Raw genomic sequence first — 44,483 nt, 5'->3', positions numbered from 1 at the left:
TTCGAACCCTCGATAGAGCTACAAACTCTATACTCCCTTAGCAGGGGAGCTCCTTCGGCCACTCGGACACCTCTCCGTCTTGTGGGGCGTATAATAAAGATTTCAGAAAATATGTCAAACACTTTTCTGACAAAAGTGACTATATGGCTATAGATTGCACACATGTCTGGTTTTAAAGTGTAATTAGTTTGAAAATTAATCAGGTTAGGTATTTGGAGTGCTTGAGTTAACACCCATCACTGGCACTAGTTCATCCGTAAGCTCTGCTAGGTATTGCTCTTGGTAGCCCAATTTTTGAAACTCAGCAATACATGCGCGATAGTAAGCTTGTCGCTGTTGTTCTGTGGTGCTCTCATCGGGTAAAGACTCTACTCGTTTAGCTTTCATATTATTTATCTAAGTCCTTTAGAAATTTTTATTTTTACGACTAATAATGACCGTGTACAAATTTCGGCCATATTTTAGCTAAAAAATTCACATAAATACAACATAATGTTTAAAAAACAATCATACCAAAAAGTTATAGCACTGCTTTAATGTTGCTAAGCAGTGAGGCAACTTTATGATAATGAAACTGAATTAAAGGTTAATATCCCTTTGTACTTACATTTTATTATCAGTGTAGTACTTATTAATTAAAAGCCCTAATATAAAGTTTAGGCAATGTCTCACAAACAATAAGGCAAAAAAAACGCCGCTAATTAGCGGCGTTAATAATTTTATAGTTTATTCCTTCAAGCTTAGTCAGCTTGTGGGCGCATGTGCGGGAATAAAATAACATCTTTGATAGTTGATGAGTCAGTAAATAGCATCACTAAACGGTCAATACCAATGCCCTCACCTGCCGTTGGTGGTAAACCATACTCAAGTGCGCGAATGTAGTCTTCGTCATAATGCATTGCTTCATCATCACCAGCGTCTTTCTCTTCAACCTGACGAGTAAAACGCTCAGCTTGATCTTGTGCATCGTTAAGCTCTGAGAAACCATTTGCTAATTCACGACCGCCAACAAAAAATTCAAAACGATCAGTTACAAATGGATTTTCGTCGTTACGACGTGCAAGTGGAGATACTTCCCACGGGTAGCCTGTGATAAATGTAGGTTGGATAAGCATATGCTCAGCCGTTTCTTCAAATATTTCACATAAGAACTTACCTGGGCCCCATACGCAGTTTTCAGGAATTTTAACGTGTACTTGTTTAGCGTACGCTTTTAATTCTTCAAAGTGGTTTTCTGGGTCGTTAAATACCGCAGCATCAAACTCAGGGTTATATTTTAAGATAGCATCTGCCATGCTTAAACGCGTGAATGGTTGACCAAAATCATACTCTACTGAATCAACAACGTCGCCGTTTTCATCTTTAGTGGTGTTAACCACAATTGGGCTGCCCAGTACATTAGTTGCAACTGTACGTAACATGTCTTCGGTGATGTTCATTAAATCAATGTAGTCAGCGTACGCTTGGTAGAACTCAATCATAGTGAATTCTGGGTTGTGGCGTGTCGATAACCCTTCGTTACGGAAGTTACGGTTAATTTCGAATACGCGGTCAAAACCACCTACCACTAAACGCTTTAAGTAAAGCTCTGGTGCAATACGCAAGTACATGTCGATATCAAGCGCATTATGATGCGTTACAAACGGACGTGCCGTCGCGCCACCAGGAATAACCTGTAGCATTGGCGTTTCTACTTCCATAAAATCGCGGTCAGCTAAAAAGCGACGAATGCCTTCAACTACTTGTGAGCGAATGCGGAATGTTTCACGCGTTGCTTCGTTAGTAATTAAATCAACATAACGTTGACGGTATTTAGTTTCTTGATCTGATAAGCCATGGAATTTTTCTGGTAGTGGACGAAGTGACTTAGTCAGCAGTTCGTACTCTGTCATTTCTACGTATAAATCGCCTTTACCTGATTTGTTCAGCGCGCCTTTAACACCAATAATATCGCCAATATCAAGCTGACCATATTTTGCTTTTAAATCTTTTTGAACGTCTTTTGAGGCATATGCTTGTACACGGCCTTTCATGTCTTGAATAGACATAAATGGACCACGTTTAGCAAGAATACGACCTGCTATCGATACTACGTGCTGTAATTCGATTAGCTCTTCTTTACTCTTATCACCAAACTCAGCCTGCAAATCTGCCGTGTAATGCTCACGACGGAATTGGTTTGGATGACCGTTGGCTGGGCAATTTTCGCGAATAGCGTCTAATTTGCCGCGACGCTCAGCGATTAACTTATTTTCGTCTTGGATTTGATCAGTCATTTTTTAGCTCTTTTTTAGCTTGGTGGTTATAAACCAGATTTTAAGCTGGCTTCAATAAATTTATCTAGGTCGCCATCGAGTACCGCTTGAGTGTTACGGTTTTCAACGCCAGTACGTAAATCTTTAATACGCGAGTCATCAAGTACGTATGAACGAATTTGACTTCCCCAGCCAATATCAGACTTGTTGTCTTCTTGGCTTTGCTTTTCAGCATTTTGCTGTTGTAGCTCAAGCTCAAATAATTTCGCTTTTAACTGCTTCATTGCTTGGGCTTTATTTTTATGCTGCGAGCGCTCGTTTTGACACTGCACCACGGTATTGGTTGGTACGTGGGTAATACGTACTGCCGATTCAGTGGTATTTACGTGCTGACCACCCGCGCCTGATGCACGGTAAACGTCTATACGTAAGTCAGACGGATTAATATCAATCTCAATGTTGTCATCAACTTCTGGGTAAACAAACGCAGATGCAAACGAGGTATGGCGGCGGCCACTTGAATCAAATGGGCTTTTACGAACTAAGCGGTGTACGCCTGTTTCAGTGCGTAACCAACCATATGCATACTCACCAGAAAAACGTACTGTTGCGCCTTTAATACCAGCAACATCGCCATCGGTCGCCTCAACAAGCTCTACTTTAAAGCCTTTAGCTTCACCCCAGCGTAAGTACATACGCAGTAAAATATTACACCAGTCTTGTGCTTCAGTACCGCCAGAGCCTGATTGTAAATCAAGGTAGGCATCGTTTGAATCGTGAGAGCCTGAAAACATACGACGAAACTCAAGCCCTTCAAGCTGCTGGTTTAAATCAGCTAGTTCGCTTTGTGCTTCATCAAAGGTGTCTTGATCTTCAGCTTCAACAGCAAGCTCTACTAAACCTTCAACATCGTCAGTACCAGCAACAAGGTTATCGATTGTTTCAACCACGGCTTCTAGTGCTGACTTTTCACGACCAAGGGCTTGTGCGCGCTCAGGCTCATTCCATACGGCTGAATCTTCAAGTTCGGCGTTAACTTCTTCTAAACGTTCTTGTTTAAGAGCGTAGTCAAAGGTACCCCCGAAGCAGTTCAGTACGTTCGCGAATTTCCTTGATTTGATTAATCACAGGATTCACTTCAAACATGTACATTACTCCAAAATGGCTAGGTTATTGCGCACTTAAAAAAGAGACCGAGCGCAATTAAAAATCATTAAATAATAAAAACGCCCGATTTTAACAAAAAACCGCGCGTTTTATTAGCCTTTTATGCATGGTTTGAAGATATTTTTTAGCCCACTTTTTCAAGCTCTCTAACTATAAGTTGTAAGCTAAATTTACCTCTAAATTCATTTATATCGAGCTGATACGCTACTTTAACAAACTGCGCCTCGGTATCTGGCCACGCTTTTACATCAATCCCAAAGGCTATGGCATCCACTAAGCGTGCAGACTGATGCTTTAATACTAGCTTTAAGTGTTTTTCACCCACAATACGCTGCTGGATTACTTCAAAGGTGTGTTCAAATACCGGCTCTGGAAACTGCTGCCCCCACGGGCCCGATTGTTTTAAAAGCTGCGCAAAATCCATGCTAAAGCAATCATTAGGTAGCTCACCATCGGTAAACACAATACAGCGTTTACTTTCTTCACTGAGTTGCTCACTAACCGCACTATCAAACGCACGTTTAAACTCAGGAAATTGCTGCTCGTTAATACTTAAACCTGCCGCCATTGCATGGCCACCAAATTTATTAATTAAACCGGGCTGCGCGGTGTTTAAACCTTCAAGCAGGTCGCGCATATGTAAACCTTCAATAGAGCGACATGAACCTTTTATCTCACCGTTTTCGCCACCCGCAAATATCACGGTTGGGCGGTGGTATTTTTCTTTTAAGCGCCCCGCTAAAATGCCAATAACGCCTTGGTGCCAATCGTCTTGATACAAACAAATAGCATCAGGTACGCTATCTTCTTTAAATGCTAGCCTATCGAGCACGGCTTGCGCTTCTACTTGCATGCCTTGCTCTATTTCACGTCTGGCAAAGTTTAAGCTGTCAAGCTCACCGGCTATGCGCCTTGCTTGATTTATGTCGTTGCTAAGTAAGCAAGCTATACCTAGGCTCATATCATCTAAACGCCCTGCTGCATTTAAACGTGGCGCCAATGAAAAGCCAAAATCGCTGGCACTCAAACGAGCTGCATTGCGATTAGCCACTTCAATCAGTGCGGTGATACCTGGGCGGGTTTTACCACTTCGAATACGTGCCAAGCCTTGATGCACTAACGTACGGTTATTCGCATCCAGAGCCACCACATCGGCCACCGTACCAAGGGCTACAATATCGAGTAAGTCAGCAATATTTGGCATAGGATGTTGGTTAAAGTAGCCTTGTTCACGCAGCGCACTTCTCAGTGCAATAAGTAAATAAAACGCCACCCCAACACCGGCTATCGACTTAGAGGGAAAATCACAGTCATGGCGATTAGGATTAACAATAGCATCGGCATTAGGCAGTTGCTCGCCTTGTAAATGATGATCTGTAACCAGCACTTTAATGCCTGCTGCTTTAACAATATCAATCCCTGCAATACACGATATACCGTTATCTACGGTGATCACTAAATCGGGCTGCATAGTGACTATTTGCTCAGCCAATGCTGGGCTTAAGCCATAACCTAAACTAAAGCGGTCTGGCACTAAATAATCTAAATGGGTAAAGCCAAACATGGCCAACCCTTGCATTAAGGTGGCGGTGCTGGTTGCGCCATCGGCGTCAAAATCGCCAACAATTAGTATTTTACTTTGTGCATGCAGTGCATCAATTAATAGTTGGCTGGCTTTGTCTATATCTTTAAATAGCTTAAAGTCGAGCAAAGTGGCCGCACTATTATTTAATTCATCAGCATGGCAGACGTTACGCGTGGCATAAATTTGCTTAATAACAGGATGTAGATGACTAGGTAGATGAGAGTCGTCAACGGGTTCTCGCGCAATGATCATTTTTTTCATGCTGGTTTTTAACTTATGATATTCATAACAAAAAGACAAAAAAAGGCCATAAAGGCCTTTTTAAACAGGTACTCAGGTTTTTAATTAACCTGCTTTGTTAGCCTCAAGCGCAGCGCTTAGTGCGGCAGCTGGTTGGTAGCCTGGGATCATCGTACCATCTTCTAAAATAATAGCCGGTGTACCACTAATTCCAAAGCTTTGCCCTAATTGGTAATGCTCTGCAACGGGTGCGCTACAGTCTTTTACAATTTGTGTATCTGCACCAGATTTAGCTTCAGTAAGTGCTTCTTGCTGATCTTTAGCACACCACACATTCATTAAATCGGCATAACCTGATCCTTGCAGGCCGCCACGTGGAAATGCTAGGTATTTAACCGTAATACCCGACTCAAGTAAGTCATCAAGCTCACGGTGTAATTTACGACAGTAACCACAGCTAATATCAGTAAACACGGTAATGCTGTGTTTTTCTTCTGGCGCTTTATACACAATCATTGAATCTTCGTATTCTTTTAACCCTGATTGACGCACACCATTAAGTGCTTGCTCAGTTAAATTACTACGGTTGTTTAAATCGATTAGCGTACCTTGCATTAAAAACTGACCGTCAGGGCTTGCATACAGCACCCCTTTATTGGTGATCAATTCTTTTAAGCCCGCAACCGGACTTGGGTTAATTTGTTTAACAGTTACTCCTAGCGCGGCAAATTTTGTCACAATAGGATCATTGGCATCGGGTGTTACTGCAACACCATTAGCAAAAGCGCTCAAACTAGTGCACAACATGGCACCTGCTAACATTAATTTTTTCATAACGGGTTCTCTATCCTAAAAATACTTATCTTATCGTGTCTATATGACCGGCTTAGTGACAAAAAAATTCGCTTAAGCACGAGGATGATGCTCAGCATGCACCGATTTTAATCGCTCATTCGCTACATGCGTATAAATTTGGGTAGTTGATAGGTCGCTGTGGCCAAGCATCATCTGCACCACACGCAAGTCAGCCCCATGATTTAATAAATGCGTTGCAAATGCATGTCGCAAGGTGTGGGGCGATAACGGCGACTCAACGGATGCCAAAATAGCATAGTGTTTAATCCGATGCCAAAAAGTTTGTCGTGTCATGCCCACCCCACGTTTAGAGGGAAATACAAAATCGGTGGCATGTTTTATCATTTGTGCTCGCCCAAGCTTTAAAAATTGCTCCAGCCAATACATAGCCTCTTCACCTAAAGGCACTAATCGCTCTTTATTTCCTTTACCTTTTACAAATACCACAGCTTGGCGCAAATTTATTTGCTCCATTCTCAGCCCTACCAGCTCAGTTACCCGCAAACCCGTTGCATACAAGAGCTCGAGCATGGCTTTGTCGCGCAGCCCCATTGGCTCTTCAATATTGGGGGCACTTAATAGCGCCTCTACTTCAGCCTCAGAAAGCGTTTTTGGTAACGACTGCCCCGCTTTAGGCTGAGCAATATTGACCATAGGTGAGTCGCTAATTATTTTTTCGCGTACAAAGTACTGATAAAAACGTTTTAATGCACTAATACTGCGTGCAGTACTGCGTGGCTTTAGCCCTAAATCAACACGATGTGCCAAGTAACTTTCAACGTCGAGGCTGGTTACCGTCATTAAGTTTTCGCCTTTTAAAAATTGGCAAAACTTATCTAAGTCACTGCGATAAGCGCTCAGCGTGTTTTCACTTACGCCTTGCTCTAAATAGAGGCTATCAAGAAAGGTTTCTAAAAAGTCGCTATTGCTGCTTAGCTCATTATTTTGTTCAGGTAAATCGTCAGATAGCGTTGTCACGTTGTGATCTCATGTTGGTAATACCACGGGAGAAGGTATCAATTAAAAATACCTTACGGTAAACTTGAGCCTATCATAACAGGCAATTACACAGTGATAAATACGATGCAGATTGGTTTATTTTTTGGTTCTACTACCTGCTATACCGAAATGGCGGCAGAAAAAATACGCGACATTATAGGCGCCGACATTGTCAGCTTACATAATATTAAAGACGAGCCGCTTAAAAACGCTGAGCAATATGACTTTATCATTTTTGGTATTTCTACGTGGGACTTTGGCGAAATTCAAGAAGATTGGGAATCAAAGTGGGACGACATAAAAGACGTTGACCTAAATGGTAAAACCATTGCCTTATTTGGGATGGGCGATCAGCAAGGGTATGGCCAGTGGTTTCAAGACGCATTAGGCATGCTTCATGATGAAATAAATGCCCAAGCCATTACTCAACTTGGCTTTTGGCCTAACGACAGTAATTACGAATTTGAAGCCTCTAAAGCCCTTACCGAAGACGGTAAACAATTTGTTGGTTTAGCCCTTGATGAAGATAGTCAGTACGAGCTAAGCGACGAACGTATTGCCACCTGGGTAGAACAGGTGATGACAGAGTACGCTGAAACCCTGTAACTGTGCACTCTTGCAAAAAGCGCTGCTATGCAGCGCTTTTTAATATTTAACTACTCTACTTTTAACCAGTATTGGTTACGGTAAAAAAAGCCCACATAACCGCGCACTTCAAGTTTTTCGCCATTTTGCTGCGGAGTTAAACGCACGCTGTAGGTTTTACCGTTATTTGGGTCGAGTATTTCACCGTCTTCCCAACTACCGTCACCTGCATAAGTTACATCTTCAATAATGGTCATGCCTAGCATCGGCTGATTCTTTTTATCACCGTTGCACTCACTGCAAAGCGCATCTTGCTTGGCTTTATTGAGTATTGTTTCAATTTTGCCAGTTAGCACGCCATCTTGCTCAGTAATGCGTACATAAGACTTTGCTTCTTTGGTATCTTCATTAATGGTTTTCCAAAGCCCTACAGGACTCATGTTTGCATGCGCACTATGGCTTATAAATAAAGCTGCAGCGAGAGTGCTTAGCAAATTTAGTTTATTGAAGTTTTTCATTGAGTTGCTTTGATTTTAAATAGCGAATAAAACAATAATACCAGCTGATTTATAAACACACTATGAAATTACATAGCTAATTAGGTGCATGTAAAAAATAAAAACCAAGTGCCTTTAACACACTTGGTTTTTAAATAATAATCACGTTTTAAAGTACATGATTAAAAGTGCATATTTAAAAGTCACGCACCTCTACACTTGAGCTATTAAATTCAAACATATTAATTTTGCCGCACTGGGCCATATGGTTAGTGCTTGCATATGGGGTATCAGCTTGGTTTATATCGCCCTCCCACTCTTGGCCATTTTTTATAAATGCTTTGAGTTCAAACCAGCCGTTAACGGCTTTACTGCAATCCATATCAACATCAAGCATCCAGTAGTGTTCACCCCATATATTAAGCGGTGTAACGCCAAAACCATCGCTATCTACCGTTTTTTTCGCCCCGAATTCACTAGGCCATATATTAGTAGTCCAATCCATAGCGCTACCTTGCGCCTCACTGCTTTGACCTTGTTCGATACCATACCAATCTAGGTAATTATCGTTTGCTTTCCAAGGCAAAGTGGTGTTGTTTTTTAAATTGTTGTGACGAATAGGCATGGCACATTCAACGTTCGTTGTTTGGCAGTTTCTACCAAGGTTTGCATTGGCATAAGTGTGATCTATTCCACCACGAACAAACATATCTTGTCCGCTTTGTGTTAGCGCATTGATAAAAACAACGGTTCTTTGCCAATCACCGCCGTTATTAGGGAGCGAGCCTTGTAGTAATTTAGCATTTTTATGAATAGCCATGGCATCCCATGGCGCCACATTTAAATTAATCGTGCCGTTACTATTAACTGTAATAACCTCACTACTACAGCTTTTAGCATCACCCGAAAGCTCACCTTTTAATACGTTACAGTACTGCCCAGCAGCCATATCTGTTTGAACTGTTGCATTTAAAGTTGAGTCTTCTTTATTAATTGCCATATGGCCTGAGCTACCTCGCCCAAATGCAATCTGGTTATTGGTGTTATCCCACCAGTTGGTTACAGCCCAGTTATCGGCAGTGTTATTTCTAAAATCAACACCACCAGCAATGTATGACCACCGATGCTCACACTTCCATTTGCTTGCAAAACATTCCAAGTTACCATTGTTGTGCACTGGCACACTTGGCCCACCTGCATCGGTATCACCATGAAAGTCATAACTCGACATGACTTTTGGGTACCCATACGGATACGCCAACATAAAGACGTTAGCTAGGTCGTATAAACGGCCATCTTCAAAAGTAATTACATTACCCGCACCACCATGCCCACGTTGGTTATCATGGTTATCAACAAATACCACAGCTGATGAACTTGGCATAAAACCCCAACCTTCACCAAAATTACTTAGCCACGCAAGCGAGCCATTTCTAAATGTATTACCAAGCTGTGTACTGTATTTAAACTCAGTAACTAAACCTGTACTTAAATACTCTGAGGCATCTACCGCTTCAGTACCTTGATCTATCACCTCATGAAAAACCACTGGCGAGCCATTTATTTTTGCCATTAAACTTTGAATATCACTTGCAGCAACATGCTTAGCAGCATCAAACCTAAAGCCTTTAACTCCTAAGGCTTGTAAGTCATTAATATATGCCGCTAACGTATTTTGCACATAAGTTGAAGCGGTATTTAAATCGGCAAGCCCTACCAGCTCGCAATGTTGCACACGATAGCGATTATTACCGTAATCCTCAGGGTTAATTGAACAGCTTTGGTGAAAATCTTGTGGGCTGTAAATAGGATATTGTTTATTACCAAAGTTATTACCGTCGGTACCAGTACCATTACCTGCAGCCATATGGTTTATTAGGGTATCAACATATATATCTACGCCTGCCGAATTACATCGATTAACCATATCTATAAACTGCGTCCGGTTCCCGCCACGGCTTTGCAGTTGGTAGCTCACAGGTTGGTAGCGAGTCCACCATTGATTACCTGTAATATGCTCGTTAGGCGGAGATACCTGTACAGCAGCATATCCTTTGGGCCCTAAAAACTGTTCACATTCTTGAGCTATATCTTGCCAGTTCCATTCAAATAGATGCACAAATGTTGTAGGTGCTGCCATAGCTAAGCTTGGTAAAGTTAAGCCAAGGCTTAATCCTGCAGTGGTGATAATTTTATTCAGCTTCATAGTGTGTGTTCCAAGTGTTGAGCGAGTTAAACAACATACTCGACGCTATTTACAAGTGGTTAACACTAGTCTGGTGATTGATTAAATAAAAACTGAATACGTATGCATAATGGGTAAATTATCCTTTTTTACTAGATAACCAAGCTCAATAAATAGCTTACATCTTTAAATAAAATGCTTTGCAAAGCCCGACATAATCAGCTGTGTAGGTGTTGTTTTCATCTTTTATGCAAAGCACTGATTGCACTAATTCTGTTTTGATTAAGCTAAAGCGCATTAAGCTGCGGCTGAACACTTTACTCGGTGTGGTTTTTACTTGGCAATGCGCGCTTAAATACAGCCCTTGCTGCTGCGCCAAGGTTATAAATAACTGTGCCTCTTCACTAGGCAAAATTAAATTAAAACGTGCTTGCTTATGCGTTAAGCGTTTAAACGCAGCAATCAGTTCTGCAAAGCTTAAACCATCGGTATGGCGAGCGGCATTGCGTGCTGCATTATCACTTTTTAAACTGTGATTAAAATAAGGTGGATTAGATATAACGCAATCAAATTTAGTCTCAGCCGCAAACTGCTGTACACACTGGTGATAAATGCTAATGTCTGGCCAAGGGCTTTGCTGGCAATTTTGTACAGCTTGCTGGTAGGCGGCCTTATCAACCTCAACCGCACTCACCTTTAAATCTGGCACTCGCTGTTTACACATTAACGCCAACAACCCCGTACCTGTGCCAATATCTAATAACGAACTTGCACCGCTTAAATCAGCCCATGCTCCAAGTAAAATACCATCGGTAGATACCTTCATGGCGCACTGGTCGTGCTCAACCTTAAATTGTTTAAATGCAAAACCAGACATTTTTTCACCTTTTCATTCACCAAGTAGGTTTAAGTGCGTATAATTAACGGCAATTGTCCCCTATTTTTGACACTCTATGCAATTTTCTGAATTTGATCTTGATAATAAGCTACTCAATGCTATTAATAAAATGGGTTTTGAAACCCCTACTAGCATTCAACAACAAGCCATTCCTGAGGCGTTGCAAGGGCGTGATATTTTAGCGTCTGCACCAACAGGTACGGGTAAAACGGCGGCATTCTTAATTCCAGCAATTCAATATTTAATGGATTTCCCGCGTCGTGATCCGGGCTTTGCACGGGTATTAATTATGACCCCAACTCGCGAGCTTGCTTATCAAATTCATGAACAATGTGAGTTACTTGCAAAACAAACCCACTTAAAAATTGGGGTGGTTACCGGCGGTATTAATTACGGTACACACAAAGAAATTTTTGAAAATAATAACGACATTTTAATCGCCACACCTGGGCGTTTAATGGAGTATTTGGAAACTGAAAACTTCCACGCAGAAAACGTAGAAATGCTCATTCTTGATGAGGCCGACCGCATGCTCGACATGGGCTTTCGTAAAGAAATGCTGCGTATTTGTGATGAAGCTAAAAATCGTCGTCAGTGCTTTTTATTCTCAGCTACTCTTGAAGGTGACAGCGTAGAATTATTTGCAGAGCGTATTTTAAACGACCCGGCTTTGCTTGAAGCCGAATCATCACGCAAAGAAAAAGCTAAAATACATCAATGGGTTCATTTAGCTGACGATTACCATCACAAGCTTGAGCTATTAGTTAACACCTTAAACGGCCCTGATGTTAGTAAAGCGATTGTGTTTGTAAAAACTCGTGAGCGCCTTGAAACCCTTATTGGTGAACTAACCAATAACGGCGTTAAAGCTGCGTGGCTACGTGGTGAAATGCCACAAGATAAACGCATGAAAGCGATGGAAAATTTCCACAGTGGCAAAACCCGCATTTTAGTCGCGACCGATGTAGCCGCGCGTGGTATTGATGTAGCTGATATAAGCCACGTAATTAACTTTGATATGCCTCGCACTGCAGATGTTTACGTACACCGTATTGGCCGTACAGGCCGCGCGGGTAAAAAAGGCATAGCGATTTCACTAATTGAAGCGCACGATATTGGCATCCTTTACAAAGTAGAACGTTACATAGAACAGAAGCTAAAACGCCGTGTATTTAAAGGATTAGAGCCAAAACATAAAGAAGCTAAGCCACCAGTTAAAAAGCGTAAAGATCCAGTAAAAATGAAAGCGAAGAAAAAAGCCAAAGCTAAAAAGAAAAAATAGCTTTAGCTTTAATACATTTGATTGAGCCGACGTTTGTCGGCTTTTTTGTGGCTTAAAAACAGTGAGTAAGCAATTCAGAGTAATATGTAAAAACTACTTAGCTGAATAACTACTTAATAAAATATCCAATTATTTCAAATGGTTAATTTTGGAATGAAACTTGTAACCCAAGCTAGTGTATGAGTATTAAAACGCCGAGTATCGGCGCTGCTTTTTCAAAAACACTAAGGATATAGTTATGAGTCGCATTAAATTTACTATCGGTTTTATTTCGTTTTGTTGTTTATTTTTATTAGTCTCTGCTTTTAAAGTTAGTGCAGCAACGCATTTAGCAGTAGTAAGTAGTGTGGCCACACAACCTAATTTACAACAATCTATTACTCATGAGTTACGTACTAATCCAAATTTAGAATTAGAAAATTTGAACGTACAGGTCGAAAATGGCGACGTTGAACTTAATGGCAAAGCTAATAACGGTTTTGAACGTGCTCTTGCACAAAAATTTTTAGAAAATATGGATGGAGTTAAAGTAATTCGCAACAAAATTAGTGTTATTTAATACACCTCCTTCTTAACTTATTCTTCAGCGCTGCTTGCTTCTCCAACACAAGCGGCGCTTTTTATGGCCTGCACAATATAAATTCAATACAGACATAATCCCAATCCAGTTTAAATAGCTTGATTAAAAAGCCTTTTCGTTTACGCACCAATCGCGACGCTCATTGCAGCTACTTATACCATTGAATCCTTTATTACTCACAGACACTTACTATATAGGGCTTGCATCAAGCTTGAGCACAAATTCGATTAATTAAGTAATCTATTTTGAGATGAGAAACCTTATCGATATAGTTTTCTAATTGAGACGCTTTTAACTTAGTTAACGCAAGGCTTTAATTACTTCAGATCATCAATTAATTATTATAAAAAAGCGCGTTTTACTTTGTAAAAACGCGCTGATAGTCAGTAACTATTTCCCAATGCTTTTACCATGGGGTTTTAAATTATTTATTTACCTTGGCTTGCATCATTATTATTGTCACCCTCTTTGTTTGCTGACTGCTGACTTATTTTATCGCTTATCATGGCATCGAGTTTTTCACCGCCCTTAATACCAAAATCCAACGTACGAATAGGAAACGGAATACTTATATCAGCAGCATCGAGTGCTTGCTTTACTGCCACAACGCCTTTGTGACGCACCGTCATAAAATCGGGCTCACCAGGGTATTTAATCCAAAACCATACCAGTAAGTTTATACTGCTATCACCAAAGCCTTCTGCGTACACCGCGGTCTCATTTTTGCGGATCACAAAGTCAAATTGATTAATTTTTTCGACAATAACTTCACTGGCTTTTTCTATATCATCAGCGTAAGAAATACCTACAGGTACCTCTATTCTTCTGACCCCTAAAGTGCTGTAATTACGCAGTACATTTCTAAATAGTATTTTATTAGGAACCAGTATCAACTGCCCGTAAAAGCTCTCTATTAGTGTGTTGCGCAAGTTTATTGAATGCACTGAACCAAATACGTTATCGGTCTCGATAACATCACCCGCTTTGAACGGTTTACGAATACCCATAGCAATACCCGCAATTAGGTTTTCGGTCATATCTTGAAAAGCAAAACCAATGGCGAGACCAACAATACCTGCACCCGCAAGTAGTGACGTAACGGTACTTTTTAAGCCCATAAAATCAAGAGCAATAAAGACCCCAACACTCAGAACAATAACTTTAAAAATGGAGGCCATTAAGTCGGCAATTTGAGTTGAATCGAGAGAGCGACGTAATACTTTTTTCATTCCTTTGCCTGCAAGGCGGGCAATGAATGAAAATATAATCGCAATAATCACCGCGACTATAAAGTTAGGGATATGACTTATAACAACATCAAACCAACCGCCGAGCTTCTCTTCTATAAGTTTTTCGGCTTCTGTAATTGAGGGAATTGAGAGCATTTATTTTATACCTTAGTTTCTATTAATAACCTAAGGTTTGCAAAAATAGCGCCAGTATAAAAAAAGCCATGCAGTGCATAGCTTTTTGGGTATGTGTTTAGCTGCAAATAGCGCTAAATTTAGCTTTGCTCTTCGCGCAAAAATACCGGTTCAAGTTCTTTAGTGGTTGCCTCTGAGCTAAAGTAATAACCGGCCACGGTAAACTCTTTAAGCTGACTTAACTGCGTGACTTGGTTTTCGATAAGGTAACGCGCCATCATACCGCGCGCTTTTTTAGCGTAAAAGCTAATCACTTTATATTGGCCGTTTTTACAGTCTTTAAAATGTGGCGTAATAATTTGTGCGTTAAGCGATTTTTTATCTACCGCTTTAAAGTATTCGTTAGACGCTAAATTAACTAAGTATTGTGCATCTTGTGCCGCTAAAACGTCGTTAAGTTTATTAGCAATAATACTGCCCCAAAACTCATATAGGTTTTTACCACGGCTGTTTTCAAGCTTTGTACCCATTTCTAGGCGGTAGGCTTGCATTAAATCAAGTGGTTTTAATAATCCGTATAAACCCGAGAGTATACGTAAATGCTCTTGAGCATAATCAAGTTGCTTAGCCGTTAGGGTGTCGGCATCTAAACCGCCATATACATCGCCATTAAAGGCAAGCACTGCTTGTTTAGCATTACTCGTAGTAAACGGTTGCGCCCACTCACTAAAACGTGCTGCATTAAGGCCCGCGAGCTTATCGCTAATTTTCATTAAACTACCAATCTGCGCAGGAGTTAGTTCACGGCATACTTTCATGAGCGCTTCGCTGTGCTCAAGTAATTCAGGTTGAGTGAACTTATCTGTTGCGGGTGGCGTGTCGTAATCAAGATTCTTTGCTGGTGAAATAACAGTGATCATAGTTAGCTATTGACTTGTAAATTATTTAATGTCAATTTCAACATTAAATGAGACGAAAAGCACGTTTTGTTTAAAATTATCCTACCTAAAACTCAACCGTTACCGTTTTTTCATTGATAAGGACATAAGACCTATCAAGCATTGTCACACTGTTGCAGTATAGCTATATTAAGGTAGTTTAGATTTTCTTTTAACTTGCTTGGAATGAGGAAAAGCAAATGACTAGCGCTCTACAAAGGCTTAAACAACACTCTTCTATCGTGGCCGACACGGGCGATATAGAAGCCATAAAAAAACATCAACCTGAAGATGCGACTACCAATCCATCGCTGCTTTTAAAAGCGAGCGAGATTGAAGCTTACAAACCTTATCTAGATAAAGCATGGCAATACGCTAAAGAAACCGAGCAACAGCCTGCAAAACAACTAGAGGTGGCTTGTGACTATTTTGCAGTATTACTCGGTAAAGAAATTAGCGAAATTGTTCCGGGTTATATTTCTACTGAAGTTGATGCTCGTTTATCATTTGATACCCAAGCAACAATTAATAAAGCACATACTTTACTAAGCCTTTACGAGAAAGAAGGTGTAAGCAAAGACAAGATTTTAATTAAAGTTGCCTCTACTTGGGAAGGCATTAAAGCCGCAGAACAGTTAGAAAAAGAAGGCACTAAATGTAACTTAACGCTTTTATTTAGTGATGCTCAAGCCCGTGCCTGTGCTGATGCAAACGTATTTTTAATTTCGCCATTTGTTGGCAGAATTTTAGATTGGCACGTAGCAAACGGTATGGAAAAACCAACCGACCCGCTACAAGATCCTGGCGTACAATCGGTGCGTAGTATTTTTGAGTTTTACAAACGTCACGATTACAAAACGGTTGTTATGGGCGCAAGCTTTCGTAATACCGGTGAAATTATTGCCCTTACAGGTTGCGATAAGCTAACAATTAGCCCTAATCTTTTAGAAGAGCTAGGTAATTTAGAAGACGCACAAGAATACTTACTAGAGAGCGATATTGCTAAAGAGCCAAAACCAGAGCCACTTAGCGAAGCACAGTTCCGTTGGTTACATAACCAAGATGCTATGGCTACTGAGAAACTAGCTGAAGGTATTCGCTCATTTGCAGATGCGCAAGAGCAACTAGAGGCACGCTTTAAAGCGATGTAACTAACAGCTGTTTAATGAGTTAAAAAACGTCGCTTTTAGCGGCGTTTTTTTATGTCTGCGATTTACTTTAAATACTCGACTTGTCCCCATTTACGTTCTTTTTGTATTGATCTTCATCAAAATACCACCCATCAGTAACAGTTTCGTCACATTTATATTCTATTTTATTAATAGCTGTGGTATAGATACTGCCGAGGTTCAAAAAGTGGTCAATAGGAGATAATCAATGGATAGCCTAAACGAAATAATAGAGATATTAGAAGGTTCTGATACATCGAAAAAAACCTCTCAAAAAAATAAAAAAAGAAAATGGCGCGAAATAGAAGCAATAAAAGATAAGCAACGTTTGCGCAAAGAACTACAGGAGCTCGACTATTTTGCTGATAGTATTGCTATTGATGAATTAGAGTTTTAATCAACAACAGCAACTAAAAAGGCTTTCATTTATGAAAGCCTTTTTTAATACCAATTACCCTATACTTGCCAATTAATGGGCTGTGCTCCTTGCGCTATTAACAGTTCATTGGTTTTTGAAAAGTGCTGACAGCCAAAAAATCCGCGATGCGCAGAAAGCGGTGAAGGGTGCGGCCCAGACAATACATGATGGCGCTGGCGATCAATGCTTTTACCTTTTTTTTGTGCATGTGCGCCCCACAAAATAAACACCACTCCTTGGCAATGCTCATTTATATGAGTAATTACGTTATCGGTAAATTGCTCCCAACCTAAATGTTTATGGGAATGGGCTTGCCCTTGCTCTACTGTTAATACGGTATTAAGCAAAAACACACCTTGATCTGCCCAGCTTTGTAAATAGCCATGCTCTGGCGTAATAAAACCATTAATGTCAGTCACTAACTCTTTATAAATATTTTTAAGTGAAGGCGGGAGCTTTTTAACTTCAGGCAATACAGAAAAACACAAGCCATGCGCTTGCCCTTCTCCATGGTAAGGGTCTTGACCTAATATAACCACTTTAATGTCGCTAAGTGGAGTTGCATCAAATGCGCTAAACACCCGTGGTTCTGGTGGATACACAGCAATACCGTTTGATCGTTTATTCGCAACATATTCAAGGGTTTGCTGCATATATTCTTGGCTAAGTTCGTGATTTAAAAAAGATGACCAGTTGCTCATAATTGACTCTTAATAAGTTCTCTAGATACCTCAACTTTGTCACACATTTGTGCTAACCCATCAAGCATTCTAGGGGAAAAACGATGTAATAAATCCGCGTTAACGCTAATAAATTGCTCATATTTAACCGCCGGAATTTCAGGCCATTGCTGCCAATTAACTGTAGGTATTACCCGTTTTGATTTTTCATCAGGAATAATAATAACTTGTGGCTTAGTCACTATCACGTTTTCAATGCTGATTTGTGGGTAATCTGTGTCGCTGTCGGCAAATACATTGGTTACTTGGCAGGTTTCGATTAACTGATTTATCCAGGTATTTTTTGATACCGTCATCATAGGCTCTGGCCACAGCTGATAAAACCCAGTAAGCATGGTTTTATTATGCTGCGCGGCTTTAATTGCGTTGAGCTTAACTGTAAATGCCTCAGCTACTTTTTTACTTTGCTCAATATGACCGGTTAATTGACCTAATTTTAGTATTTCCTTAGCTACGCCTTCAATAGAGCGTGGATTACTTAAATGCAATTCAATCCCTAGTCGCTTAATTTGTGCTAAATCTTCTGCCTGATTACCGCTTTTCCACGCAATGACCATGTCAGGCTTGAGCATGAGTAACTTTTCGATAGAAATGCCATTATAGCCGCCGATACGCTCAATTTTAGTCGCCTCTTGTGGGTAATCTGCGTAATCCAGCGTGCCTACTATTAGATCACCCGCCCCAATGGCATATAAATTTTCGACTATGTGTGGTGCCAAAGCCACAATACGAAGCGGCTTGTCGGCTAAGGCTTGAGGTACATAAACAGCAAACAATAACAGCCCAAGAATAATGCGTTTTAACATTAGTAATCAAAGCCTTTTAGTGCTTTTACACCCGACTCAAACGCATGCTTTACATTACGCACTTCACTTACGGTATCGGCCAGCTCAATTAAGGTACGGTGCGCAGCACGGCCAGTAATAATTACCGATTGCATTACAGGTCGGTTGTTAATTGCAGCAACCACTTCCTCAAGGTCGATATAGCCATAGGTCACCATATAGGTGAGCTCATCGAGTAATACCACATCGATACTGCTGTCGCTTAGCATCCGCTTTGACTCTTGCCATGTTGCTTGTGCTGCCGCAGTATCGGCCTCTTTATTTTGCGTATCCCAAGTAAAACCTGTGTTCATAACAGCAAATTCAACTCCAGCTCCTTGTAGTAAATTACGCTCACCACATTCCCATGTACCTTTAATGAACTGACATACCGCGGCCTTTTTACCATGGCCAACACAGCGTGCAACCACACCAAAACCAGAGGTTGATTTACCTTTGCCATTACCAGTAATAACCTGAAAAATGCCTTTTTCTTGCTGTGCCGCTGCTACTCGAGCATCAACTTGTTCTTTTACTTTTTGCTGGCGCTGTTGGTGCTTGTCGTTTGTTGATTCAGTCATTGTTATGTCCTTGGTAAATTTTAATAATTTGTTCAATGTTTAAATGTGTTTGGCACATTTCAGCGAGGCGTTCTAGCTGGCGCTCGCGATGCTCATTGATGCTGATACCACTAATTTCACTGTCTGGTTTTAGCCACTTTAATAGCAGCTCTGTAGCAGCTGCGTTGTCAAATAAGCCATGTAAATAAGTACCAGCAATAGCATTATCATCACTAATAAAACCATCAGTTTCAAAGCCATTTGGGTGTTTATTAAAGCGAATAAGTGGTTTGTTGAGCGCTTGACCTTTACTGATCCCAGCATGTATTTCGTAACCCTGACAAGCAACCTGCTGCTGGTTTAAATTGAGTATTGCATTTACTTGGCTTAGCACTTTTTGCTCACCTAAAATGGTATTAAAATCACTAAGCGCTAACCCAGCTATTTGCCCTAATGATGATTCCACCGCATTAGGGTCACAAATCGTATTACCTAGCATTTGCATACCGCCGCAAATACCCAATACTTTGCCACCATAGCGTAAATGGCGTTTTATTTGCTGATCCCAGCCTTCATTTTTTAAAAATACCAAATCGCTAAGTACATTTTTACTGCCAGGCACAATAATTAAATCAACATCAGGAATTGTTTGAGTATGGCGCACATAGGTTATATTTATATTTGGGTGTAATCGCAGTGCATCAAAATCGGTATGATTACTAATATGAGGCACTAGCAGCACCGCAATATTAATGCTGGCCTCGGTCACATTATTATCTATGGCAACGGCATCTTCGGCATCAAGTGCTAAATCGTGTAGGTAGGGTAACACCCCTAACACAGGTTTACCTGTGTACTCTTCAAGCCAATCTAACCCGCCTTGTAATAGGCTAATGTCACCACGAAAACGGTTAATCACAAAGCCTTTTACCCGTGCTTGCTCTGATTCGCTTAATAGCGCCAAAGTCCCTACTAGGTGAGCAAACACACCCCCTTTATCAATATCAGCAATAATAATAACCGGGCAATCGACCTTTTCGGCGTAGCCCATATTGGCGATATCGTTTGCGCGTAAGTTAATTTCAGCTGGGCTACCAGCCCCTTCAACCAACAATAAGTCAAAGCGTTTAGCTAAACGGTTATGCGAGGTTAATACCGCTTCCATAGCCACTTTTTTATAGTCATGGTAAGAGTCGGCTTCCATATTGCTAATAGCCCTACCATGAATAATAACTTGCGCGCCGGTATCACTATTGGGTTTGAGTAATATCGGGTTAAAGTCTATTTCAGGTGCAACTTTTGCCGCAACGGCTTGTAATGCTTGTGCTCTACCAATTTCACCGCCATCATGAGTTACGGCACTATTAAGCGCCATATTTTGCGGTTTAAACGGCGCAACATTAACACCTTGATTAGCAAACACTCTGCAAAGTGCTGCAACCAGGGTACTTTTACCTGCATCTGAGGTAGTGCCTTGTACCATTAGTGTTTTCATTATTGAACCACCAGCTGACGCTTACGAAAATACAATATACTTAAAAAGAATAGACTGCCGATAGCCGCCGTGATCACTCCGATTGGCAACTCTTGATTACTTAATAGTGAGCGAGCGAGCACATCGACCCACACCATAAATATTCCCCCGACTAATCCGGTCATTAATAATCCAACGCGGCTACCTTGAGAGATAAAAAAGCGCACTATGTGTGGCACCATCAAGCCAACAAAACCAATACCACCACAGTTGGCAACTAACACGGCCGTGATCAACGAACTTAAAATAAGCATTAAAATTCTAAAACGATGTACTCTTACGCCAAGCGTTGTCGCACTTTCATCGCCTAACAACATGGCGTTAAGCTGACGCCTAAAACCCAACATGATTATTGTACAGACTATAATGACTAAGACAGGTAGCAGCAGCGACTGCCACTGTGCTTTAGCAAAACTACCTAAAGTCCAAAATAAAATAGCCGCGACCGCTTGTGGATCGCTCCAATAAAGTAGCAAACTAGTAAAAGCACTAAATAAAAATGATAGGGCTACCCCCGCCAATAACATCGATTCAACTTGGGCATTACGCTGGCTGCCAGCAATTAAAATTAATAATCCCATCGCCACTAAACTACCGGTTAATGCCGCCCCAGATAGCGCAATACCCGCCCCAGCTCCCACAAAAGACATTAGTATAACCACACCTAATGAAGCGCCGGACGAAATACCAAATAAATAAGGATCTGCTAAGGGGTTACGGGTGACTGTTTGTAGTATTAAACCTGCAATCGCTAAGCCACTCCCAGCTAAAAAAGCCAGTAAAGTACGTGGCATTCTTAATTCAATAATAATACGGCTGGTAAATGAAGCCTCGTTTGAAAAGGTTAAGCTTTGATAAACATCTGCGAGCGACGTGGGTGCCGCACCAAAACTCAGTGCAATAAATAAACTTAATAGTGCGCATAGTAGCGCAGCGATTAATGCAACGGTATGGTTAGAAAAAACCGTCATATTATTGGTATCCATAATAATAAGTAATATGAGGAATAGCCTCACCCGAAGCAGCTACTTGAGGGTGAGTGCTCACTTGTGCACAAACGCCAAACACCTCATCCAGCATCTGCTCAGTGACCACTTTATTTGGCTTACCTGCATCAACAACTTTTCCATTTTTAATAACCACTAACTCATCACACATAGCAGCAGCTAAATTTAAGTCATGAAATGACGCAAATACCGTGATCCCTAGAGATTTAGCCAGCTCCATCAGTTGAATTTGATATTTCACATCAAGGTGACTAGTTGGTTCATCCATAATAAGAAGTTGCGGTTGCTGCACAATAGCGCGGGCAATAAAGGCTCGTTGCTTTTCACCGCCAGATAGCGAATCAAATAATTGAGTACTATGAGATTCAAGCCCCACATGGCTAATAGCCTGAGCTATTTTTTGTTTATCTGCTTGGGTGGTCGAACTGAATAACGTTTTATGTGGCGTAAGCCCTAGAGCCACAACATCGAATAACGAGAGGTTAAATTGCGACGGTGTTTCTTGGAGCACAACGGCAACTTGCTTGGCGTAGTCTTCGCTTTTTAGTTGCCAAATATCGGTGTTATTAAATTTAACCTCTCCCGCTGACGGCTGATTAAATCGATACAAGCACCGCAGTAAACTCGATTTTCCCGCACCATTAGGACCAATTAAGCCAACAAACTTGCCACGCTCAATACTCACATTAATATGCTCAAGGATTAAGGTGTTACCCACTCGCCAAGAGACATTATTAACGGTTAGAAGTGCAGTTTTTTTAGCGGTTTGAGTGTGCAAAAAATTATCCTAGGCAGAGAAAACCCACACTCAGTACCACAAGTACCAAAAAGAAAATGAGTTAACCCGCTCGTTATATGAAGTTTTAAGGCACTTGTATCTGACTTACAGTAAAACTGTTCACAGTTACGGGTATAGTTGAGGAGTTTCACCTCATTCCAAATGCTTGGCTATTATGCGCAGATAAGTAAATAATTTAAAGCAAAAAAAACCGCACTCAGCTGAGTGCGGTTAAAAGGGAGTGTTTTAACTAAGTATTAGTTAAAACTTATATTCCATACCTAAACCTAGGTAATCTTGGTCAACGTTGTTGTCCATATCAAAACTTGAGTAAAAGCCAAATACCTTAAGGTTTTTGTTTAGCTTGTGATCAACACCTACCGATACTGCGCTTTTATCATCGCTGTCATCAAAATCCATTGTTTGATATTGCACTTTAAAAGTGTTGCTACCCATTAGGTAAGCTGCATTCAATAAGTAACCGTCAGCCTCAGCGCTACCGTCTACTTTTTCTTGTGTTTGGTACATTGCGCCAAGTCTAAAGTCTTCAATTTTACCTTGAACTGTTGCACGTACTACGTCGTAACCATTTACTTCACTATCAGCAGCAACAGCAGCATATACAGCGCTCTTTTTAAGACCTGCATCGCCGTAAGTTAATGCCACTGAGTAACCATTTTTGGCATCTTTATCGTCTTCTGCAATAAATGAAGCTAACACTTTAAAGCCTTCATATGAGTTTGAAGCGTAAGATACTGAGTTACCTAAACGGTTTTCACCTTTAAACGTATTTTTAATATCACCTTCAAGGTCATTAAATAAATCAAGTTTACCTTGCGCCTGCTTTAGCGCGGTATCGTTACGGCCTATTACTACCTGACCAAATGAACCTTTAAAACCTACATATTGATTACGCGCTGAAATATTATCTTTATCGCCTTTTGAGTCAGCGTCCGACACATCAACCTGAAACTCAAACTTATAAACAGCTTCTAAACCGTCTGAAATTTTTTCAGACCCCTTAAGTCCGAAACGAGATGCATTACTTTTAATTTCAGTAAACGACCCTTCTCCATCATCAGATGATTGAACGGTTACATTCGCTTTACCGTAAATGTCTACTTCTGCAAGCGCATTAAAAGATAAACCACTAAGTAAGGCTAGGCATAGGCTCGATTTTGCAAATTTCATGTTATTTCCTCGATAAACACAATAGACTAATTTTTAAAACAGCAGCAGTGTGTCACCGCTAAATGACAAAAATATTACAAAGGACATATTTTTGTCTTTTTAAGTTAATAAAACTGCATTAAATCTGAAATCAAAATAACATCTAAAATATACCGTCTAACGACTACTTACTTTGTTTCAGTAAACTCGGTGTCATTTGCGACAGCAAATTAACCAGAGTTTCTATTAACTCTTTCTGTTCGTTATCTCTATGATAGGCAACAAATACATCTCTTGACGTATTTTCTACCCCTTTTACATGAAAAAGTTCGCCTTTTTCTAAATGGTCTTTAACTAATACCTGTGGAATAAACGCACTGCCGCCACATTGCAGTATTAAATCAAGCGCTATACGTCCGGTACTGGTTCTAAAATAAGGCGGCGTTTTACCGGTAAACTGACGCGCATGCCAAAGAGAAAACGTAGTTCCCCAATCAACATAAACATATTGATTATCAAAAAAGTTATCGCCTGTTGCGGTATCGTAGCCACTAACCGGAATAATAGGTAGTTCACAAATTCGTTCAACAACGAGTTCGTCTACTTTTGGTGGATCAAATAAAATGGCTAGATCAAGGGTGCGCTCTAATAGTAATCGAGTACTCTCTTGTTGTGCTTTTACCTCTGCCACCAAAGATACACCGGGCATAGCCGATACTATATTTGTAATACCAAACTGTAAAAACGCATCCCAAATATTAGGAGTCCCAGCCAAGCTGATTTGCTTATGCATATTATCTGCAAGTGCAACATCCACTTTGGCCCTTTGCATTCCAGTAATAATCATTTGTGCATGCGGCAACAAGCGCTCACCCGGAGCCGTTAGTTGAATATTATTGCGCTGGCGAATAAATAAATTTACGCCTAAGCCCTGCTCTAATTGACGAATTCGAAAACTCACTGCAGACTGCGTTATGTATAGGTTTTCTGCCGCTTTACCAAAATGGCGAGTACGCACCACTTCAACAAATGTTTTTAATAAATCTATGTCCAATTTTTTATCCTCACGATAAAAATTTTTTGTTTAAAAAAATAGCGATTATGACCCATACTCCAGCTAATAATTGGTATGAGGGTACAGCTATGAGCAATGATATTTCACTACTTCGTCAAGCATTTGTTAGTCAACGTCAGTTTTATGATGATCAAAACTTTCCACGCGGATTTAGCCGCAGCGGACACTTTACCTTGTTAGAGGCAAGTATTTTAGAACAGCACGGTGTTGTTTTAAAAAGTTTGTATAACAAAACAGTTGAGCCGCAAAACGAATATCAACAACAATTTGTAAATGCAATAAGTGGCATCATAGAGCCAAGTAACCCCATTGAGCGAGCATGGGTTAAATACTTAAAGCTAACAACCTGCAAAACAAAATTTCATACATTATTTGGTCGCTCAAAAATTTCAGGGCCAACACCAATCAGCCAAGATTATTATTCTGAGGCTGACAATCTATAAGTCATTACAATAGTTGCTTTTTGGCGTTTTAGCAGTTACAACTTGTATAAGCAAACACTTTTGCAAAATTTAAACAAGGCTGTTACGTGACGCACAGAATACTTATTATTGAAGACACCCCTACTATTGCGCGAGTGCAAAAGCATATCGCGCAAAAAGCGGGCTACGAGGTTGATATTGCTCAGTCGCTGGCTGAGACTAAAGAGCTGATAAGTAAACATGCTTACTTTTGCGCAGTGGTAGACTTTATATTACCTGATGCCCCACAAGGGGAAGCGGTTCCCTGCACCGTTGCAGCAGATATTCCTACCATAGTTATGACAGGCAATATCGATAATCAAACTCGCGATACCGTCGAAAAATACCCTATTATTGATTACATTATCAAAGGCAATAAACAAGCTTACGAATATTTAGAAAAGCAGCTTTATCGCCTACCTCGAAATAAGCAGGTAAAAGTACTGGTTGTTGATGATTCAGCTTCAACACGCCAATATATTTGTAATTTATTAACACGTCATAAATATCAAATCTTTCAAGCAGCCGATGGCCTAGAGGCGCTTAAAGAGCTTGAAAACACCCCTGACATCTCTGTGATCATCACAGATAAAGAAATGCCTAACATGGGCGGTATTGAGCTATGTAATGAAATTAGGCGCATTTATAGTAATGACGAAAAAGCTATTATTGGTATCTCAGGCGCTACATCGTCTAATTTGTCTGCCTTATTTTTAAAAAATGGGGCAAATGACTACTTGTATAAACCTTTTAATAGTGAAGAATTTTACTGCCGGTTAAGCCAAAACGTCGATATGCTAGAGCATATCGAAACTATAAAGCGCCAAGCCAATACTGACTATTTAACTAAACTCCCTAATCGCCGTTACTTTTTTGAAGAGGCTAATAAGTCATTAAAGCAGTTTAAAAAAGCAAAAGCACCAGCCATGTTAGCTATGCTTGATATTGACCATTTTAAAGCTATTAATGATACCTATGGCCATGATGCCGGAGATGAAGTGCTTAAAGGGCTTGCGATATGCTTTAATAAATATTTTGAAAACCAATTGGTTGCCCGTTTAGGCGGAGAAGAATTCGCGGTATTTTTTACTGAGCTAACCGAACAGGAAGCGCTAAAACGACTAGAGAGCTTCAGGCTTTTTATTGAGCTTAACAGTCATGAATTCAGTCAAGCAAACATCAAGTTTACGTTATCGATAGGCTTCAGCCACAGTGAAACCTATCAAATTGACGAACTATTAAAACAAGCCGACTTAAAGCTCTACAAAGCAAAAGAGTCGGGTCGTAATAAAGTGGTTTAGTTTTTAAACCACACCAGAGGCTACAATGGCCGCTTTTCTGCGTTTTCGCGATTGATGGTATGAGTCCCAACTAAAAATAGCCAATGCACTCCAAATACACGCAAAGGTAATTACGCGCTCAGCATCAAACACCTCACCATAAAATACCACCGCTAAAATAAACATTAGGCTAGGCCCTATATACTGAAAAAACCCTAACGTTGTATATTGCAAACGCTTAGCCGCGCCGGTAAAACACAGCAGTGGCAGCGTAGTTACTATGCCCGCGCTCACCAATAATACATTGGTTAGCCAATCATTCCCTGGTAAATTTGACGTTTCAGTCGGTACCATTAGCCACCAATAGGTAAGCGCCACGGGTAACAATATTAATGCCTCAATTAAAATCCCAGGCAGAGCATCAACTTGTAGCTTTTTACGTAATAGGCCATATAGTGCGAAAGATGTTGCTAATGAAAACGCTACCACGGGGAATGAGCCAAAACTAATTAGCTGTAACAGCACGCCTGTAAAAGCTAAAGCAACAGCAGCACCTTGCAACTTACGTAATCGCTCGTTTAAAAACACCATACCAAGCAACACATTTAATAGAGGATTAATGTAGTAACCTAGGCTGGCATCCAACATGTGATTGTTATTGATGGCCCAAATAAACAATCCCCAGTTAAACCCTAGTAAGGTCGAGGTAACAACTAACATCAAAATAAGTTTAGGTTGGATTAAAATGCGTTTAATTTTATCCCAGTAGCTGAGCACACTCACCACCACAATAAGAAACACCACTGACCAAATAACACGGTGCATTAAAATTTCAAATGCTGACACATGTTGGATCATCTTAAAATAAATGGGTGCGAGGCCCCACATAAAAAAAGCGAGGCAGGCAAAAATAGCGCCCTTTCGCTGCTCGGTATCAATCGACATAGTAACCACTTGGTGATTTAAAAGGCCGTCAGTTTACCCCCCTCTCACTTTTTAGCCAACTAAATACGTGCCCGTTCCAAAAGCAATTTGTACTGACTGCTCATTGTGTAACTCCATTCGGCACACACATACTTTATTTCCTGAGCGAATCAGCTTAGCGCTAGCAATAAAAATCTCGCCTTTGCCTGGGCGTAAATAGTCGGTGCGTAAATCTATAGTCCCCAGTGTGGCTAGCCTTTTATGTACACTGGGTAAATCTGCATCGTCTAGTTTTCCGATCACACTGGCAGCAGCAAGCATTCCACCGACATTATCAAGTACCGCCGAAATAACTCCGCCATGGAGAATTTTTTGCGCGGGGTTGCCTATTAATACATCTTGCCAAGGAAAGGAGATTTTAGCTTGTTCAGTACTAAGTGACTCTACCGCTATTTTTAAAAATTGGTTAAAAGGCATATTATTAACAAACAACGCCCCAACTTGTTCAATCAACATTTCTTTATTCATTATTATTCTCTATGTTTTAAGGTGGTACGATGAGTAAAGCACAACTTAAAGCTGTTGTAACCTCCTCGATTATCATTACCGATGTTTACACCAAATAATGAAAGCTAAAGACATCCTGATAAAAAACCACTAAAATAGCGCCGATGAATACACTAACTCCCTCTCCAAATACGCTGGTGCGTAAACCTGAAACTGTACTCAAACAAGTGTTTGGTTACAGCGAATTTCGCGACGGTCAAAGTGCAGTAATCGATGCTGCGATTAACGGCCAAGACTCGTTAGTATTATTGCCTACCGGTGGTGGTAAATCGGTGTGTTACCAAATACCCGCACTAGTATTAGAGGGGGTAACCATTGTTATCTCTCCGCTCATTTCTTTAATGCAAGATCAAGTAACTCAGTTACAAGCTCTAGGCGTAAAAGCCGCTTATATAAATAACAGCTTAGCCCGTGAAGAACAGCAGTTAGTCTATCAGCAGTTGCATCAGGGGCTAATAAAATTACTTTATGTTGCCCCAGAGAAAGTACTACAAAGAGAATTTTTAGAGCGCTTATCGCATTTACATGTCAGTTTGTTTGCTATTGATGAAGCACACTGTGTTTCTCATTGGGGACATGACTTTAGACCTCACTATTTTAGATTAAATGAATTAAAGCAACGCTTTACACATGTACCTATGATGGCACTCACTGCCACCGCTGATAAAGCCACCCGCTTTGATATTGTCGAACAATTAAAACTTCAACAACCCTACATTCACACCGGCAGCTTTGACCGCCCTAATATTCGTTACACCATAGAAGAAAAATTTAAACCTATGGTGCAATTACTACGCTATTTGAAAGAGCAAAAAAATCAAAGTGGCATTATTTATTGCACCAGCCGCAAGCGGGTTGATGACATTGCTGAAAAACTTGCCGATGCAGGCCTTAATGCGGCGGCTTATCATGCAGGAATGAGTAACGAACAGCGCCAATTTGTGCAAACTGGATTTGCCCGCGACGATATTCAAATTGTGGTTGCCACTGTTGCCTTTGGTATGGGAATTAACAAGCCTAACGTACGTTTTGTACTGCATTACGACATTCCCAAAAGTATTGAAGCGTATTATCAGGAAACCGGTCGCGCTGGGCGTGATGGACTGGCTGCAGAAGCCATTATGTATTTTGACCCCGCTGATATAGGGCGGGTTAGACGCTTTTTTGAAGATATTGACGATGAACAACGCCGTCGTGTAGAAGAGCAGCGTTTTAATGCCATGGCCAGTTTTGCCGAAGCCCAGACCTGCAGACGTCAAATATTATTAAACTACTTTAGTGAATACCAACGAGAGCCGTGCGGTAACTGCGATATTTGCTTAAATCCTCCAAAAAGCTTTGATGGCACACTTGTGGCCCAACAAGCACTTTCGTGTGTGTATCGGGCACAGCAACGATTTGGTTTAGGTTACATTGTAGAGTTATTACGCGGCGCAAATACCAGCCGCATTCGTGATAACAACCATCATGAACTCAGCACTTATGGCATAGGTAAAGATAAAAGCAGTGAGTTTTGGCTCAGTATTTTACGCCAACTTATTCACCAAGGGCTACTAAGCCAAGATATAACCCAAGGCGCATCACTACGGCTTACCGAAGCTGCACGCGCTATTTTAAAGAGTGAGTATGCGCTACAACTGGCTGAACCACGCCTACAAGCTAAGCACGTTTATCAGGATAAATTAGCGCAGTTTAATTACGATAAAAAGTTATTTGCTCGCCTACGTGCATTACGTAAAGAATTAGCCGATGCCGATGACGTACCCCCTTATGTAGTATTTAACGATAAAACGCTGGCCGAAATGGCGCAGCTTATGCCTACCAACGACAGTGAATTTTTAAAAGTGTCGGGGGTTGGTTTTACTAAATTAAACAAATATGGCGGTGAGTTTTTAACCGCAATTCGACATTATCTAGCAACGCAATAAGCCCCTTATGACCGAACTTGAATACGATCACACACATCAATGCATTATTGTTAAACCAACAGAGTTGCCGCACGATGAAGACTTTGAGTTGTGGGGAACGTTTTTTTTGCACAGCGATGAAATTAGCATTAGTGAATTTGCAGCTGGGGCTGATCGTCACCAACTGCGTTTTAACTATGCTAACCACACGTTTAATTTAAATTTTGAGCATTACAGTCAAAGTGTGTGGATTAACGGCGAAGGTCAAGATGCCGACAACCTATTGGCAGCGTTAACATTTTATTTAAGCTAAGGCCACGTCTATTTATCGCTAATACCTTATAATTGCTATAAAAAATAAACTAAATTGGCACTTTTACTTACATATTAATAACAATGATGTAAGCTAAGAGTAAGTGTTTTATTTTGCAAAATAGCGCTAAAGAGGGTCAATGCTAAATAGAAAATGGATTGCACGTAGTTGTTTTAGCCTTTCTATTTTGAGTATGTTTATGCTCAGCGTTTGCGCGCAAGAAACGCCACTAGCCCAAAGCTGCCAAAATGACGATTCATTGAAAACTTCTGAAATTAACTTGCGTCGACAAATCGAGTCTCAACCTCCACCGCTTACGATAAATAGTAACGCTAAAATTGCCTCAATTAATCTTAAACAACTTAATGTTTTTAATACCGAACTCGAAGCTGAAAACAACGCACTGTTTCGCTTTGCTAATCGTGCACATATACAAACTGAGCCTGAGGTTATTAAAAGCATTTTATTGTTTAAAGCGGGTGATACTTTTAATCAAAAAACCTTGGCTGAATCTGAGCGGCTACTGCGTAAACAAAACTATTTATATGACGCACAAATTGTTGCCAACGAAAACTGCGATGGCGATATTGATGTAACCGTGGTGACTCGCGATTTGTGGACTTTGCTACCCGAGCTTAGCTTTAGCCGCAGTGGTGGCGAAAATAAATCAAGTATTGGCTTTCGCGAGTCTAACTTATTTGGTTGGGGCAAACGATTATCGTTTGCTCGCAAAACCGACAGTGATCGTAATGGCTATTTATTTGTTTACGATGATCCAAATATCCTATCAACACGCTACAGAGGTCGTATAGAGTATGCCGATAACAGTGACGGTAAAAGTCACTTAGTTGAGCTTACTTACCCATTTTACGCCATTGATACACCCTATAGTTATGGTGCCCTGAATTACTCTACCCAGCGAGAAGAGGCCCTGTACCTTAGGGGCGATAAATTTAGTGAGTTTGAACAGACCACCGATCTAAATCAGGTATTTTTTGGTCACTCTAAAGCCCTTAGCCATAACTGGACACAGCGCTTGAGCCTAGGTTATATCGATGAGCAACAAACATTTAAAAGCATAGATGAAACCACTGTGCCGCTAGCTGAAAATAGGCAGCTTAGTTATCCTTATGTAAGCGGCCACTGGTTTGAAGATAACTTTATAAAAGTGCGTAACTTTGACAGTATTTACCGTACCGAGGATTTAAATTTAGGTTGGAATATAAAAGCTACGCTGGGTTATTCTGATGAATCGATTAGTAACGACGATAGCCGCGCTATTTACTCATTTAATTTTAACAAAGCACACTTTAGTGGTGATAATACGCTATGGCGCTTTCACGCAGATATTCAAGGTTATTGGAATAAAGAACAAAAACAGCTTGAAAACTTAATCACCACCAGCCAAATTCAATATTATTTAAATACCAGCATTGATCAGTCTTGGTATGTAAAAGCCAGGCTACAATACGCAAAAAACCTCACCAACGATAAGCAGCTCACCCTCGGGGGCGAAACCGGTTTACGCGGTTACCCTATGGAGTTTCAACATGGCGATCGGAGTTTTTTAGTCAGCTTAGAAAAGCGCTACTATTGGGAGTATGACTTACTACAACTATTTAAAGTGGGAGGCGCAGCCTTTTTAGATGTAGGCCGCGCATGGTATAACAACGACTCGAATACCCTGTATCAAGTTGAAAACACACCCGTGCTTAAAAATGTTGGATTAGGTTTACGCCTTGCGCCAAGTCGCGCCAATGCGGGTACTATGATACACCTTGATATTGCCGCGCCACTAAATAAATATAACGATGTTGACTCGGTACAGTGGCTACTGAGCGTTAAAAATTCTTTTTAAATCACTACTGCGCACAAAGCTAACGCGTTACACTTTGCGCCTATCATTATTGTGAGAATACGTTTTGGAATTAATCTCTCTTTTAGAGCTTGTGAGCACACAATATAAGCTAATCGTAACCGTGATTGCACTGTTGAGCTTTCCGTTATTGTTAAAGCTCACTAAAAAATTACTCGAAAAAGCCATTAGAGGTAAAATCGATTTACACAGAAAATACCGAGCAGAGTTACTATTAAAAATAATACTCGCCTTTGTTATGTTGTGTTTAGTTTTAGTTTTTTGGGGAATAGAGCTGCGTGGTTTACTGGTATTAGGCTCTTCCTTATTTGCCATGTTAGGCGTTGCGCTGTTTGCGGCTTGGTCATTATTGAGCAACTTAACTGCTTTTTTACTCATGTTTATACAAAATGACTGCCGTGTAGGCTATTGGGTTAGAATCGTGGATGGGGCCAATGCCATTGAAGGGCGCATTATTGAAATGGGGCTGATGAATGTATTACTCGAACACGTTGATGGACATAGGGTGATTTACCCTAATAATCTATTTGTTACCCGTCCCGTGTTAGTACTCAATACAGAGCCAAAACCAACAAAAGCGCCTAAAATTAAACGAATTATTGGCCCAAAGCCACGTAATTAAATAACAATTACTAAAAAGCCGCTTCAGCTAATAAACTTAAGCGGCTTTTTTAATTCTTACGGGTGAAGTTAATTATTCAGCTCAGCCGTTTTCAGTTCATCATCTAAATCACTTATTTCACCAATAAAGCTTTCAAGCTGTTGCTCTACCAAACTATTTGAGTGAGCAAAGTAAGCAATATGAAACACAGCATCGCCTTCATTTACTAAAGGCATGGTTTGCTGACCAATAATAATGCCACTACGTGGAGCAAGCAATTCAAGCTCAGAATCGCCAAGCGGACTACTTATGTATGCCAGTATTTGCCCTTTAGTGACACGTTCACCTAACGATACTTGCGCTCTTACTATGCCATCAACCTCAGCTCGTACCCAACTTGTTGAACCTGCAATAACCGGCTCAGGTAGTTTTTTAGGGCGCTTACCACGCATCATTTTTAAATGACGCATAACATAATCAACCCCTTGTACACCCGCTGCAATCGCAATCGGGTCAAAGCGCAACGCTTCACCTGCTTCGTAGGTAATAACGGGTATACCCAAATTAGCCGCTTCACTGCGCAATGAGCCATTGCGTAACGACGCATCAATAACCGCAGGTGTGCCAAAAGCCTTAGCCATTTGCGCTGTAGCTTCATCGGCTAAATTAGCGCGTATTTGCGGTAAGTTAGTACGATGAATCGCCCCCGTATGCAAATCTATAATATGCGTACAATGCACAGCGACTTGGTTAAAAAACATATACGCCATACGACCTGCTAACGAACCACGTTCAGAGCCAGGAAAACTTCGATTCATATCACGGCGATCGGGCAAGTAACGCGACTTATGAATAAAACCAAATACATTCACAATCGGCACCGCTATTAATGTGCCACGCAACTGGTTAGGATCGATCTTAGCCAGTAACTGGCGCACAACCTCAACCCCATTAAGCTCATCGCCATGTATTGCCGCACAGACCATCAATACAGGGCCTTCCATTACACCGTTAACCACTTCAATAGGAATATTAAGCGGTGAATGGGTATAAAGCTTTGCAGCTTCTAGTGCGAGTGTTTTACGTTCACCTACACCAATGCTTTCACCTAATAGGGTGAAAGGTCGGTTAATTTTAACCTTTGCCACGAGTTGCTGTTCCTTTCACTGAGGCCGTTTTTTCAATAAAGTCAATCACCATACCCGCAATATCTTTACCAGTTGCCACTTCAATCCCTTCTAGGCCTGGCGATGAATTTACTTCCATAACCAAAGGGCCGCGAGATGAACGGAGTAAATCAACGCCAGCAACGTTTAAACCCATTGCTTTTGCTGCAGCAACCGCTGTTTTACGTTCTTCTGGGGTAATACGTACCAGTGTAGCGCTACCACCACGATGAAGATTAGAGCGGAACTCGCCCTCTTGTGCTTGGCGTTTCATCGCAGCAATCACTTTATCGCCCAATACAAAGCAACGAATGTCTGCACCACCGGCTTCTTTAATGTACTCTTGCACCATGATATTGGCTTTTAAACCCATGAATGCTTCAATAACACTTTCAGCTGCTTTACGTGTTTCAGCCAATACCACACCAATACCTTGAGTACCCTCAAGTAACTTAATAACGACCGGTGCGCCGCCTACCATTTCTAATAAATCTTTTACGTCATCGGGCTTGCTGGCAAAGCCTGTAACCGGCATACCCACACCTTTACGCGATAGTAACTGCAAAGAACGTAATTTATCGCGAGAGCGAGAAATAGCCACAGATTCATTAACAGGGAACACCCCCATCATTTCAAATTGGCGTAATACAGCACAACCATAAAATGTAACCGATGCACCAATACGTGGCACGATAGCGTCGAAATCTTTTAGGTTTTCACCACGATAATGAATTTCAGGTTGCTCTGAGTTTATGTTCATGTAAGAGCGTAACGCATCAATTACTTTCACTTCATGTCCGCGCGCCTCAGCAGCTTCGATTAGGCGACGCGTTGAATATAATTTTTTGTTACGAGATAAAATACCAATTTTCATCATTAAAGCCTTAACTAAATGATGTTGAGCAAGCAGATATAATTATGTTTGCTACTCAACGAATTCTTATAATAAATGTGATAAAGCCGGATCAACGACTATGCGATTTTCCATTGCTGTGCGCCCTAACAACATTCTAAACTTCATAGACGCACGACTTGTTAATGTAATTTCTATTGGCCAACTAAATTCGCCGGCATGTAATGTAGTTTCAATAAAGTAACGCAATTCTTTTTGGCCACTAGAGCTGGTAACGTACTTCATCTTTTTAACTTTGGCATTGCAGGTAATTTGCGTTTGCTCGTCTTCTTGCAATGGTTGGGCTGTAAATTTAACCCATTTTTCGCCATCGACTTCGTATTCTTCAATATTAATTGCATGAATACAGGAAGTACGCGCACCAGTGTCTATTTTTGCTTTAATTTGCTCGATGCCTAGCTCGGGTAAACTTAACCACTCACGCCAACCAACTGTTATTTTTGTCGTCATAAATGTGCCCTTAGTAAAAAAAGTGTTTTATACGCTACAGCCAACAAAACACCAACAAAATAAATTCATCTACTCGATAAGCCGATTTGATTGACCTTTTAAGTTAACTCGTTTAACAATGCACCCTTAACGTATGCACTTAACCATAGGCTAAAAAACAATTTTTTGTTGATTAACTCTACAAAGTAAAGCTAAGTTAAATACACTACAGTCAACTGTATTAAAAATATACTATCTATGAGAAATTATTATGATCAATGGCTTACTTCATGCGCTTATTCTTGATGAACAAGGCGGGGCTCGCCCAATAGAAAACAGTAAACAGTTACATCAATGGCAACCTACTGATGGAAAGCTGTGGGTGCATATGGATTACAGTCAAAAAGAAGCCGTAGATTGGTTAAAAAACTGCGGCCAATTAAACGACTACGAACTGGAATCACTCACCGCAGATGAAACACGCCCTCGTATTACTCCTACAATGAATGGCCATATGCTGTTTTTACGTGGAATCAATTTAAATCCAGCGCAAAGCCCTGAAGACATGGTGTCTATTCGCCTATTTATTAATAAAGACGTGGTGATCACTACCCGTAAGCGCCGATTATTATCAGTGCAAGATATTCTAACCTCGTTAAATAATAATGAGGGACCAAGCAGTATTTCTGAACTAGTGTGTAGCTTAGCGCAAAAGCTCACTTCACGTATGCAAACGGTAATAGATGAACTAGATGAAAGCTTAGATGATTTTGAAGAAGAAATTGATGAGCCTAGTAAAAAGTTTGATAACCAAGGCTTGTCGCAACTTCGCCGCCAAACAATCGCGCTAAAACGTTACTTAAAACCGCAAAAAGAAGCGCTCAGCAACATGGTTAATAATCATTACCCATGGCTGTTTGACGATGATAAAGCCAAGCTAAATGAAACCACCAATTTACTTATTCGCTATTTAGAAGAGCTCGATAGTTCAATAGAGCGTGCACTCGTTATTCAGCAAACCATTACTAACCAAGTGTCTGAGCAATTAAATCAGCGTATGTATGTGATGTCGGTGGTGGCTGCTTTATTTTTACCACTGGGATTTTTAACTGGGTTATTGGGGGTCAATGTTGGCGGTATACCTGGCACAGATAGTCCCTATGCATTTACTGCATTTGTGGTGTTTTTGGTTGTTTTGACTGGTGGGATTGGTATTTACTTTAAAAATAAAAAGTGGCTGTAATTACAATACAGATCCAATAAGACACAAAAAAGGCGAACATAATTGTTCGCCTTTTGCATTGGTAACCCTTACTCTTGAAAGTAAGTGCCCCAACCGTCGTATTCTACGTCGCATTCAACCGCAAGCTGTGCAAGCTTATCAACGTCTTCCATTATAACGTCAACATCTAATTCGGCTTCAACAACAATGTCAAAACTCCAAATCTTTTCGCCGTCTTCAAGCTCAAGTTCTGCTGGCTCTTCTACATCGTAACCTAGTTTAAACGCAGCAAGTGCAGCTTGTTCTAACTTAGTAAAATCTTCACATACAAAGTGGTGCTCTACTTCATAAAGGATTTCCGGATCGGAACCATCTTCAAGTAATGAAGTTACGATGTCTTCACTTATTTCACGCCAGTTTTCCATTATTTCTCTCTCACTTGAGCATCTAATTCTGTTATTTTAGCAGCCATAATGCTGTGCACACTTTTAGCATGTTCACGTGCACTGATACTGTTATCAAGTGCTATGGGGGCTAACATTTCAATGTAAATTGTACCATTATCCCAGCGATTTAGTTTAATGGTTTTATCGGTTGTGTTCATACATACTGGCACAACAGGTACCTCTGCACTCATTGCTGTATGAAAAGCACCGGTTTTAAAAGGGAGTAAACCACGACCATAACTACGCGTCCCCTCAGGGAACATCCACACCGACAAGCCTTTTTGTTTTATTTTAGCCGCTGCCTTAGAAATAGTGCCTGCCGCTTTAGAGCGATTTGCTCTGTCGATTAAAATATTACCCGATAACCAATAAAGCTGACCAAAAAACGGGATCCACTTCAGGCTTTTTTTGCCAACACTCACACAATTTTTTGGCACCATAGCTGGAATAGTAAATAAATCATAGCTATTTTGATGATTCGCTACATACACAGCGGGCCCCACCTTAAGCGCATCGGGATGATATTTTAGTTCTAATTTAACCCCAAGCATTTTAGCCATTGAGCCAAACCAACTTGCAATAACATGCACATTATTAGGATGAAATGGTCTAAATATTGATAACAACAAACCAAAAAAACAACTTAATAATATAAACAACAGCATTATTAAAATACGTATAACAGCTAGCAAGTGCGCCTCTCCAATATAACCACAATCATGTATTGTTTTATTATAACGTTATTTTGTTGCGCAGACGAGAAAATAGCGCACAAGCGTGCGCTGAAATAAAACAGTCATAAAAAAACGGCTTACCTGAGTAAGCCGTTTTCTAATTTTATCTAATTTGATCTCAAGATTAACTTGGCTCTGCGTCTGAGCTTGGCTCATCAACTTGTTGCGGTGTTAACTCTACCACAGCTTCATCTACGCGCTGTAAACCTCGAGGTAACTTATTCCCTCTGCGGCCTCGCTCGCCATGGTAATGCTCAAGGTCGCTTGGTTTAAGGGTCAGCTTACGCTTACCTGCATGCAGCGTTACACTGCTGCCTTGCGGCACAACAGCTAATACTTTTACAAACTCTTCGCGGGCTTGTACTTTCGCACCCGGAATAGAAATAATTTTATTACCCTTACCTTTACCTAGCTTAGGTAGGTCACGCAGTGGGAATAACAACATCCGCCCTTCGTTAGAAATCGCCATACAGTAGTCAGTAGCCACGTCGTTAACGCGAATTGGCGAAAGTAACACACCACCTTTTGGCACACTCACTAACGCTTTACCGTTTTTGTTTTTGCTCACTAAATCTTTAAAGTCAGTAATAAAACCATAACCAGCGTCGGAGGCCATTAACAACACTTGAGCGTCCTCACCCATTACTACGTGCTCAAAGCTGGCGCCTGAGGTTAGGTTAAAGCGCCCTGTCATTGGCTCGCCTTGGCTTCGCGCTGAAGGAAGACTATGAGCATCAGTGGCAAATGCACGTCCAGCTGAATCTAAAAATACCGCAGGCTGATTACTTTTACCTCTCGCTGATGCTCTATAACCATCACCAGCTCTGTAATTTAATCCTTCCACATCTAAGTCATGACCCTTACCAACCCGTGCCCAGCCTTTATCTGATAGCACCACGGTGACTGACTCTGATGGAATTAAATCTTTTTCGCTCAGTGCTTTGGCTTCTACACGCTCAATCACAGGCGAGCGGCGATCATCACCATACATTTCTGCAGCTTCTTGAATTTCTTTTTTCAATAAGGTCGACATGCGACGGTCTGAGCCCAATGTTTGCTCTAATTTGTCACGCTCTTTTGCCAATTCGTCTTGCTCACCACGAATTTTAAACTCTTCAAGTTTTGCCAAATGGCGAAGTTTTAATTCTAAAATGGCTTCTGCTTGAATATCGGTTAAATCAAAGCGCTCCATCAATATTGGCTTAGGCTTATCTTCAGAGCGGATGATTTCTATAACTTCATCAATATTTAAAAAGGCAGCCAGTAAACCTTCTAAAATATGTAATCGAGCCAGTACTTTATCAAGTCGATATTGCAAGCGACGACGTACCGTTTCGCGTCTAAAGGTTAACCACTCTGTTAAAATACTACGTAAATCTTTAACTTGTGGACGGCCATCTAAGCCGAGCATGTTTAAATTTACGCGGTAATTTTTTTCAAGATCGGTGGTGGCAAATAAGTGTGCCATTAATGGCTCAGCTTTAATTCGGTTTGAACGCGGCACAATCACAATACGGGTCGGGTTTTCATGATCAGATTCATCACGTAAATCGGCCACCATCGGCAGCTTTTTAGCGTTCATTTGCGCTGCAATTTGCTCAAGTACTTTTGCACCCGAACATTGATGCGGTAACGCAGTAATAACTATATCGCCCTGCTCTTCACAATACACAGCGCGCATTTTAATTGAGCCACGACCGGTTTTATAAATTTTGTGAATATCAGCTTTTGGAGTAATTATTTCAGCATCAGTTGGATAATCAGGCGCATGCACTAAATCCAATAACTCTTCGAGTTCTGTTTTTGGTTTATCAAGTAATAAACAACAGGCACTGGCTACTTCACGCACATTATGCGGCGGTATATCGGTTGCCATACCTACCGCAATACCGGTGACACCATTAAGTAATATATGCGGTAAGCGCGATGGCAATACTAATGGTTCATCCATGGTGCCGTCGAAGTTTGGCGTCCAATCAACAGTCCCTTGGCCTAACTCTTTAAGTAATACTTCAGAGAATTTAGATAAACGCGCTTCGGTATAACGCATTGCCGCAAACGACTTCGGATCATCTGCAGCACCCCAGTTACCTTGACCATCAACTAACGGGTAGCGATAAGAAAACGGCTGCGCCATAAGTACCATGGCTTCATAACAGGCACTATCACCGTGAGGATGGTATTTACCTAATACATCACCCACGGTACGGGCTGATTTTTTGTATTTAGCACTTGCCGATAACCCCAGTTCACTCATCGCATAAATAATACGACGCTGAACGGGTTTTAAACCGTCACCAACGTGCGGTAAGGCACGATCCATGATCACGTACATTGAATAATTTAAATAGGCGTCTTCGGTAAAACGCCCCATTGTTTGCTGTTCAATTCCTTGCATTAGCAAGGTATCTGTATCACTCATTAAAGCTTACCTAGTTTTTCTTATAGCTTACGCGGTAAATTACGTTAGCGTAATCATCGCTTACCAATAGACTGCCATCATTTAATTGTGCAAATGCAACAGGGCGTCCAAATGTCGTTTCGTCTTGCATAAAGCCGGTGATCAGTGGCGTATATTTAGTTACTTTGGCATTTTCTATGGTTGCCACAGCCACTTTATAACCAACCTTTTTAGAGCGGTTCCATGAACCATGCTCAGCAACAAATAACTGTTGTTTGTAGCTATCTGGGAACTGTTTGCCGGTATAAAAATGAATACCCAATGGCGCAACATGCGCCCCCAATGCCAATGCAGGTTGAGTGTAATCAGCAATATTTTTGCCTTCACCAAACTCAGGATCAACAATAACGCCACCATGCACGTATGGAAAACCAAAGTGCTCTTCTTCCTTAGTAATGCGGTTTAGCTCATCAGGTGGAATATCATCCCCCATCATGTCGCGGCCGTTATCACTAAACCATAGCATTTGCGTACTAGGATGAAAGTCAAAACCCACCGTATTACGTACACCTTTGGCTAAAGTCGTTATTTCTTTGGTATCGGTATTTAACGAAAAAATACGGCCAAAGCGAGCATCTTCCTCACAAATATTACACGGTACGCCCACGGGAATTATCAGCTCGTCGTTTGGTGCAAAACGCAAAAATTTCCAACCATGATGACGCTCTGACGGTAAATCGCTATAAAACACTTCATACTCAGGGTTTTTGAGGTGTTTATCGATATTTTTAAAACGGATAATACGGTGCACTTCACCAACATATAAGTCACCCCCTTTAATTGCTAAACCCGAGGGCATATTTAATCCCTCTGCAATCACTATTTTTTTATCTGCCACGCCATCGCTGTTATGGTCAATCAGTGCATATACATTACCCGCCTTACGCGACCCTGCATACACAATACCTCGGCTTGATACTGCAATTTGCCGTGCATTTTCAACATCATCAGCAAATAAGCTGATTTCAAAACCCGGTGCAGCGGTCAGCTTGTCGAGTATATTTTTCGCCATCACTGGCGATGATATTAAGCCCAGTAACAACAGTGTGCTAAATAATTTATTCATTTGCCTCTCCTGTTTTAAAGCCCAAAGGCTTATTAAACTTGTGCCTTGTTACCATGATCCTCTAGCCATTGACGGCGATCTGATGAGCGCTTTTTAGCGAGTAGCATATCCATCATTTCCATTGTTTGCTGCTCTTCATCAAGAGTAAGCTGTACTAAACGACGAGTATTAGGGTCCATGGTTGTTTCACGCAATTGTAGCGGGTTCATTTCGCCCAAACCTTTAAAGCGTTGTACGTTTACTTTGCCACGTTTCTTTTCTGCTTCTATGCGCGCTAAGATACCGGTTTTTTCATCTTCATCCAGCGCGTAGTAAACATCTTTACCAATATCAATTCTAAATAACGGTGGCATAGCAACATACACATGGCCGGTTTTAACTAATTGTGGGAAATGGCGAACAAATAAGGCACACAGTAAGGTGGCAATATGCAGTCCATCGGAGTCAGCATCCGCTAATATACAAATTTTATTATAACGTAGTCCCGACATATCGGCTGAGTCTGGGTCTATACCTAGCGCAACTGAAATATCGTGCACTTCTTGAGAGGCCAAAATTTGCCCTGATTCTACTTCCCAAGTATTTAAAATTTTACCTCTTAACGGCATGATTGCTTGGAATTCACGATCTCGCGCTTGTTTAGCTGAGCCCCCTGCTGAGTCACCCTCTACCAAAAACAATTCTGTGCGGTCATTATCAGCAGCACTACAATCGGTCAGTTTGCCTGGTAATGCTGGGCCTGATGTAACTCGCTTACGTACTACTTTTTTAGCCGCACGTAAGCGACGCTGTGCATTTGAAATACATAGTTCAGAAAGTAGCTCTGCGGTATCAGTGTGCTCATTTAGCCATAAGCTAAAGGCATCTTTTACTACACCCGATACAAACGCAGCACATGAACGTGATGAGAGTTTTTCTTTGGTTTGCCCTGCAAATTGTGGGTCTTGCATTTTAACCGACAACACATAACTACAACGTTCCCAAATATCATCTGGGGTAAGCTTTACGCCACGTGGTAATAAATTTCTAAACTCACAAAATTCACGCATCGCCTCTAAGAGCCCTTGGCGCAGACCATTTACATGGGTGCCCCCTTGTGCGGTAGGAATTAAGTTTACATAACTTTCGGCTATCGACTCACCACCTTCTGGCATCCATACAACGGCCCAATCAGCGCCTTCAATAGAACTTGAAAACTCACCCACAAATGGGTCTTTAGGTAGTATTTCGTAACCTTTAACGGCTTCAATTAAGTAATCTTTTAAGCCTGTTTCATAAAACCACTCTTGGGTTTCTTTCGTTTGTTTATTTACAAACTTAATACGCAAACCTGGACATAAAACCGCTTTAGCTTTTAATAAGTGATTAAGCTTAGTCAAAGAAAAATTAGCAGAGTCAAAATAGCTGGTATCTGGCCAAAAACGTACCGTAGTACCAGTGTTGCGTTTACCCACTGAGCCAATAACATTTAAATCTTCAACTTTATCGCCATGCTCAAAAGCCATTCTAAATTGCTGCGCATCACGACGAACCGTTACTTCCACGCGGGTAGATAGCGCATTAACAACCGAGATACCTACGCCATGCAAGCCACCAGAGAATTGATAGTTTTTGTTTGAAAACTTACCGCCGGCATGCAGCTTAGTAAATATTAACTCAACTCCTGGAATACCTTCTTCTGGGTGAATGTCAATTGGCATACCTCGGCCATCGTCACTCACCTCAAGCGAATTATCTTCATGTAAAATGACATCAATACGTGTTGCATGTCCAGCCATTGCTTCATCAACACTGTTATCAATAACCTCTTGGCCTAAATGATTTGGCCTTGTGGTATCTGTATACATGCCAGGGCGGCGTTTTACCGGCTCTAATCCATTAAGTACTTCAATGGCTTCGGCGTTATAATTTTGTTGAGTCATAGTTTTTATCTTTATATACGCTAATATCTGATTTTAAGAAAATCGACAATGCTTGAAAAAGCTCGCTCAAAGCCATTAAAGCTATGATCGCCGCCAAATTCAATTAACTGTTTACATTGTGAGTAATACTTTATTGCGTGCTGAAAATTTAACACTTCATCCCCTGTTTGCTGTAATAAATACAACAGCTCAGGGTGTTTTAACTCTGTCACCGTTAATGCTTTTAACGCATCTATATGACGAGATTGTAATTGGTAATTATAATCTTGATACGGATTATAATTAGGCCCAAGTATAGGCTCTAATAATGTATATGGGGCAACGGCAGGATTAATTACCACCGCAGGAATTTGATAACGCTGCGATAAATACGTGGCAAAAAAACCACCTAGCGAGCTGCCCAATAATACGGTATTCGGTGTTAATAGTTGTTCAAGCGCTATAATAGCCTCTACAGGCTCATGATTTAAACGCGGCACACAATAATCAACATCATAGTGTGCCATAAGCTCACCAAAGCGCACAGCTTTATATGATTTTTCAGAGCTATTAAAACCGTGAATATAAATTACTCGTTTAACCATACCACGTCCGAGTGTATATGCACCTGTTGTTGCTCAGCATTTAAATACAGCATGCGATAAGCTGCCCCTTTATTTTCTTGCTGCCAAGTCGCACTGTGTTTACTAAATTGCACGCAGCTGGCTGGGGTAGCGTAAACATTGAGCCCTCTAAACTGCTGTTGATAGTCATTATGGACATGCCCATGAAACAGCGCATCAACGCGACCATTATTAACTAATAAATTTAATAGTTGCGGCCCATTTTCTAACATATGTTTATCTAGGTAGCCATCAATTGGCAATGGGTTGTGATGACAAAATGCAATGTGACGATTATTTGAATCAACTAAGCAAGCCATAATTTCATCTAAATGCGTGGCACTGACCCACCCTGCAGGCGTATTACCTTTAGAATTAATTAATATCAGCTCAATCCCTTGTGCCACTATGTGTTTAGCGTGTTGTATTTGCCCACCACTAATTAAATTAAGCTGTTCAATCTCATCATGGTTACCAGGCACCCAAAATACGGGGCAATCAACGTCACTATTATGAATAAGTTCTGCAAATAATAAATACGAATTAAAGCTGTGATCTTGCGTTAGGTCACCACCAAATATCAACGCATCAGGCTGCTGCTTTGCTATATCGGCCAATGCTATAACAAAATGTTCAGCGGTATTAACGCCAAAGTATTCAGCATCTTTATCACTAAAAAGGTGGCAATCAGTTAGGTGTGCAATTCGAAGCGTAGTTTGTTCAAAATAATAGATGTCATCAAACCAAGCCATTATTTACATCCCAATTAAGTGTTGATTGACCTCTTTCAACACACGCTACCAACCAGTCATACAAAAAAGCATTTAACTGATATTTTTCATCTTTTTGATGCATTTTTGGGTTAGGGTAACCATAAGAAGGCTTAAT

44 protein-coding genes and 1 riboswitch (1 of these 45 only partly in view) are annotated in these 44,483 nt (G+C 40.8%); of the genes, 12 read left to right on the top strand and 32 right to left on the bottom strand.

The annotated features are described in order from the left end of the window. Nucleotides 1–204: 204 nt before the first annotated feature. The 6 genes from MTF66_RS23695 to xerD form a co-directional block, all read right to left on the bottom strand. A complete protein-coding gene (locus tag MTF66_RS23695) occupies nt 205–387 on the bottom strand; it encodes a hypothetical protein (protein ID WP_138606615.1) in 183 nt (60 codons plus the stop codon). Between the two features lie 353 nt (nt 388–740). Beyond that, complete coding sequence (gene lysS / locus MTF66_RS23690) at nt 741–2,276, bottom strand: lysine--tRNA ligase (protein WP_054201888.1); 1,536 nt, start codon at nt 2,274–2,276, stop codon at nt 741–743. A gap of 26 nt (nt 2,277–2,302) precedes the next feature. Beyond that, nucleotides 2,303–3,401, bottom strand: a protein-coding gene (prfB, locus tag MTF66_RS23685; protein WP_109874146.1) for a peptide chain release factor 2 whose coding sequence is annotated in 2 segments (ribosomal slippage) — nt 2,303–3,325 and nt 3,327–3,401 — 1,098 coding nt in all. Because the reading frame shifts where the segments join, the coding sequence is not laid out codon by codon here. Between the two features lie 145 nt (nt 3,402–3,546). Continuing rightward, nucleotides 3,547–5,268 (bottom strand): single-stranded-DNA-specific exonuclease RecJ, encoded by a 1,722-nt coding sequence (gene recJ / locus MTF66_RS23680; protein ID WP_138623711.1) that lies wholly within the window; start codon nt 5,266–5,268, stop codon nt 3,547–3,549. An 84-nt stretch (nt 5,269–5,352) separates the two neighbouring features. Then, nucleotides 5,353–6,081, bottom strand: a complete 729-nt coding sequence (dsbC, locus tag MTF66_RS23675) for a bifunctional protein-disulfide isomerase/oxidoreductase DsbC (protein WP_010391520.1) — start codon at nt 6,079–6,081, stop codon at nt 5,353–5,355. A 72-nt stretch (nt 6,082–6,153) separates the two neighbouring features. Then, nucleotides 6,154–7,080 carry a site-specific tyrosine recombinase XerD gene (gene xerD, locus MTF66_RS23670; protein ID WP_138570359.1) on the bottom strand — a complete coding sequence of 309 codons (927 nt, stop codon included), beginning with the start codon at nt 7,078–7,080 and terminating at the stop codon, nt 6,154–6,156. Nucleotides 7,081–7,185: 105 nt separating this feature from the next. On the opposite strand from xerD, the gene fldB reads away from it, so the two are divergent. Continuing rightward, nucleotides 7,186–7,707 carry a flavodoxin FldB gene (gene fldB / locus MTF66_RS23665; RefSeq protein WP_008467792.1) on the top strand — a complete coding sequence of 174 codons (522 nt, stop codon included), beginning with the start codon at nt 7,186–7,188 and terminating at the stop codon, nt 7,705–7,707. Nucleotides 7,708–7,757: 50 nt separating this feature from the next. Here fldB and MTF66_RS23660 read toward each other — a convergent pair whose 3' ends face one another. The 3 genes from MTF66_RS23660 to MTF66_RS23650 form a co-directional block, all read right to left on the bottom strand. Then, nucleotides 7,758–8,204, bottom strand: coding sequence for a DUF2147 domain-containing protein (locus MTF66_RS23660; RefSeq protein ID WP_138623709.1), 447 nt, complete (start codon nt 8,202–8,204; stop codon nt 7,758–7,760). 175 nt (nt 8,205–8,379) lie between these two features. Next, nucleotides 8,380–10,389, bottom strand: a complete 2,010-nt coding sequence (locus MTF66_RS23655; RefSeq protein WP_138623707.1) for an alpha-amylase family protein — start codon at nt 10,387–10,389, stop codon at nt 8,380–8,382. 157 nt (nt 10,390–10,546) lie between these two features. Beyond that, nucleotides 10,547–11,245, bottom strand: coding sequence for a tRNA1(Val) (adenine(37)-N6)-methyltransferase (locus tag MTF66_RS23650; RefSeq protein ID WP_138623705.1), 699 nt, complete (start codon nt 11,243–11,245; stop codon nt 10,547–10,549). A 76-nt stretch (nt 11,246–11,321) separates the two neighbouring features. On the opposite strand from MTF66_RS23650, the gene srmB reads away from it, so the two are divergent. Together srmB and MTF66_RS23640 are read left to right on the top strand one after the other, a co-directional pair. Beyond that, nucleotides 11,322–12,548: an ATP-dependent RNA helicase SrmB gene (gene srmB / locus MTF66_RS23645; protein WP_010391528.1), complete on the top strand. Its 1,227-nt coding sequence runs from the start codon at nt 11,322–11,324 to the stop codon at nt 12,546–12,548. 238 nt (nt 12,549–12,786) lie between these two features. After that, nucleotides 12,787–13,107 carry a BON domain-containing protein gene (locus MTF66_RS23640; RefSeq protein WP_036956628.1) on the top strand — a complete coding sequence of 107 codons (321 nt, stop codon included), beginning with the start codon at nt 12,787–12,789 and terminating at the stop codon, nt 13,105–13,107. Nucleotides 13,108–13,556: 449 nt separating this feature from the next. On the opposite strand, the gene MTF66_RS23635 is transcribed toward MTF66_RS23640, so the two are convergent. After that, on the bottom strand, nt 13,557–14,513 hold the full coding sequence (locus tag MTF66_RS23635) for a mechanosensitive ion channel family protein (protein WP_109874141.1): 957 nt from the start codon (nt 14,511–14,513) through the stop codon (nt 13,557–13,559). A 119-nt stretch (nt 14,514–14,632) separates the two neighbouring features. Beyond that, nucleotides 14,633–15,412 carry a peroxide stress protein YaaA gene (gene yaaA / locus MTF66_RS23630; RefSeq protein WP_010391532.1) on the bottom strand — a complete coding sequence of 260 codons (780 nt, stop codon included), beginning with the start codon at nt 15,410–15,412 and terminating at the stop codon, nt 14,633–14,635. Between the two features lie 218 nt (nt 15,413–15,630). On the opposite strand from yaaA, the gene tal reads away from it, so the two are divergent. Together tal and MTF66_RS23620 are read left to right on the top strand one after the other, a co-directional pair. Then, complete coding sequence (tal, locus tag MTF66_RS23625; RefSeq protein ID WP_138623703.1) at nt 15,631–16,581, top strand: transaldolase; 951 nt, start codon at nt 15,631–15,633, stop codon at nt 16,579–16,581. 226 nt (nt 16,582–16,807) lie between these two features. Next, nucleotides 16,808–16,996 (top strand): DUF3545 family protein, encoded by a 189-nt coding sequence (locus MTF66_RS23620; protein ID WP_008110646.1) that lies wholly within the window; start codon nt 16,808–16,810, stop codon nt 16,994–16,996. Nucleotides 16,997–17,055: 59 nt separating this feature from the next. Here MTF66_RS23620 and ung read toward each other — a convergent pair whose 3' ends face one another. The 8 genes from ung to MTF66_RS23580 all read right to left on the bottom strand — a co-directional run bounded on the left by ung (nt 17,056) and on the right by MTF66_RS23580 (nt 24,684). Then, the gene (gene ung / locus MTF66_RS23615; RefSeq protein WP_138623701.1) at nt 17,056–17,718 is read right to left on the bottom strand and encodes a uracil-DNA glycosylase; all 663 of its coding nucleotides are present in this window, start codon (nt 17,716–17,718) and stop codon (nt 17,056–17,058) included. After that, on the bottom strand, nt 17,715–18,563 hold the full coding sequence (locus MTF66_RS23610) for a cobalamin-binding protein (RefSeq protein ID WP_138623699.1): 849 nt from the start codon (nt 18,561–18,563) through the stop codon (nt 17,715–17,717). The genes ung and MTF66_RS23610 overlap by 4 nt, the downstream gene beginning before the upstream one ends. Further along, nucleotides 18,563–19,162, bottom strand: a complete 600-nt coding sequence (cobO, locus tag MTF66_RS23605) for a cob(I)yrinic acid a,c-diamide adenosyltransferase (protein WP_016900538.1) — start codon at nt 19,160–19,162, stop codon at nt 18,563–18,565. Before cobO ends, MTF66_RS23610 begins: the two co-directional genes overlap by 1 nt. Next, nucleotides 19,155–20,636: a cobyric acid synthase gene (locus MTF66_RS23600; RefSeq protein WP_138623697.1), complete on the bottom strand. Its 1,482-nt coding sequence runs from the start codon at nt 20,634–20,636 to the stop codon at nt 19,155–19,157. Before MTF66_RS23600 ends, cobO begins: the two co-directional genes overlap by 8 nt. Beyond that, nucleotides 20,636–21,646: an iron ABC transporter permease gene (locus MTF66_RS23595; protein WP_010391540.1), complete on the bottom strand. Its 1,011-nt coding sequence runs from the start codon at nt 21,644–21,646 to the stop codon at nt 20,636–20,638. Before MTF66_RS23595 ends, MTF66_RS23600 begins: the two co-directional genes overlap by 1 nt. Nucleotide 21,647: 1 nt before the next feature. Then, nucleotides 21,648–22,460, bottom strand: coding sequence for an ABC transporter ATP-binding protein (locus MTF66_RS23590; protein ID WP_138623695.1), 813 nt, complete (start codon nt 22,458–22,460; stop codon nt 21,648–21,650). Nucleotides 22,461–22,533: 73 nt separating this feature from the next. Then, a riboswitch (cobalamin riboswitch) is annotated at nt 22,534–22,664 on the bottom strand. A gap of 57 nt (nt 22,665–22,721) precedes the next feature. After that, the gene (locus MTF66_RS23585; protein ID WP_138606643.1) at nt 22,722–23,651 is read right to left on the bottom strand and encodes a porin; all 930 of its coding nucleotides are present in this window, start codon (nt 23,649–23,651) and stop codon (nt 22,722–22,724) included. Nucleotides 23,652–23,814: 163 nt separating this feature from the next. Continuing rightward, the gene (locus MTF66_RS23580) at nt 23,815–24,684 is read right to left on the bottom strand and encodes a LysR family transcriptional regulator (RefSeq protein WP_008467766.1); all 870 of its coding nucleotides are present in this window, start codon (nt 24,682–24,684) and stop codon (nt 23,815–23,817) included. Nucleotides 24,685–24,773: 89 nt separating this feature from the next. Here MTF66_RS23580 and MTF66_RS23575 point away from each other — a divergent pair, with 89 nt between their 5' ends. Both MTF66_RS23575 and MTF66_RS23570 read left to right on the top strand, forming a co-directional pair. Continuing rightward, entirely contained in the window at nt 24,774–25,148 is a 375-nt protein-coding gene (locus MTF66_RS23575) for a DUF413 domain-containing protein (RefSeq protein ID WP_138606645.1), read from the top strand. 86 nt (nt 25,149–25,234) lie between these two features. After that, nucleotides 25,235–26,467, top strand: coding sequence for a response regulator (locus MTF66_RS23570; protein ID WP_138623693.1), 1,233 nt, complete (start codon nt 25,235–25,237; stop codon nt 26,465–26,467). Nucleotides 26,468–26,470: 3 nt separating this feature from the next. Here the strand turns inward: MTF66_RS23570 and rarD are convergent, their stop codons facing one another. Continuing rightward, nucleotides 26,471–27,391, bottom strand: coding sequence for an EamA family transporter RarD (gene rarD, locus MTF66_RS23565; protein WP_008467760.1), 921 nt, complete (start codon nt 27,389–27,391; stop codon nt 26,471–26,473). 51 nt (nt 27,392–27,442) lie between these two features. Next, nucleotides 27,443–27,898, bottom strand: coding sequence for a thioesterase family protein (locus tag MTF66_RS23560; protein ID WP_016900563.1), 456 nt, complete (start codon nt 27,896–27,898; stop codon nt 27,443–27,445). 143 nt (nt 27,899–28,041) lie between these two features. Here MTF66_RS23560 and recQ point away from each other — a divergent pair, with 143 nt between their 5' ends. From recQ to MTF66_RS23540, 4 genes are all read left to right on the top strand, one after another. Beyond that, complete coding sequence (recQ, locus tag MTF66_RS23555) at nt 28,042–29,865, top strand: DNA helicase RecQ (RefSeq protein ID WP_138570004.1); 1,824 nt, start codon at nt 28,042–28,044, stop codon at nt 29,863–29,865. 7 nt (nt 29,866–29,872) lie between these two features. Next, nucleotides 29,873–30,157 (top strand): DUF3630 family protein, encoded by a 285-nt coding sequence (locus MTF66_RS23550; protein ID WP_010391549.1) that lies wholly within the window; start codon nt 29,873–29,875, stop codon nt 30,155–30,157. A 139-nt stretch (nt 30,158–30,296) separates the two neighbouring features. Next, nucleotides 30,297–32,015, top strand: a complete 1,719-nt coding sequence (locus MTF66_RS23545) for a POTRA domain-containing protein (RefSeq protein WP_138623691.1) — start codon at nt 30,297–30,299, stop codon at nt 32,013–32,015. A gap of 64 nt (nt 32,016–32,079) precedes the next feature. Further along, on the top strand, nt 32,080–32,655 hold the full coding sequence (locus MTF66_RS23540) for a mechanosensitive ion channel domain-containing protein (RefSeq protein WP_010391553.1): 576 nt from the start codon (nt 32,080–32,082) through the stop codon (nt 32,653–32,655). A gap of 68 nt (nt 32,656–32,723) precedes the next feature. Here MTF66_RS23540 and MTF66_RS23535 read toward each other — a convergent pair whose 3' ends face one another. The 3 genes from MTF66_RS23535 to MTF66_RS23525 all read right to left on the bottom strand — a co-directional run bounded on the left by MTF66_RS23535 (nt 32,724) and on the right by MTF66_RS23525 (nt 35,163). Next, the gene (locus MTF66_RS23535) at nt 32,724–33,782 is read right to left on the bottom strand and encodes a succinylglutamate desuccinylase/aspartoacylase family protein (RefSeq protein WP_055012533.1); all 1,059 of its coding nucleotides are present in this window, start codon (nt 33,780–33,782) and stop codon (nt 32,724–32,726) included. Continuing rightward, the gene (gene rimK, locus MTF66_RS23530; RefSeq protein WP_008467750.1) at nt 33,769–34,674 is read right to left on the bottom strand and encodes a 30S ribosomal protein S6--L-glutamate ligase; all 906 of its coding nucleotides are present in this window, start codon (nt 34,672–34,674) and stop codon (nt 33,769–33,771) included. Before rimK ends, MTF66_RS23535 begins: the two co-directional genes overlap by 14 nt. 66 nt (nt 34,675–34,740) lie before the next feature. Continuing rightward, nucleotides 34,741–35,163 (bottom strand): ATP-dependent zinc protease, encoded by a 423-nt coding sequence (locus tag MTF66_RS23525; protein WP_010391555.1) that lies wholly within the window; start codon nt 35,161–35,163, stop codon nt 34,741–34,743. Nucleotides 35,164–35,413: 250 nt separating this feature from the next. Here MTF66_RS23525 and MTF66_RS23520 point away from each other — a divergent pair, with 250 nt between their 5' ends. Next, nucleotides 35,414–36,385 (top strand): zinc transporter ZntB, encoded by a 972-nt coding sequence (locus MTF66_RS23520; protein ID WP_010391556.1) that lies wholly within the window; start codon nt 35,414–35,416, stop codon nt 36,383–36,385. A gap of 68 nt (nt 36,386–36,453) precedes the next feature. Here the strand turns inward: MTF66_RS23520 and rraB are convergent, their stop codons facing one another. The 8 genes from rraB to MTF66_RS23480 all read right to left on the bottom strand — a co-directional run. Continuing rightward, a complete protein-coding gene (rraB, locus tag MTF66_RS23515) occupies nt 36,454–36,789 on the bottom strand; it encodes a ribonuclease E inhibitor RraB (protein WP_008110603.1) in 336 nt (111 codons plus the stop codon). Then, nucleotides 36,789–37,502: a 1-acylglycerol-3-phosphate O-acyltransferase gene (locus MTF66_RS23510; protein WP_010391558.1), complete on the bottom strand. Its 714-nt coding sequence runs from the start codon at nt 37,500–37,502 to the stop codon at nt 36,789–36,791. Before MTF66_RS23510 ends, rraB begins: the two co-directional genes overlap by 1 nt. 166 nt (nt 37,503–37,668) lie before the next feature. Next, a complete protein-coding gene (gene parC, locus MTF66_RS23505) occupies nt 37,669–39,966 on the bottom strand; it encodes a DNA topoisomerase IV subunit A (protein ID WP_010391560.1) in 2,298 nt (765 codons plus the stop codon). A 10-nt stretch (nt 39,967–39,976) separates the two neighbouring features. After that, nucleotides 39,977–41,071 (bottom strand): sorbosone dehydrogenase family protein, encoded by a 1,095-nt coding sequence (locus MTF66_RS23500; RefSeq protein ID WP_010391562.1) that lies wholly within the window; start codon nt 41,069–41,071, stop codon nt 39,977–39,979. Nucleotides 41,072–41,103: 32 nt separating this feature from the next. Continuing rightward, nucleotides 41,104–42,993, bottom strand: a complete 1,890-nt coding sequence (gene parE, locus MTF66_RS23495; protein ID WP_010391564.1) for a DNA topoisomerase IV subunit B — start codon at nt 42,991–42,993, stop codon at nt 41,104–41,106. Between the two features lie 20 nt (nt 42,994–43,013). Continuing rightward, nucleotides 43,014–43,577, bottom strand: a complete 564-nt coding sequence (locus MTF66_RS23490; protein WP_010391565.1) for a YqiA/YcfP family alpha/beta fold hydrolase — start codon at nt 43,575–43,577, stop codon at nt 43,014–43,016. After that, nucleotides 43,562–44,347 (bottom strand): metallophosphoesterase, encoded by a 786-nt coding sequence (locus MTF66_RS23485; RefSeq protein WP_138623689.1) that lies wholly within the window; start codon nt 44,345–44,347, stop codon nt 43,562–43,564. Before MTF66_RS23485 ends, MTF66_RS23490 begins: the two co-directional genes overlap by 16 nt. Then, nucleotides 44,334–44,483, bottom strand: the final stretch of a protein-coding gene (locus MTF66_RS23480) for a DUF1249 domain-containing protein (RefSeq protein WP_055012529.1). It continues 309 nt past the right edge of the window; 150 of the gene's 459 nt are visible here — the last part of the coding sequence; its start codon lies beyond the right edge, outside the window; the stop codon is at nt 44,334–44,336. Before MTF66_RS23480 ends, MTF66_RS23485 begins: the two co-directional genes overlap by 14 nt.

The sequence above is a fragment of the Pseudoalteromonas sp. 2CM39R genome (assembly GCF_023161845.1).
This window is presented reverse-complemented; position numbering and strand designations above follow the sequence as displayed.

Excerpts from the sequence above, each read along its gene's own strand:
- MTF66_RS23695 (WP_138606615.1), bottom strand. The coding sequence starts at position 387 with ATGAAAGCTAAACGAGTAGAGTCTTTACCCGATGAGAGCACCACAGAA.
- lysS (WP_054201888.1), bottom strand. The coding sequence starts at position 2,276 with ATGACTGATCAAATCCAAGACGAAAATAAGTTAATCGCTGAGCGTCGC.
- recJ (WP_138623711.1), bottom strand. The coding sequence starts at position 5,268 with ATGAAAAAAATGATCATTGCGCGAGAACCCGTTGACGACTCTCATCTA.
- dsbC (WP_010391520.1), bottom strand. The coding sequence starts at position 6,081 with ATGAAAAAATTAATGTTAGCAGGTGCCATGTTGTGCACTAGTTTGAGC.
- fldB (WP_008467792.1), top strand. The coding sequence starts at position 7,186 with ATGCAGATTGGTTTATTTTTTGGTTCTACTACCTGCTATACCGAAATG.
- MTF66_RS23660 (WP_138623709.1), bottom strand. The coding sequence starts at position 8,204 with ATGAAAAACTTCAATAAACTAAATTTGCTAAGCACTCTCGCTGCAGCT.
- MTF66_RS23655 (WP_138623707.1), bottom strand. The coding sequence starts at position 10,389 with ATGAAGCTGAATAAAATTATCACCACTGCAGGATTAAGCCTTGGCTTA.
- MTF66_RS23650 (WP_138623705.1), bottom strand. The coding sequence starts at position 11,245 with ATGTCTGGTTTTGCATTTAAACAATTTAAGGTTGAGCACGACCAGTGC.
- srmB (WP_010391528.1), top strand. The coding sequence starts at position 11,322 with ATGCAATTTTCTGAATTTGATCTTGATAATAAGCTACTCAATGCTATT.
- MTF66_RS23640 (WP_036956628.1), top strand. The coding sequence starts at position 12,787 with ATGAGTCGCATTAAATTTACTATCGGTTTTATTTCGTTTTGTTGTTTA.
- MTF66_RS23635 (WP_109874141.1), bottom strand. The coding sequence starts at position 14,513 with ATGCTCTCAATTCCCTCAATTACAGAAGCCGAAAAACTTATAGAAGAG.
- yaaA (WP_010391532.1), bottom strand. The coding sequence starts at position 15,412 with ATGATCACTGTTATTTCACCAGCAAAGAATCTTGATTACGACACGCCA.
- tal (WP_138623703.1), top strand. The coding sequence starts at position 15,631 with ATGACTAGCGCTCTACAAAGGCTTAAACAACACTCTTCTATCGTGGCC.
- MTF66_RS23620 (WP_008110646.1), top strand. The coding sequence starts at position 16,808 with ATGGATAGCCTAAACGAAATAATAGAGATATTAGAAGGTTCTGATACA.
- ung (WP_138623701.1), bottom strand. The coding sequence starts at position 17,718 with ATGAGCAACTGGTCATCTTTTTTAAATCACGAACTTAGCCAAGAATAT.
- MTF66_RS23610 (WP_138623699.1), bottom strand. The coding sequence starts at position 18,563 with ATGTTAAAACGCATTATTCTTGGGCTGTTATTGTTTGCTGTTTATGTA.
- cobO (WP_016900538.1), bottom strand. The coding sequence starts at position 19,162 with ATGACTGAATCAACAAACGACAAGCACCAACAGCGCCAGCAAAAAGTA.
- MTF66_RS23600 (WP_138623697.1), bottom strand. The coding sequence starts at position 20,636 with ATGAAAACACTAATGGTACAAGGCACTACCTCAGATGCAGGTAAAAGT.
- MTF66_RS23595 (WP_010391540.1), bottom strand. The coding sequence starts at position 21,646 with ATGACGGTTTTTTCTAACCATACCGTTGCATTAATCGCTGCGCTACTA.
- MTF66_RS23585 (WP_138606643.1), bottom strand. The coding sequence starts at position 23,651 with ATGAAATTTGCAAAATCGAGCCTATGCCTAGCCTTACTTAGTGGTTTA.
- MTF66_RS23575 (WP_138606645.1), top strand. The coding sequence starts at position 24,774 with ATGAGCAATGATATTTCACTACTTCGTCAAGCATTTGTTAGTCAACGT.
- rarD (WP_008467760.1), bottom strand. The coding sequence starts at position 27,391 with ATGTCGATTGATACCGAGCAGCGAAAGGGCGCTATTTTTGCCTGCCTC.
- MTF66_RS23560 (WP_016900563.1), bottom strand. The coding sequence starts at position 27,898 with ATGAATAAAGAAATGTTGATTGAACAAGTTGGGGCGTTGTTTGTTAAT.
- recQ (WP_138570004.1), top strand. The coding sequence starts at position 28,042 with ATGAATACACTAACTCCCTCTCCAAATACGCTGGTGCGTAAACCTGAA.
- MTF66_RS23550 (WP_010391549.1), top strand. The coding sequence starts at position 29,873 with ATGACCGAACTTGAATACGATCACACACATCAATGCATTATTGTTAAA.
- MTF66_RS23545 (WP_138623691.1), top strand. The coding sequence starts at position 30,297 with ATGCTAAATAGAAAATGGATTGCACGTAGTTGTTTTAGCCTTTCTATT.
- rimK (WP_008467750.1), bottom strand. The coding sequence starts at position 34,674 with ATGAAAATTGGTATTTTATCTCGTAACAAAAAATTATATTCAACGCGT.
- MTF66_RS23525 (WP_010391555.1), bottom strand. The coding sequence starts at position 35,163 with ATGACGACAAAAATAACAGTTGGTTGGCGTGAGTGGTTAAGTTTACCC.
- MTF66_RS23520 (WP_010391556.1), top strand. The coding sequence starts at position 35,414 with ATGATCAATGGCTTACTTCATGCGCTTATTCTTGATGAACAAGGCGGG.
- rraB (WP_008110603.1), bottom strand. The coding sequence starts at position 36,789 with ATGGAAAACTGGCGTGAAATAAGTGAAGACATCGTAACTTCATTACTT.
- parC (WP_010391560.1), bottom strand. The coding sequence starts at position 39,966 with ATGAGTGATACAGATACCTTGCTAATGCAAGGAATTGAACAGCAAACA.
- MTF66_RS23500 (WP_010391562.1), bottom strand. The coding sequence starts at position 41,071 with ATGAATAAATTATTTAGCACACTGTTGTTACTGGGCTTAATATCATCG.
- parE (WP_010391564.1), bottom strand. The coding sequence starts at position 42,993 with ATGACTCAACAAAATTATAACGCCGAAGCCATTGAAGTACTTAATGGA.
- MTF66_RS23490 (WP_010391565.1), bottom strand. The coding sequence starts at position 43,577 with ATGGTTAAACGAGTAATTTATATTCACGGTTTTAATAGCTCTGAAAAA.
- MTF66_RS23485 (WP_138623689.1), bottom strand. The coding sequence starts at position 44,347 with ATGGCTTGGTTTGATGACATCTATTATTTTGAACAAACTACGCTTCGA.